Below are 42,790 nucleotides of genomic sequence, written 5' to 3'. Positions count from 1 at the left end.
ATTCGCCGGTGATCAGAACGTTGGCATCGGTCGGGGCGACCATGCCAATGCGCCGCACGATGACTTTGATGGCATCGCTTTGGCCCAGAATCTCGTGAAAATGGAACTCGGCGCTGAGTTCTTCCTGCAGGTAGGCGTTTTCCATTTCCAGCCGGCGCTTGAGGTTTTCCACTTCCTCCAGCGCCTGCTGCAATTCCTGCTGTGCCTGCAGGCGCGGGGAAATGTCCCGGAACACCACCACCGCACCCACCGGGTGGCCGTTATCCAGAATCGGTGTGCTGGTGTATTCCACCGGGAAGCCGGTGCCGTCTTTGCGCCAGAACCAGTCGTCGCCCACCCGTTTGATACTGGCGTCCCGAAAGGCGCCGTAAATGGGGCAGTCTTTCAGGGGGAACAGGCTGCCGTCTTCGTGGGAATGGTGCACCACCCGATGGATCACCCGGCCCATCAGCTCATCCATGCGCCAGCCCAGCATTCGTTCCGCTGCGGGGTTGGCGAACGTAGTGCGGCCTTCTGCGTCTACGCCATAAATGCCTTCACCAACGGCGTGCAGAATCAGCTGATTCTCCCGCTCCATATCTTTGAACAGTTCCTCTACCCGCTGCCACTCCAGCAACCCACCCCGATGGTAATGATTGGCCTCATGGCGTTCCCGGAGTGTTCTCAGTTGCCTGCGGTCGCGCAGTAACAGCAATAGAGTTTGGGCTTCGGCCTCACCAACACAAGATGACGAAATCTCCAGCTCGACGGTGTGGCCATCCCGGTGCTTCAGGCTGAAATCCCGGCTCCAGCCGTGGCTGCGGAACAGGGTCTCTTCGGTGAAGTTAATGAGCTGCGGGCGCTGGTCGGGAAACAGCCAGGTACAAGGGTTATTGGTAATGGAATGCCGGTCTGTGCCGGCCATTCGTCCCATGGCGCTGTTGGCGGCAAGAATCAGGTCTTGGCCAGCATCGACCAGCAGGGCAGCCTCGGGCAGGTGGTCAATCCAGCGGTAATCATCAGGGGAATAAGGGTGCGTCATGTTGGGTATCCGGTTGGGTCATGGCCTACCCCAAACAAAGCCTGTGCCAACTACGAAAACTCGAAAAAATTACTACGAAAAATCGTTGAATACGAAATTCCGTAGTGATTGACAGTTTTGTGTTCTTATAAAAATTGTTTTAAAACAATAAGATAAAAATATAGAAAAAGTTGGCACGATCCCCGCTAAAGCTTACTCAGAAAGTGCGAAAGTCCGAGGTTTCGAACCTTAACAGGCCTCAGCAAAAACTTTTCCGCACCAAAATAGTGCAAAAAACATCTGAGAGTAGGGAGAGTGCCCCATGACGACAAAAAGCCTTGGCAACCCGTTTGATGGTGATCAGTCACTGATCCATGCGAAAACCTGTGGCTGCCCGGAGTGCCAGCCCGGGCAGGACATGCCGTCGGTATCGCTGAACCTTCGGCAGCCTGCAGCATCGGCCTCCGCAGCAGCGTTGGATTCTGAAGCGATGATGGATCGCGCGATTGAAAGTGCCGTGGTGCGTTCGGTGTTTGGTCATAACGATCACAGCCGCCGCAGCTTTATGAAGATGATGGGAGCGGGCACAGCGGCTGCGTTGCTGGGTTCGGTCTTCCCGATGGAAAAAGCCAAGGCAGCGGTAAAGGAATCTCTTGGCAAGCTTGAGAAAACCAAGCTGAACGTCGGCTTTGTACCCATTACCTGCGCCACGCCCATCATCATGGCGGCGCCGATGGGTTTCTATGAGCGTTATGGCCTGGACGTGACGGTCACCAAAACGGCTGGCTGGGCAGTTGCCCGGGACAAGTCGCTGGCGGGTGAATACGACGCCTCGCACATGCTGACACCGATGCCATTGGCCATGACGATGGGCGCAGGTTCCACTCCGGAACCTTTCATCATGCCGGCGGTTGAGAACATCAATGGCCAGGCCATCGTGCTGCACGTCGACCACATGGACAAGCGCGATCCAAAGCAGTGGAAAGGCTTCAAATTTGGAGTGCCGTTCGAGTATTCCATGCACAACTTCCTGTTGCGCTACTACTTGGCCGAAAACGGCATCGATCCAGACAAAGACGTGCAGATCCGGGTAGTTCCGCCACCGGAGATGGTCGCCAACCTGCGCGCCGGCAACCTGGATGGCTACCTGTCACCAGACCCCTTCAACCAGCGTGCAGTCTGGGAAAAGGTTGGCTTTATTCACATGCTCACCAAAGACATCTGGGATGGTCACCCCTGCTGCGCATTCGCCTGCAGCCAGAAGTTCGCTTCCCAGAACCCGAACACCTACGGTGCCTTGCTGCGAGCCATTATCGACGCCACCCAGTACTCCAACGATCCGGATAATCGTAGAGAAATCGCCGAGGTGATAGCGCCGCGGAACTACCTGAACCAGCCGGTACCGGTGATCCAGCAAGTGCTGACCGGTCGATACGCGGATGGCCTGGGCGAGGTGAAGGATGTGCCCGATCGTATTGATTTCGATCCGTTCCCCTGGCACTCCATGGGCGTGTGGATTCTCACCCAGATGAAACGCTGGGGCTACATCGAGGGTGATGTGGACTACAAAGGGATTGCAGAACAGGTCTATCTGGCGGGTGAAACCGGCAAGCTGATGCGCGAGATGGGTTACGACGCGCCAGAGACCACCTATAAGAATCACACCATCATGGGCAAGACCTTTGACCCTGAAAAGGCCGAAGAGTACGCCCGCAGCTTTGCGATCGGGAGGTTGTGATCATGGCGTCTCTTAATGTCAGAGCAGCACTGTTGTCTATTTCCTTCCTGATCCTGGCGTTAGGATTATGGGAAATGTCCACTCAGCCGCCGGCGGCGACACAAGCCACCTCGGAATACGAATTACTGATGGGCATCTCGGGGCAGGAATCCCGTGTGCCGCCACCCTCTGCTGTGATCAAGGTGGCCTGGGCGGAGCTGTCCAACCCGTTCTACGACGCCGGCGCCAACGATAAAGGCATCGGCATCCAGTTAGCCTACTCGGTGTATCGGGTGCTGACCGGTTACCTGGCGGCCATGGCGATTGCACTGCCGTTAGGTTTTCTGATCGGTATGTCACCGCTGATGTACAAGGCGCTCAATCCGTACATTCAGGTACTGCGACCGATCTCGCCCCTGGCCTGGATGCCGCTGGCCCTGTTCATTATTCAGGACTCTGACGCCTCGGCCATCTTCGTGATCTTTATCTGTTCCATCTGGCCCATGTTGTTGAACACCGCCTTTGGCGTGGCCAACGTGCGCTCGGATTGGGTCAACGTGGCCCGAACTCATGAGCTCAATCCGTTCAAGACTGCGATTACGGTGATTCTGCCGGCGGCTGCGCCGACCATCCTGACCGGTATGCGCATCTCCATCGGCATTGCCTGGCTGGTGATTGTGGCCGCAGAAATGCTCGTGGGCGGCACTGGTATCGGCTACTACGTGTGGAACGAGTGGAACAACCTGGACCTGTCGAGTGTGATCTTCTCCATCCTGATGATCGGGGTGGTGGGCATGCTGCTCGACCTGGCCCTGGGCAAAGCCCAGAAGCTGGTTGAATACAAAGAATGAGTGGGCCGGGCGCCCGGAACAGGGCGCCCGCCAGAACCCTCCGACTGGAGAACTGTTATGAGTAAGCCATTCCTGGAAGTAGATGGTCTGTCCAAGGTGTACCCCGATGGCCAGGGCGGTGATCTGACCGTGTTTGAAGACATCCGCTTTGCCCTGCAGAAAGGTGAGTTTGTTTGCATCATCGGCCACTCTGGCTGCGGCAAGTCCACCATTCTGAACGTGCTGGCTGGCCTGGACGAAGCCAGCTCTGGCAACGTGGTGATGAACGGTAAAGAAGTAAAAGGCCCGGGCCTTGAGCGGGGCGTGGTGTTCCAGAACTACAGCTTGCTGCCCTGGAAGACCGCGCTGAACAACATCATCTTTGCCGTGAAGGCGCGCTGGCCGAAATGGTCTAAAGACAAGGTGCGCGAGCACAGCGAGCGCTACCTGAAGATGGTCGGCCTGGACCACGCGTTAAACCGCAAGCCGTCCCAGCTCTCGGGCGGCATGCGCCAGCGGGTCAGTATTGCCCGCGCCTTTGCCACCCAGCCGGAACTGCTGTTATTGGACGAGCCGTTCGGAGCGCTGGATGCGCTCACTCGAGGGGTGATTCAGGACGAGCTGGTGAAAATCTGGGAAGAAACCCGCCAGACCGTGTTCATGATCACCCACGATGTGGATGAGGCCATTCTGCTGTCTGATCGCATCTTCCTGATGTCGAATGGCCCCAACGCCCGCATTGCCGAGAGTGTGCAGGTAAACCTGCCGCACCCACGCTCCCGGGCCACCATTTTCCAGAACCCTGCTCATCACAAGATTCGTGATTACCTGGTCGACTTTTTGGTTAACCGCAGCGGTTCCGCTCAGCCGGAACAGGATGGCACCCCGAAAGTGATTGACCCCAGCGCAGGTGATGCAGCGCCCAAACCGGCGCCTGCCAAACCTGATACCGAAACTGAAACAGCCGCGCGAGCGGTGAATGCCTGACCTTGATTGTCCACAAGAGGAAATGACCATGATGAACAAAGAACTGATGACCGCAAAAATCCTGGAAGCCAAAGTGTCCAAGGGTATGACCTGGGAAGCGATTGCCGAGGCCGTTGGCTTGTCGCCGGTGTTCACTACCTCGGCGTGCCTGGGCATGAACAGCCTGACCGAAGACAAGGCCTTCGCCCTGTGCGAGACCCTGGGCCTGGACAAACCGATCGCGGAAACGCTGCAGGTTTGCCCGAAGAAGTCTTGGGAAGGCGGCATTCCGCAAGATCCGCTGATCTATCGTCTGTACGAGATGGTAGGGGTGTACGGCGACACCATGAAAGCGCTGATCCACGAGAAGTTCGGTGACGGCATCATGAGTGCAATCGACTTCACCATGGACATCGAGAAAGAGGAGAACCCTAAGGGTGACCGGGTGGTGGTTACTTTGAATGGGAAGTTTTTGCCCTATAAGGCTTGGTGATTATTTGAGTATGGAGTTTGCCCGCTCGTAGCCTTTTGGGGCGCGGGCGGGCTTGCGCGTATCCTCCAAGCCGAACTAAGGCAAGTCAGTAACAGCCCCAGTAGATGCAGAACTCACAGTGCGAGCGTATTTGGCCAACACACCTCGGGTAAATCTGGGCTCGGGTGGGGTCCAGGCTTCTTGCCGTTGGGCCATTTCTTCGTCAGAAATCTCCAGCAGGATCGAGTTGTTGACGGCATCGATGGTGATGGTGTCGCCATCCTCCACCAGTGCGATCGGGCCTCCAACGGCGGCTTCCGGGGTGATGTGACCGACCACAAAACCATGACTGCCACCGGAGAAACGGCCATCGGTGATCAGCGCCACATCGCTGCCCAGACCCTTGCCCATGATCGCGGAGGTGGGGCTGAGCATTTCGCGCATGCCCGGGCCGCCTTTGGGGCCTTCGTAGCGAATCACCAGCACATCGCCGGCCACCACGGTGCCGTCGAGAATGCGCTCCTGGGCTTCTTCCTCGGAATGGAACACCCGCGCCCGGCCGGAGAAGTGGGTGCCTTCCTTGCCGGTAATCTTGGCCACCGAGCCTTCCGGCGCCAGGTTGCCAAACAGAATGCGTAAATGGCTGTCTGCTTTGATCGGGTTTTCAAAGGCTCGGATGATCTGCTGATCGTCCGGATAGGGCGCCACGGTTGCCAGGTTTTCGGCCAGGGTCTTGCCGGTTACCGTCATGCAGTCGCCGTGCAACAGGCCCCGGTCCAGCAGCATTCGCATCAGGGGCTGAATACCGCCGATGGCGACCAGCTCAGACATCATGTAGTGGCCGGATGGGCGCAAGTCGGCCAGCACCGGAACCGTCTTGCCAATGCGCACGAAATCCTCCAGCGACAGCTCGATACCGGCGGTACTGGCCATGCCCAGCAAGTGCAGCACCGCATTGGTGGAGCCGCCCAGGGTGATCACTACGGTAATCGCGTTCTCGAATGCCTCGCGGGTCATGATGTCGGAAGGCTTTATGTCCGCTTCCAGTAGCTTCAACACCGCCGCACCGGCGGCCGCGCAATCGGCCAGTTTGGTGTCCGACACCGCATTCTGTGCCGAACTACCCGGCAAACTCATGCCCATCGCCTCGATGGCGGATGCCATGGTATTGGCGGTGTACATGCCGCCACAGGAACCCGGCCCCGGAATTGCCGTCTCCTCGATCTGCTTCACCTCAATCAGATCCATCTTGCCCTGGGCATGGGCACCAACGGCCTCAAACACCGAGATGATATCCGTGTGGTTCTCACCCGGCAGAATGGTACCGCCGTAAACAAACACCGACGGCCGGTTCAACCGCGCCAGCCCCATCAGACAACCCGGCATGTTCTTGTCACAGCCGCCAATCGCCACCAGCCCGTCAAACCCTTCACAACCGGCCACGGTCTCAATGGAATCCGCAATCACCTCCCGTGACACCAGCGAATACTTCATGCCCTCGGTGCCGTTGGCAATGCCATCGGAAATGGTAATGGTGTTAAAGATCAGAGCCTTGCCCCCGGCCGCATCGGCGCCTTTGGCGGCTTCTCGGGCCAGGCCGTCAATGTGCATATTGCACGGCGTCAGATTGCTCCAGGTGGAAGCAATGCCAATCTGAGGCTTCCGGAAATCCTCATCGGTAAACCCCACCGCCCGCAACATCGCCCGACCGGCCGACTTGTTGATCCCATCCACCACCGGTGCCGAATACCGACGTCGTTTATCCGTGGTCATTAGCAAAACCTCTCAATCAAATGTTGTAAACGGACTCTGTCTCTCCCCAGCGAAACCCACAAAGCCGATAAGTGCAACAATTTTAAGAAACCGCCCGAACACCCGCAGACTGAACAACAGCAACCTCCGCCACCGTATGTAGCTTTTCCAGTTGCGATTGCAGCATGGAAACTGAGCGAGAGCCTTCCAGAGTGAGTGCAATATCCAGATGCGCCCCGGCAGACTCCATCGTCATCCGCGAAATCCGGAACCCCCGAACCCGCACCACCCGGCACAGCCGCTCCAACGCCGCCGCCTCCTGATTCATCCGGCAATTCAAGGTATAACTGGGCATAGAACTATCCGCCTGTGGGCTCATGCTACCTGCTCCTTCGAGTTTGTGCTGGTGCGTCGGGTTTCATCAATCATCTCTTTATTACTGCCCCCGGGCTTCACAATCGGCCACACGTTTTCCTCGCGGCTGATGGCCACGTGCAGCAGCATCGGGCCTTTGTAGGCCAGAATGGTCTCTATGCCCCGGCGAATCTGATCCGTGCGCTCGATGAACAGCGCCGGAATATCAAAGGCCCGCGCCATCGCCACAAAATCCGGGTTGTCGTCCAGATTGATGTGGCTTTCCCGGTTGTTGTAGAACAGCTCCTGCTGCTGGCGCACCATACCCAGGCACTGATTGTCCAGAATGATCAACTTCAGCGGCAGGTTATAACGGCGAATGGTCGCCAGTTCCTGGGCGTTCATCATGAACGAGCCGTCGCCGGTTACATTGATCACCGTGCTGTTGCGGTCGGCAAACTGCGCGCCAATCGCCGCCGGCAAGCCGAAGCCCATGGTGCCCAGGCCGCCACTGGTAAGGTGATGGCGCGGGTGAGCAAACTCATAATGCTGGGCCACCCACATCTGATGCTGGCCAACGTCACAGGCAATGACGGTGTCATCCGGTGCGATTCGGGACAGCTGGCGGATAAAGGCCGGGCCTGCAATGGGCGCCAGGGACTCTTCGTTATCCGCTGCCTGAAAGCCGCCGGTGGTGTGCCAGGTTTTGCACTGTTTCTGCCAGTCATGGATCGCCAGAGGCTCCTCAGCAATGGCTTGGGTCATGGCGGCGAGAATGGCGTTCAGATCGCCACGCATGGCCAGGTCGGCCGGTCGCAGTTTATTGATCTCAGCGCTGTCGGCATCGATGTGGATCAGCCGGGCATTGGGGGCAAAGGTGTCCAGCTTGCCGGTGGCCCGGTCGTCCAGACGGGCGCCAACCACCAACAGCAAGTCACACTCATCGACCGCCTTGTTGGCCGCCCGGGAGCCGTGCATGCCGAGCATGCCCAAGTTGTAGGGGTTGTTCTTGCCAGGGTTGCCAATGCCCTTGAGCGTGACCACCCCAGGCATCGCGGCTGCTTTTGCGAAGGCGCGGAAGCGATCTTCGGCGCCGGCCAGCGACACCCCACCGCCGCTGTAAAGCAGTGGTTTCTTTGCCGCGCGCAGCAGCGATATGGCTCGGGCAATATCCGGACAGTCGGCTTCAGGTTCTGGCGCCGTCTTCAGCGCCGGCGTGGTCACCTCGGCCAGCAGCATGTTCTTCGGAATATCAATCCATACCGGCCCAGGCCGGCCGCTTTTGGCCAGGGTTATGGCTTGCTCCATGATCGCGGGCAGGGCGTTTGCATCGTCCACCAGATAGTTGTGCTTCACGATGCCCAGGGTCATACCCAGAATGTCGGTTTCCTGGAAGGCATCGGTGCCGATCAGGCCCGAGGGTACCTGCCCGGTGATGACCAGCATCGGGGTTGAATCCATGTAGGCATTGGCCACGCCGGTGATCAGGTTGGTGGCGCCGGGGCCGGAGGTGGCGATGCACACTCCGATCTGGCCGCTGGCGCGGGCATAGCCGTCGGCGGCCAGGGCGCAGGCCTGCTCGTGCCGGCACAGCACGTGTTCCACGCCGACATCATCCACCAGTGCGTCGTACAACGGCATGATGCAGCCGCCCGGATAGCCGAAAACCGTGCTGATGTTGTGGCGATGGAACGCTTCAAGAATGTGCTGTGCGCCGTTCATGGTCGTTTTCCCCTTTTTCTTTGCCGCAAAAAGAAACCCCCGGGACCTTGCGGTGCCGGGGGTTTCTGGTGTCTTTGTCAGGTTGTCGCTATCTCACCCGCATGTCCACGCAAAAGCCCCCGGACGGTACCACGACCACCAGGACTAGCTTTACAAGGACGACCACTGCGTTGAGATTCATAAAATCGACAGTCTGCTCTGAATTGATTCAAACAATGTGTGTAGAATCTAACCCACGTTTTAAACCGGTTGCAACTGTTTATTGCCGGTTATTGTCAGAAACCAGGCCTCGGCTTGCACAGCGAGTGGTTGCCGGTGCCTTTAACAAGAATGATTCTGCGTGAGTAATACATGACGAAAGCAAAACTCGGTTCGCTTGGGTTGTCGCTCCTGATTCTGGTGATATTGGTTATCTGGATGGCCACCGGTGATGTGAAGGTGGCGAGCAAGCAGGCTCCTGATGAACCACAGGATCAGGAAGCGGAGCTTACTCAGGTTGAAGTCGAGACGCTGAAAGCGACTGCCTATCAACCCACCCTGAAGCTTCAGGGGCAACTTGAGCCCTGGCGTGAGGTGATGGTGAGTGCCCGGGTAGCGGGCACCGTTGAACGCATGCAGGCGCAGCTTGGTCAGTCCGTGGAGGCGGGCCAGGCGTTGTTGACGCTTTCTGTTGATGGTCGGGATTCTGTCGTCGCGCGCTGGCGTGCCAGCATCCAGAAGCTGGAAGCAGATCTTGCTGCAGCTCGCCGGTTGCGGGCCAGTAACCTGGCGGCCGAGACTGATATTCTGGGGCTACAAAGTGACCTGGCGGCTGCCCGGGCTGAACTGGCGGCGGCGGAACTGGCGGTCGAGCACCTGACCCCCAGGGCCCCGTTTGATGCTGTGGTTAATCGAAGAGAGGTTGACCAGGGTACGCTGGTGCAGGTTGGCACTCCGCTGCTCGAACTTGTCCAGATCGATCGACTGAAAGCGACCGGCAGAATACCCCAGCAGGCCGTGCAGGATGCTCAGCCAGGGCAGGCCGTTGAAGTTGTGTTGTTGGATGGGTCTCGGCTGGCGGGTGTGGTCAGCTTTGTGGCCAGCGCCGCGAACCCGGAAACCCGGAGTTTTGCTGTAGAGATCGTGGTAGAGAATCCCGAACACAAGCGCGCTGCTGGCGGTACTGCCAACCTGAATATTTTGTTGCCCGAGCAGGATGCCATCTTTATCTCACCGGCGTACCTCAGTCTGGATGACGATGGCCGCCCAGGCGTGAAGTACGTGGATGACAACAGCACCGTGGTGTTCAAAACGGTCAGGTTGCTGAGTGTGGGCACCAACGGTGCCTGGGTATCTGGCTTGCCGGACGAGATTCGGCTGATCACCCGCGGTGGCGGATTTGTGGCTGAGGGCGAGGCGGTCAAGTTTGTTGACCGTTCAGACCAGCGGGGTTAATGACAATGAGAGCGTTGATCTCGGCGGCCATGGACCGCAGTCGCACCACCTTACTGTTGTTCTTGTTTTTGTTGTTGGGCGGCACGGCGGCTTATCAGGCGATTCCTAAGGAGTCCAATCCGGACGTCACCATTCCAATGATCTACGTGTCTATGGCGCTTGAAGGCATCAGCCCGGAAGATGCGGAGCGGCTGTTGGTGCGCCCGATGGAACAGGAGCTCAGGTCACTGGAAGGCATCAAGCAGATGCGAGGTACGGCCTCGGAAGGCCGCGCCTCGGTGATGCTGGAGTTTGATGCCGGGTTTAATCCCGATAAAGCCCTTCAGGATGTCCGCGAAAAAGTCGACACGGCCCGCAGTAAATTGCCTCAGGAAGCGGACGAGCCGCGAGTGAACGAAATCAACGTGTCGTTGTTTCCTGTTTTGTCTATTGGCTTGTCTGGCCCCTTGTCTGAGCGCGAATTGATCACCGTTGCCCGTCGCCTTCAAGATGCGGTCGAAGCGATTCCCGAAGTGTTGGAAGTGGACATCGGGGGCGACCGTGAGGACCTTCTGGAGGTTGTGGTGGATGCCCAGGTGTTGGAGAGTTACGGCATCGATTTTGACCAGTTGGCTTCATTGGTCCGGCGAAACAACCAGCTGGTTGCGGCGGGTTCGCTGGACACTGGTCATGGCCGGATGGCATTAAAAGTACCCGGTGTGATCGAGACGATTGAGGATGTTATGTCGATGCCGGTGAAGGTGGAGGGCGACACGGTTGTCACCTTCGGTGATGTTGCCATGTTGCAGCGCACCTTCAAAGACCCCACCGGTTTTGCCCGGATCAATGGCGAACCTGCACTGGTGCTGGAAGTGTCAAAGCGTTCGGGTGCCAACATCATCGAAACCATCGATAAGATCCAGGCGCTGATCGACGAGGCTCGTCCCCGCCTTCCGGACGCTCTGGAAATCCGCTACATCATGGATCAGTCCGAGGAAGTGCAGGATATTCTTTCAGACCTCCTGAACAACGTGATGACGGCCATCGTTCTGGTGATTATCGTGGTTATTGCGGCCATGGGCCCGCGCTCTGCCTTTCTGGTGGGTCTCACCATTCCCGGAGCGTTTCTGACCGCGATTCTGGTGATCTGGAGCATGGGGCTGACCCTGAATATTGTGGTGCTGTTCAGCCTGATTCTGGTGGCGGGTATGTTGGTGGATGGCGCGATTGTGGTGTCTGAGCTGGCAGACCGTAATCTCAGTGATGGTCAGCCAGTCAAAACGGCTTGGGTAGAGGCGGCGTCTCGAATGGCCTGGCCGGTCATTGCCTCCACGGCGACCACGTTGGCGGTGTTTGTGCCGTTGCTGTTCTGGCCAGGGGTCGTTGGTGAGTTTATGAAGTTCCTGCCCATGACGGTGCTGATCTCCCTGATTGCATCGCTGGCGATGGCGCTGGTTTTTTTGCCTGTGTTGGGGGGTGTCAGTGGCGGACGCCGTTCTCATCAGGATGCGACAGAAAGCCGGTTCGTGTTGCTTTACCGGCGCACACTGAGCACCCTGCTGCGCAGTCCGGGGTTCACTTTGCTCGGTGCGTTGGTGCTGATCATACTGATCTATGCAACTTACGGCCGGTTCAATCATGGTGTTGAGTTTTTCCCGAGTGTCGAGCCGGATTCTGCCCAGGTGCAGGTGCGCGCCCGTGGTGATTTGTCGGTGTGGGAACGGGATGTGGTTGTGCGGCAGGTGGAGCAACGACTGCAAAGCATGCCTGAAGTGAAAGCGCTGTATGCCCGCTCGATGCTGGCGACCAGCAGCCAGTTGGCACCGGATGTTATTGGTGTGTTGCAATTCCAGTTTAACGACTGGTTTACCCGCCGCACGGCCACAGAGATTCTGAATGATTTTCGGGAACGCACCGCGGATATTGCGGGAATAGAACTTGAGTTTCGAAAGCAGGAGGGAGGACCGGCCGGCGGCAAGCCCATTGAATTGCTGGTCAGCAGCATGAATGTTGGTGATCTGGACGGTTACGTTGACGAGCTCCAGAACCGCATGCGCGAGTTGGGTGGCTTTGTCGATATTGAAGATGATCGCAGTTTGCCGGGCATCGAATGGCGCTTGCAGGTTGATCGTGAGGCGGCCGCCCGCTTTGGCACCGATGTGCTTAGCATTGGCAGCGCTGTGCGCCTGGTCACCAATGGCCTGGTGTTGGCAACCTATCGGCCGGAAGATGTGCGGGATGAGGTAGACATCGCGGTGCGTGTGCCCAACAACTGGCGCGAACTGGATCACCTGCAGCGCCAGACGATCAACACGCCCAGAGGGCAGGTGCCGCTCTCTGAATTTGTCACCCTGGAGCCTGGCCAAAAGACTGGAACCATTATGCGTGTGGACGGCCAGCGTACGGTTACCATCAAATCGGATGTGGCACCGGGCAGACGCATGGACGAGGTGCTGCGCAGCCTGCAGGCGGACACGCCTGAGCCACCAGAGGGCGTGAGTGTTCGCTTCGCCGGTGAGAACGAGGATCAGCAGCAGGCGGCGAACTTCCTGATGACGGCCTTTGCAGTGGCAATCGGCATGATGCTTCTGATTCTGGTCACACAGTTTAACTCGCTGTACCAGACCTTCCTGATTCTCTCTGCCATTGTGTTGTCAACGGCGGGTGTCTTGCTGGGTTTGCTGCTCAATGGCCAGTCGTTCGGCATTGTAATGGTTGGCATGGGGGTTATCGCCCTGGCGGGCATTGTGGTGAACAACAACATCATTCTGATAGACACCTATAATCAATTGAAGAAAGAAGGCAAGGCCGCCTATGAGGCAGCCCTGGAAACCGGCTGCCTGCGTTTCCGACCTGTGCTGTTAACCGCCATCACCACGATATTGGGGTTGATGCCGATGGTGCTTGGCGTCAATGTCGATTTACTGTCGCCTTCGCTGGGATTGGGCGCGCCGTCAACTCAATGGTGGACTCAACTGTCCAGTGCGATTGCCGGTGGCCTGGCCTTTGCCACGTTGTTGACCCTGCTTCTGACACCGGCACTGCTGGTGTTGGGCGACAAAGCCGGGCAGCGTTTCCGGGCATTGATCGGTCGTGACTCCTGATGGGCTGCCACACCAACCCCCTGACCGAACTTTATCGCGATCCATGGTTGCTGGCGGTACACAAGCCTGCCGGCTTGCTGGTGCACCGAAGCCCGATCGACAGGCACGAAACCGAGTTTGCCTTACAGTACGCCCGGGCATTGAACAACGGCGATCATGTGTATCCGGTGCACCGCCTGGACCGGCCTACGTCCGGCGTGCTTCTGTTTGCCCGCGATCCGGAAACCGCCAGAATAGTCGGTCAGGCGATGATGGCGGGGGAAGTGTCCAAAACCTATCTGGCGATGGTGCGTGGCTGGGCACCGGAGTCCGGCGAAATCGATCATCCTTTGAGAGATGAGCCTGAAGACCGGCGACTGAAGGGGCAGGAAATGCCCACACGCGAGGCAGTCACTCACTATCGTCGGCTGGCGACCACCGAACTGCCGGTGGAAATCGAACGCTATCCCACCAGCCGCTACAGTCTGGTGGAACTGAGCCCAAAAACCGGCCGTAAACATCAGCTCCGCCGACATATGAAGCACATCAACCATCCCATTATTGGCGACGCCAACCATGGTCGGGGCCGGCATAATCGGTATTTTGCTGAACGTTTTGGTGAGGGCCGGTTAATGTTGGCGGCAACGCGGTTGTCATTGGCTCATCCGGTAACCGGAAAAGCCCTTGTGATCGGAGCCGAGCCGCAAGCGAGTTTTTTGGCGGTACTGGGGATTTTTTCGCCCGGTCTGATTGCATCACTGACCATCCTCTGATCGATTCATGAACGTTGTGTATCTTTATTTGTCATTTTGCATTGATTGGTAGCAATCAAGGGCGATCATCGGCGGCTTGGTACATACTTCAAATCAAGCATCAATAACTATAAGAAATACTCATCTATCGAGGCCCGGCGTGCCCAGACTCTATTCTGTATTCCTGATCTTCCTCGGCTTGCTGTTACCGGCTTTTGCGTTGGCAGAGCCCGCTATCTGGGATGCGCACTCCAAACGTGTGGCGCTGGCCGAATATGTGGATTATTGGCAGGAAGACAGCCGAGTCGCCTTGCAGCAAGTGCAGGCAATGCCAGAGCAGGCGTGGACAGCGGTTGGCAACGAAAGTGCGAACTTTGGTTATGGCAATGATGTTTACTGGTTCCGGTTTCAGGTCAGTAACGTTTCTGGCGTTGAGCGTGCCAGTTTTGTTGAAGTTGGCTATCCGGTGCTGGACCACATTGAGGTCTACCTGCCGGACTCTGCTGAACCCATCGTTATGGGTGATAAACAACCATTCCATGATCGCCCCATCCACCACCGTCATTTTGTTGTGCCGATGCTTTTGCCGGTAGGCGAGACCGTTTCGGTTTACTTGCGAGTAGAAACCACCAGCTCTATGCAGGTGCCGCTTACGCTCTGGGACCGTGATGCGTTTTACGAAGCGGACCATCGCCGAACTATGCTGGAAGGCATTTATTATGGTGTTGTGTTTGTGATGATTCTCTACAATCTGTTTGTTTTCCTGGCGGTGCGCGAGCGAAGTTTTCTGTATTACGTGGGCTATATCACCGCTATGCCGTTGTTTCTTGCCAGCCTGCATGGCGTTGGCTTTCAGTACTTGTGGCCCGAGGGCACCTGGTGGAATGATCAGTCGATCATTGTTTTCCTGAATCTGACGATCGTGTTCGGTGGTGCCTTCAGTATCCGGTTTATCAGTGTCACGCCAGAGACTCACCCATGGCTCAACCGCTGGACCGTCGCCTTGGTTATAGTATCGGGCCTGGCGGCTGCCGCAGGGTTGTTCATTCCTTACAAACACATGATTTTGCCGACCATTCTGATTGCCGCTGTGGGCTGCACCACCATGTTAGTGCTGAGTGTTGTGCGGTGGGTCAAGCACGATCCCGCTGCCCGTTATTACACCGTCGCCTGGGTGTTTATGCTCTCCGGGGGCATTGTTCTGGCCTTGAACAAGTTTACTTTTCTGCCGCGGAATTTGTTGACTGAAAACGCAACTCAACCTTCAACGACACCTACGGTCATCTGGTGGGCGATGACTGCCTTAAGATGGTCGCATGCTGCATTCAGCGCCACGTCACCAGACCGCAGGATCTGGCTGCTCGCTATGGCGGTGAGGAGTTTGTGGTGTTGCTGCCGGATACACCGCTTGAAGGCGCCGAAAAGGTTGCCGAGCGAATTCGTGCGGAGATCGAGAAAACGGCTTTCCGGGTGTCCGGAGAGATCTTGCACCTGACCATCAGTATCGGCGTTTGCAGTGTCTCGCCGGCCCGTGCTGATGCCACCAAAGAAATCTTCGCCTGTGCCGACGAAGCACTCTACGAAGCCAAAGGTCAGGGCAGGAACCGCGTGGTGACTAACCGGGCACAAGGTCAGGCCGTCGGCGCGTCGTTCTCCACGTAGTTGATTTTCGATAACTGGGAGATCAACGGCCAGGGATGGTCGGCCTCCAGTACATTGGTCAGCCCGACGACTTGTTGCTTACCGAGTTGGGTGCAGCAGCTTACGCCCCTGAACGAAGCCTGTCGGTCATGGTTTGCTCCAGAGGGTTTAATGGATCAAACCATAGCGCGCCTGAAAACGTGATGACATGTCATTTCAGGTATCCCGTCACAGGTTTTCAACGCAAGGACAGTAACGGGGCTGATCAGGATGCCTTCTTGCGGGCTTCTTTGATCACATCATAGGCATGGCTTATTTCCCGGGTGCGCTCCTCCGCCATTTCTCGCATGCTTTCCGGCATGCCGCGCCCAGCCATTTTGTCCGGATGATTTTCACTCATCAGTTTTCGATAGCTGCGTTTTATATCGGCATCCGACGCACCCGGAGAAACACCCAACACCTTGTAGGCATCGTCAATTTGCTGGCCGGAAGAGTAACTCTGGCTGCCACCCGCATGCCCGGCATGGGCGCCACGCAGCATGGCTTCAAGTTGATCAACCTGGCTTTCCGGAAGGCCAAGGCCCCGTGCAATGCGCACCAGCATCTCGTGCTCGGCCGGGTGTACCTTGCCATCTGCGGCCACCGCAGACACCTGAACCTGCAGGAACATTTGCAGGAACGCGGGCTGGCGGCCGGAATTTTGCAGAAACTGGCTCAACTCCGCATCCAGGTCAAAATCCGGTTGCTTGCCCCGGTTGAACGACTCTCTGGCGATGGTTTTCTGCTCTTCGTTTAGCCGGAACCGCACAAACATGGCTTCGGCCAGTTCAATTTCGTCGCGGGTGATCACGCCATCGGCTTTGCACAAGGCACCCATCACCGCAAATACCGATTCAACAAAGTTGGTCTGAAGGTTCTGAATCTTACCGATCAGCCGGCTTTTTGCTCTCTGAAACAGAAACGCACCAAGCGCAGCGCCCACGAGAAATCCCGGAAAACGGCCGATGGCGTAACCAATCAGGCCACCGAAAATCATTGCAAACAGCATTCAGACGTCCTTAGTGAGTAGATCAGTCCGTAGAATATACGTGTTTTTTGTCATCGCTTCATGAATTGGCTTTCATCAACCTTATCAATTTGCTCCGGGCGCAGGTGCTCTTTGGCGTACTGCTGCCATACGCCAGAGCTGACAAACAGATTGAACACCTCAGGGTCTATGTGCCCGTTGTCGACCATGTCCGCCATGATGGTAAGTGCTTGTGTCAGGGTTTTTCCCTGTTTGTAGGGGCGGTCTACAGCGGTCAATGCCTCAAACACATCCGCCACCGCCATGATTTTTTCCGGAATGCTCATTTTGCTGCCATCCAGTCCGCAGGGGTAACCGTTGCCGTCCATGCGTTCGTGGTGGGTGCCGGCCAGCCTGGGTACGTTGGCCAGGCGGTCGGGCAAGGGCAGGGCTTCGAGCATGCAGATGGTCTGTACGATATGCTCGTTGATTTTGAAGCGCTCTTCGGCCGTCAGGGTGCCATAGCGAATGGTCAAGTTATGCACTTCGCCAGCGTTGTACCTGTGCTGCGGTAGCTCCATGTCAAAACCCCAGCGGTTACGAGGGTCGTCTTTGTGTACCGGTGGCACGTGATCGCCCCAGGCTTGCACGTGCCAGGGTTTGTCTGCCAGCAACGTCTCCACACAGGGCAGAGGTGTTTGCGGATGGTCGGCGATAGCCACCTGTTCGTCACCGGATAATCCCAGGCGGTCGCTGAAGTTCCGGAGCCAGGTTCGACCGCCGATATTGTGAATACGTTGGATATCGTCATCAGACATCGACTCGCTGCCCTGATTCGCCTGCGCCAAAAAGGCAAAATCGCTCTGCAGTTTTGCCTGATCCTGATCACGTTGACGGGCGGCGCGTTCCGGGTCTTCACCGGCCTGGCATGCGCGGAGGTAGCGTATTTCCGCATCGCGGTGGAGCACCTCAAAGCGAGTGCGGATGTCGTGTATGCGGTTGTGGATGGTCTCCAGTTTGACTGCCTTGTCGACCACGTATTCCGGGCTGGTGATCTTGCCGCAGTCGTGCAGCCAGGCGGCCAGATGGAACTCATAACGTTCGTCATCGGTCATCCGGAAACGGGCAAAGGGCGCCTGTGTGCTTTGCTCTGCCTGTTCCGCCAGCATCTGCGCAAGTTTGGGCACCCGCTCGCAATGGCCCCCGGTATACGGGGATTTTGCGTCAATGGCATTAGCAACCAGACGGATGATGCCATCCAGCAACGCTTGCTGACTTTCAATCAACTCCCGGGTTTCGATGGCAACCGCGGCCGAGCCGGCAATCTCGTCCACAAAGACAATCAGATCCTCGCTGAGGTTGGTCTGATTGCCATGCTCGATCTCGATAATCAATACACCAATCAGTTTTCTGCGACGGTTTCTGAGGATCGCAAATACCGGGTGGCCAGTAATGTATTTGCGAAGTTCCCGGATAACTTCGTTGTCGTCTGCGTCTGGCGCGATCGGTTGCACCGTGGCAGGTAGCTCCAGATCACGGTTAACCGACAACTCAAGTTTGTGATCGTGATGGCTGTAAAGGTACACCGCGCCCCGTTTCTGACCTACGATGCCGACAAGCTGCTCAAGTATGTCTTTCAACAGCTGGTTCAGATCCTGCCCCCGGTTGAGCACGGTCGAGATGCTCTGAAAACTCCGTATGGTGCGGGCCATGTCGTCCAGAGCAATGCCCAGCGCTGAGGCTTCGCGGATGCGGGAGTTTGACCGAACCTGAGCGTCAAACCGAAACTTTGAGAGCCTGCCGACCTGGTCGGTCAGAAGCTCGATTGGTTTGCCCACTTGTCGGCCCAATAGCCAACCCATCATCAGTAACATCAGGGCGATGGTGCCCGCGATGAGGGTTTGCCGGGTAAGGGCGGTCCAGACATCGGCCAGTAACTCGTCAGCCGGAATAGCAATTACGATGGATAACGCCTCTCCGGGAAGCGCTGCAAGAGGTTCGCTGATGCCGTACCAGTCGCGATCGCCACTGGCGAATTGCTTGATGCCAGTTGTGTTTGCAGGCTGAAGAGCGTTGAGCAGCACCGCATCGGGCTCGTTCTGTTGCGAGGAGCTGGCAAGCAACTCGCCCGAGGCGTTCAATATGGCAATGCGACTGCCGGGGGTTTGCTTAAGTTCGGTCAGTTGAGTGCCAAGATCCGTTACGGTTACGTCTGCGCCCAGCACCGTTGTAACTTGGCTGCTGGCTCTCTGGGACAGGGTGAGTCCGGTTTCACCGGTGGTGAAGAAAACGTAGGGTGCCGATAGCCGAAGATCATCGACACCCTGAGCCGCCAAATACCAGGGCCGCTGTCGCGGATCGTAATCGTAGCTGGCCAGCTCTCTGTGCTCGACCAGATTCAGATTGCGATCGTAAAAACGCCAGACGCCGGTGTGGCTTGCATCATTCCGTTCCAGACTCTGTAAAAGGTAATGACTGTTAGCGGGTGCATCCGGAAACTGAGCCGAGCCAGAGCTTTGTACTTTCCGGAACAGGAAAAAATCGCCACTGCCGTAACCGGCGTACACAGCACTGACAACGTTACTGCTGGCCAGAATATCGGCGATCACAGGCAGCCGCTCCAGGCGTTGCTGCAGAGTATCCGCGCTTGTGAGTGGATCGTGCCGGAGCACTGCAAGAGCAGTGGACGGCGGTTGGGTAATGGCGTTAATCCGGTCATCCACGCTGACTGCCAGTTGCCGGGCCGTGGCGCTGGCGGCGGTCACCTTGGCTTGTTCCATGCCGTGGAAGCTCTGGCCCACCAGTACAACGGTTAGAATCAACATACCCAGGGTGATGGCAGATGCGATAAGGAAGGCCAAAGAAACCTGAGCGAGTTGGCGATGTGGTTGCATGTGCGCGCTCTGCTGAAAATGAAATCTTTTTTCAGTTTAGACGCTGAGTCTTTGTTGACGTGATTTTCTATGAAATTATTGGCTTATGATGAATGATCTGTTTGATTCCGTGGATGGCGAGGGCTGGAGTGAACCGGTGGGCGACGGGGTGGTGGTTCTGCGCCGCTTTGCCAGTAGCGCTTCACCGGCATTGATGGCAGCCGTGGCTGATATTGCAGCGCAAGCGCCGTTTCGCCATATGGTGACACCGGGCGGGCATTCAATGTCTGCGGCGATGACCTGTGCCGGTAGCCTTGGCTGGGTCACCGACGCCAGAGGTTACCGTTATCAGAGCTGCGACCCTCAAACCGGTCGGGCATGGCCAGCGATGCCGCCCAAATTTTTCGCGTTGGCACAGCAAGCGGCCGAACGAGCGGGGTTTCCCGGTTTTGAGCCGGATGCCTGTCTGGTTAATCGCTATCGGCCCGGAGCAAAGATGGGCTTGCATCAAGACAAAGACGAGCGGGACTTTTCCCAGCCGATTGTGTCTGTGTCGCTGGGGTTACCCATCGTATTCCAGTTCGGTGGGCTCAGGCGCAGCGATCGTCCGCAGCGGGTTATCCTGGAACATGGCGATGTCGTGGTCTGGGGCGGTGTCGCCCGGTTGAATTATCACGGGGTGTTAACGCTTAAAGCAGGTCACCATCCCCTGACCGATGAGTTTCGATACAATCTAACGTTCCGCAAGGCCGGTTAATGCTTTTGTCGCCAAACGTGGCTTTAACCATGCTGAAAACCGATAAATGACCGTTGATAGTGCTACGGTAACCAGGAACTGTGAAGCCATGTTTGGACAGCTGTCTGTTATGATGTTTGTCCGTCTGGGCGCGTTGTTGATGCTGGGGCTGCTTGCTGGCTGCGCCCGTGGGTTGCCGCCGGTCGACCACGGACCGGTTTTGACGCTATCCTCTGAGCCAGACTCCTTTGTTATGGATCAACGCCGGATGCAACTTGATCCCGAATCTGCCTATTCTGCCTTTCAGTTACTCGATACCGGGCGTGATGCGTTCACGGTTCGCGCTGCCTTGATCGAGGCCGCCAGCCATCGAATAGACGCCCAGTATTACATCTGGAACGACGATGCCAGCGGTCGTTATCTGGCGGGACGATTGGTGGCAGCCGCTGATCGTGGTGTTCAGGTCCGGCTGCTGCTGGACGACATCAATGTGGCAGGCAAAGAATCGCTGTTTGCGGTGATGGAAGCTCATCCCAATATCGCGATCCGGATTTTCAACCCGTCGCCGTCGCGCAGTGGCGTGGGGCGATGGTTGTCGTTCATTACGGATTTTGACCGCATTAACCGCCGCATGCACAACAAAACGTTTGTGGTGGATGGGCAGGTAGGTATTGCTGGTGGCCGCAATATCGGTGATGAATACTTTGATGAAGATCCGCAGCTGAACTTCCGTGACCGGGACGTGATGGTGCTGGGCCCTCTGGCAGCCGGCATGACGGATAATTTTGAGGCCTACTGGCATAATCGTTGGGCTTACCCACTTGGCCAGCTTTACAAGCTACCGGAGTCCGCAAAAGCGTTGGATAACCTGTCCCGGCTGAGCCGGCAGACGACGGAACCACAGGCGTTTAAAGCAGCACTGCCCCAGAGCCGTGGCAGTGCTGAGCAGCTGCTGGAGACCTGGTTTGCCACTATGGTCCAGGCTGATGGCGAACTGGTATTTGATCCGCCACCTGAAGATCCCGAGGCTCCGGCAAACGCACCCAGAGCCACTGCCAGGGCGCTGTATGGTCTGATTGAATCTGCCCGGTCTGACGTTCTGATCGAGTCGGCTTATCTGATTCTGGCAGAGACGCAACTGGAAGGGCTGGATAACCTGAACAATGAGACTCTGAGCGTCACCGCCTTCACCAATTCCCTGGCCACCAACGATCTGGTGCCCAATCATTCTGGTTATGCGCGCTGGCGGCGCGACATGCTGGAGCAGGGTATCACGCTGCACGAGCTGCGCCCGGACGCTCCCGCCTGCAAGCGCTGGATCACTAACCATGAGGCCTGCGATCAGGGCATGGTCAGCCTGCATTCCAAGGCTGTGGTGTTTGATCGGGAAACCTTGTTCATCGGCTCCTTCAACGTCAATCTTCGGTCGATCTATCTGAACGGCGAAACCGCGCTGATTATTCGCAGCCCGCAGCTGGCCCGAACGGTGGCAGAAGATATAGACGATGCCCTGAAGCCTGAGAACAGCTGGCGGGTGGTATTGGGTTCAGACGGCAGGATCGCCTGGAAATCCGGCGATCAGGAGTGGCACCGGGAGCCCGAGGTCGGCTTCTGGCGTCGGGCGGCGTCGCGGATGCTGTCCTGGTTGCCGATCGAGAAGTACCTCTGAGTTTGTCAGGCGACGTTGCCTGCCGCCACCCCGGAGGCCCAGGCCCACTGAAAATTATGCCCGCCCAGGTGCCCGGTCACATCGACGACCTCACCGATGAAGTACAGATTGGGCTGGTCCAGTGCGGCCATGGTTTTGGATGAGAGCTGGCGAGTGTCGACGCCGCCGAGTGTGACCTCCGCGGTTCTATAGCCCTCCGTGCCTGCAGGCCGAATGGTCCAGTTATTCAGCGTTCGGGCCAAGTATTCAATGTCGGCATTGCGGCATTGCTGCAAAGGCCCGCTCCACCCCTGCAGATCATTGAACGCCTGGGCAAAACGTTTGGGTAGATGCTGGTTAAGGTAGTGGGCCACGGTAGATTGTGGTTTGTCACTGCGCAGTGTTAACAGATCGTCTTCAACATTTTGCGCTGGCAACAGATTGATGTGCACCGGGTCGCCGGGTTGCCAATAGCTGGAAATCTGCAACATGGCCGGGCCGCTCAGTCCCCGATGGGTGACCAGCATGGGCTCCCGGAAATGCTGCTGATCGCAGTGTGCGTCTACCGGGCAGCTGACGCCGGAGAGCGGCGCCAGCTGTTGTTTCAGTTCAGGATGCAACGTGAATGGCACCAGCCCCGCCCGCGTTGGCAATACCGTCAACCCGAACTGCTTGGCCACTTCATAGCCAAATCCGGTGGCGCCCATGGTGGGTATCGACAGCCCGCCGCAGGCGATCACCAGGGATTCGCAGCTCAATGAGCCGACCCGGGTTGCCAGGGTAAATCCGGAAGCTGAGCGCTGAATGCCGGACACCGCTGTGTTCATACGGATCTCTGCGCCGGCCCATTCGCACTCGGTCAGCAGCACATTAAGAATGTCTTTGGCGCTGTCTTTGCAGAACAGTTGCCCCGGTGCCTTTTCTTCGTACTCCACGCCGTGGCGATCCACCAGGTCCAGAAAATCCTGCGGGGTGTAGCGCTTGAGCGCCGAAATGCAGTAATGGGGATTATCCGACAGAAAATTCGCAGGTGTGCCGTTCAGGTTGGTGAAGTTACAGCGGCCACCGCCCGACATCAGAATCTTCTTGCCGGGCTTGTTGGCATGATCAAGCACCAGCACTTTGCGGCCCCGGTAACCGGCCGTTGCCGCACACATCAATCCGGCTGCGCCTGCACCGATGATGATGACGTCATAGTGTGATGAAGATACTGCCATTGCCTGCCTGCCGCTGATAAAACCGGCGGGCAGTATATCAGTCTGAGGGCTTTTCAGCTCTCAGTTGCACCGGATCCAGCAGCCCGGCGGCAATGGCGATGCCGGTCACATCCGGCAGTCGCTCCGCACCCAGCCGCTTCATCACCCGGGCCCGGTACAGATCGATGGTCTTGACGCTGACGTCCAGTTGCTCGGCAATCTCGCGGCTGGTGTAGCCCTGAGCCAGAGGCAGGAACACATCCCGTTCGCGGCGGGTGAGGGTGCTGATCAGGGCTTCTGTGTCACCATCGGGGGTGAGTTTTTCCGCCGTTTTTGGGGCGCCTTGAAGCGCTTGCTGCACACTGTCCAGGAGCAGCTGTTCGTTGAACGGCTTTTCGATGAAATCGAAAGCGCCGGATTTGAATGCGCGCACAACGATGGGCACGTCGGCATGGCCGGAGATGAAAATAATCGGAACATGCAGATTCCGCTTTTGCAGTTCTTCTTGCACATTCAGGCCGCCCAGTCCCGGCATGCGGATATCCAGAATGACGCAGCCGGGCGAACTGCCTGCCACCGCATCCAGAAATTGCCGGCCATCGCTGTAGGCTTTTACGTCCAGCCCAACGGATTCAAGTAGCCATTGTGTGGATTCCAGCATGCCGGCATCGTCGTCGACCACATACACGGTGTTGGCGGGGGACTGGGGGTTACCGGACATCGGGGGTTACTCCTGAATGGCATTTGTGGCTGCTGCGCGGGTTGCTGGCTGGAAACCGGCAGATCAGTGACAGCCCGCCGGTATCTGCCGGAATGGCATCGAGAAACCCGCCGAAGCCCTCAATAATGGAACGGCTCATGGAAAGCCCCAGACCTAAGCCTTTGGGCTTGCTGGTGTAGAAGGGTTGGAACATCTGGCGAATGCCTTCGTCACTCAGCCCGGTGCCTTCATCGGTCACCTGAATCAGGGTTTCCTGCTGCTCATTCACGCAGGCGCTGACCACGATTCGAGACGTCTTGGTGTTGTCCTGGCCAGTGCTGGCCTCGACGTTGGCTTCAATGCCGTTGCGGATCAGGTTGATCAACACCTGCTCCAGAAGAACCGGGTCGGCCGTGATGCAGGGCGAGTCTTCGCCCAAATTCTCATAGAGCCGCACACCGTTCTTGTCGGCTTCCCACTGGCATAAACGCACCACGTCACTGATAACAGCGTTCAGTGAAACCGGCCCCATGCGCTTCTCACCCTTGCGAAGAAAGGCCCGCAGTCGTTTGATCACTTCCGAAGCCCGGTTGGCGTGGTGCACGATTTTCTGTAAGCCGTCGTCAACCTTGGTGAGCTTGTCCGGCTGCTGGCTGGCCTCTCTCAGAAAACGCTGGCTGGCAGAGGCAAAGTTGACGATGGAGGCCAGTGGCTGGTTCATCTCATGGGCAATGCTGGACGCCAGTTCACCCAGGGTTGCCAGGCGGGCAGTGTGCGCCAGCTCGTCGGCCAGCAGGCGGGTCTGTTCTTCTGACTCGACCCGCGCAGTGATGTCGCGGGACACGCTGATCACTTCTACTACGGCGCCAGTGTAGGTTTCACGAATCGCCCGGCTGGCAATCTCGAACCATCGCCGGCTGCCGTTCTTGTGCAGGATTTCCAGTGTCATGGTGGCGTAACCGTCCTCCTGTAGCCTGTGTCGCGTCAAAGCCAGCTGTTCCGACACATGATGTCCCCGAAAAACCGTTTCGAGCGATTGGCCACGCAGCTCTTCCGGCCAGTAGCCCAGCAGTCGCCAGGAGGCCGGAGTGGCGTCAATGAAGCGCCCATCGGGGGCATGGCGAGAAATCAGATCGGTGGTGTTTTCGGTAATCAGGCGGTACAGCCGACTGGAGCGGAGGGCTTCTTCCTGGGTGAGTATGTCCTCGGTCGCATCGCGCCCCCTGATCAAGACTTGTTGGTTCTCCGGGTCGGGAATGAAGCACCACAGGCAGATGGTGTCAGCAAACCGGGACTCCACATTCTCAATGGCTCGCCCTTGCTCGAGTGACGACGTCACCAGCGCGCTGGCATTCACGGGCAGTAACTGGCCGGGGCTGCCCAGCTGCGCTTTGTTTACCAGAGCATCCGCGGAAGCATTCGTGGTGAGTACCTCGGCCCTGGCGTTCACCACCAGGGTGGGGTGCGGATCTTTGGTCAGTAGTGGGCTGAAGGTGTTCAGCTTTTTAGATTTGCTCATAGGCTTATAGTAATTATCCCATAATACCATGGTAGAGTTTCTAGTATTGTTGCTCTGATCTACCATCTTCGGCACTTTGAAGTATAGCTGCTTTGGCTATTCTTCTGAACAAGCCATAAAAACAACATCTGAGTTAGAGGACCACGCCAATGACTTCGATCTTCGATCAGGGCCTTGCGCCCCGAGATGCCAATTACGCAGTCCAGTCTCCCGTCGATTTTATCGAGCGCACAGCCAGTGTGTATCCGGATTATCCCGCGATCATTCATGGGGCTATCCGTCGTAACTGGGCCGACACCTACGACCGCTGCCGCCGCCTGGCTTCTGCGCTGAACGGCCGGGGTATAGGTAAGGGTGATACCGTTGCCGTGATGTTGCCGAACATTCCCGCCATGGTCGAATGCCATTTTGGCGTGCCGATGGTGGGCGCGGTACTGAACACCCTCAACGTGCGCCTGGATGCTGAAGCTATTGCGTTCATGCTTGAGCACGGCGAGGCCAAGGTGGTGATTGCCGATCGAGAGTTTGGCCAGGTGGTGAAAGATGCGGTTCGTCACCTTGAGCACAAGCCACTGGTGATTGACGTCGACGACCCGGAATACGGCGAAGGCGTGCAGGTCAGCGATCTTGATTACGAGGCCTTCCTGCAGGAAGGCGATCCGGCGTTTCAGTGGAGTTTTCCTGCTGACGAGTGGGATGCCATTTCTCTGAATTACACCTCTGGCACCACTGGCAACCCGAAGGGTGTGGTGTATCACCATCGCGGCGCTTATATCAACGCGCTGGGTAACCAGACCGTATGGTCGATGGGCATGCACCCGGTGTATCTGTGGACCTTGCCGATGTTCCACTGCAACGGCTGGTGTTTTCCCTGGACCGTTACCGCCATGGCCGGCACTCACGTGTGCCTGCGCCGGGTAGATCCAGAGAAGATTCTGCAGTTGATCCGTGATCACCAGGTAACTCATATGTGTGGTGCGCCAATCGTGCTGAACGCGCTGCTGAACGCATCGCCAGAGGCCAAAGCTGGTATTGATCACGAAGTGAAATCCATGACCGCCGGCGCGGCGCCCCCTGCCCAGGTGATCGGATCTATCGAGGAAATGGGCATCAAGGTGACTCACGTGTATGGCCTGACGGAAGTCTATGGCCCCGTGACGGTGTGTGCCTGGAAGGCTGAATGGGATGAGCTGCCTTTGCGTGAGCGTGCCCAGATTAAAGCTCGTCAGGGTGTTCGTTACCACACGTTGGGCGGCACCATGGTGGGTGACCCCAGCACCATGCAGCCGGTTCCGAAGGATGGCAAAACCATTGGTGAGATCTTCCTGCGCGGCAACACCGTGATGAAGGGTTACCTGAAGAATCCCTCAGCGACAGAAGAAGCCTTCCGCGGCGGCTGGTTCCACACCGGTGACCTGGCGGTATGGCACGAAGACGGCTACCTGGAAATCAAGGACCGCCTGAAAGACATCATCATCTCTGGTGGTGAGAATATTTCCACCATCGAAGTCGAAGATACCCTGTACCGCCACCCGGCGGTCATGGAAGCGGCCGTTGTGGCCCGGCCGGATGAAAAGTGGGGCGAAACGCCCTGTGCTTTCATCACCCTGAAGCCCGAGGCAGGTGATGTGTCTGAAGAGGACATTATCGAATTCTGTCGCGAGCATCTGGCCCGGTTCAAAGTGCCCAAAACCGTGGTCTTCTCGGAGCTGCCGAAAACATCCACCGGCAAGATCCAGAAGTTCGTGTTGCGGGATCAGGCCAAAGAACTGAAGTGATCTGCTGAACGGTGGCACCGATGGGTGCCGCTGAACCTCGTCACAAAAACAACATTGACTGGCCCCTGAGCAAGGGTGCCCGGAGGTAGCATTATGCAAATGTTCCACAGAAAAAACGGTGAAGAGCAACCGTTCTGGCCCGCTGGCCCGTTTAAAATTCGTCTTCCGTTTGTCCACTACCGCTGGGAATTCGCGGAGATGGTCCAGGCGCTGATCATGTTCGTGGTCAGTCTGGCGATGATTCCGCTGCTTGAAACCTATCTTGGCGTGCCTTACGACGTCGCACTGGCGTACGTGGTTATCTGTGGTATTGGTTTTATGCTTCCGGCTCTGTTGGGTGTGCCGTTGGTGCCGGGCTGGATTACGCCAGGTATCCCTGTAGTACTGCTTTTCCTGTCAGATTATGAGCCAGGCCCCGAGGCTATTCAGGCGCTGTTTGCCCTGCAATTCCTGGTGTTTCTCATCTTCCTGATCCTTGGCGTGACTCGTCTGGGCAGCAAGCTGGTCGAGTGGATTCCGCGCTCCATGAAAGGCGGCATCATTATCGGTGCCGGTATTGCCGCTTTGATGGGCGAGATCGAGGCCGGTGGCCGGCTGGCAAACACGCCAATTTCATTGATTGTGGGTGGCTTGGTCTGCTTGTATTTAATGTTCTCGGTGTCGTTCAAAGGCTTTGTGGACAAAAACAATCTGGCTCGCAAAATCGCTAACTACGGCATGGTGCCCGGCATGGTTGTGGCTATTTTGGTGGGTTTTGCCACGGGAGAATACGATGTGCCGAATGTTGAGTGGGGCATCACCAAACCCGCGTTTGACCAACTTTGGAACTACCTGCCGTTCACGGTTGGGTTCCCGGACCTGAACATCTTCTTGTACGCCATTCCGACTGCGGTTATTGCCTACGTTATTGCCTTCGGCGACATCGTGGTTGGGCAATCGTTGATGAGCCGTGTTGATCACCTGCGCAAAGACGAAGACATTGATAACAGCATCGACCGTGCTCACCTGGTAACCGCTATCCGTAACGGCGGCCATGCCTTCTTTGCACCATACCCTGGCCTGGCCGGTCCTATCTGGACAGCGGTCACGGCAACCATGGCTGAGCGCTACAAGTATGGTCGTAACGCCATGGATTCCATCTACAGCGGTGGTGGTACTTTCTGGATTACGGGCTTTATTGCTCTGTTTATGCTGCCGCTGGTGAGCTTCTTCCAGCCTGTGCTTCCGATTGCTCTGTCACTGACTCTGCTGTTGACGGGCTATATCTGTTTGATGGTTGGCTTTGAGCAACTACAGAATAATACCGAGCGCGGCATTGCCGGCACGATGGGCGTGGTGTTGGCGGTCTATGGCGCAGGCTGGGGCCTGGCCACTGGCGCGGTCTTGTTCTTCTTGATCGAGCGCACTCACCTTCTTCGATTTACTCCAGACCCGGAAGCCCCGGGTGCGGAAAAAGCAAAAGAACACTGAACCTGATGTCGCTGCGGTCGGCGGCGGCATCAACCCACTGTGTGTCCTTGGGAGGCTTTATGCCTCCCTTTTTTCGTTGTCAGGTTGTGTACTGCAATGATTTGCGAAGGTCCGCCGCTGCTCGTGGCAGCAGAATCTGAAAGAGCTCGAGGTGTAACGCGCTTCTCGTGTTATTAAGTGGCCAGCCTTGCCGACTGGCCCTGTGATACCCTTCCTGCGGTAATTCGGGCAAACCCGCATGTGCCCGGTTCGTGTTAGCCTCAACGCCTGATTTCAGGACTCTATGCCAAAGGATGCCAGGTTTATGACTAAAACCACCCCAAGCCTTGTTGATTCTCTGTTTGAGGCGCACGTTAAACATGAGATGGCGGCCTTGAAAGGGGCCAAGTTGCAAAAGTTTCTGGATCAGGAGGTAGACGAACTTCTTGATCGCGCAGGCACGGTCACGCTGGGGCGGTTGATCAGTGTCGATCAGGTTATGGGCGTGATTCGACGTATTGTTATGGACATGGAGCTGGATGCCGGCATTCCTGAATTGGCCGCAGAAATGGCGACAGAGGTAATGAAGGCGCAGGTTCAGTCGGATACTACACTGGGCGAGATTCTGTCTCGGGAGCAGGCCAGCGACTTTATCGAGGAGGCCTTGGAGCTGCGCAATCAGCGTGAGCGGATCATCACTGAGATCATGGCGCATCCGGTTTACCAGGAATTAGTGTCTAACGTGGTGTATCACGGCCTGGTGAATTACCTGTACGAAGACAACATGATCGCCCGCTCCGTGCCTGGCGTTGGTTCGATGATGAAGTTTGGCAAAAAGATGGCCAACAAAGCAGTGCCGGGGCTGGATGAAACGTTTGAACGACGAATCAAAGCCTGGCTGTCAGACAGTTTGCCGGGCCTGATTGCCCGTAGTGAGCAGTTCCTGCACAAGGCTTTCTCGGACGAGGAGCTCCGCGACAGTGTCATGGCGGCTTGGGTTTCGCTCGAAACGAAGACCATTGATGAGCTGCAAGAAGGTCTGGGCGAGGTGGAACTGCAGGCGTTTGTTGTGCTTGGCTATGAGTTCTGGTTGAATTTCCGCAAGACCGGTTACTTTGACGGCTGCGCCCAGGCGGTGGTTGACCATCTGTTCGTCAAGTATGGCGATCGACCGGTTATGGAGTTGCTGCAGGATGTCGGCGTAACCCGGGAGGTGATCGTCACCGAGGTTGAGGCTCTGGTACTTCCCGTCATCGATGTGTTGCGTGAGGAGGGCTATCTTGAGGCTCTGGTCCGTCGCAGACTTGGTGCCTTCTACCGATCCGCTTCCGCGAAGAAGCTGTTGGCCGAATCCTGATACCGAACCTTGCCTTGATCTGACAAAAAAAGCCGGAAGATGTGGATCTTCCGGCTTTTTTTGCAGAGAGTAGTGATTTCCGTGTCAGCGCTCCAGGTACTGTAGCTTGTTAGGCTTGCCATCCCATTCTTCTGCGTCTGGCAGTGGGTCTTTCTTTTCAGTGATGTTTGGCCACTTGCCGGCCAGATCTGCGTTGATCTCTACAAACTGAACCTGATCCGCTGGCAGCTCGTCCTCGGAGAAGATCGCCTCTGCCGGGCACTCGGGCTCGCACAGGGCGCAGTCGATGCACTCGTCCGGATCGATGACCAAAAAGTTGGGGCCTTCGTAGAAGCAGTCTACCGGGCAGACTTCCACGCAGTCGGTGTATTTGCACTTGATGCAATTATCAGTAACGATAAACGCCATAGTCAGATCCCTGGTTCGTAAATAGTCAGTCTCATCAGGAGCCTTCGATCACCGGCCCCATCTATAATTAGGTGCGCAATATTGTAGGGAGCGCCTCGTGTGCCCGCAAGCATTCCACTGCTATAACCTTATTACACAGGTCAATTCTGGCCCTGTTTCCGCTATTTTCGCAAAAGTGCCTTGAGTTCGTACAGCTGATTCAGCGCATCCCGGGGAGTCAGTTCATCCACATCGAGTTTGCGCAGCGCCGCCTCAACCTCGCTCGGGTCCATGCTGGCAAACATATCGCCCTGAAAAACTGCCTCGCCAACCGGTTGTTGTGTGGTTGCGGGCCGTGCCTGAATGGCCGTTTCTGGCGCGTGTAATGCCGGGGTTGATCCGCTTGTACTGCCTTCGAGGTGCGCCAGCTGTGCCTTGGCATGGCGAATCACTTCCTGGGGCACGCCGGCCAGTTTGGCCACCTGCAAGCCATAACTCTGGCTGGCGGGGCCATCGTGCACATTGTGTAGAAACACAATACTGTCGTCGTGTTCGGTGGCAGTCAGATGCACGTTTACGGCGTGTTCCAGGTCGTTTGCCAGTTGCGTCAGCTCGAAGTAGTGAGTGGCAAACAAAGTATAGCAACGAATTTCTTTTGCCAGATGCTCTGCCGTGGCCCAGGCCAGTGACAGGCCATCGAAAGTGCTGGTACCGCGGCCCACTTCATCCATCAACACCAGGCTGTTTTCAGTGGCGTTGTGCAGAATGTTGGCGGTTTCGGTCATTTCAACCATAAAGGTCGAACGGCCACCGGCGATGTCGTCGGATGAGCCCATGCGGGTAAATATCCTGTCCACGGGGCCCAGCACCGCACGATGGGCTGGCACAAAGCTGCCGGTGTATGCCAGCAGAGCGATCAATGCCGCCTGGCGCATGTAGGTAGACTTACCGCCCATGTTCGGGCCGGTAATGACCAACATGCGGCGTTTGTTGTCGATCAACAGGTTGTTGGGTACGAACGGTTCATCCAGTAGTTGTTCAACCACCGGGTGCCGGCCTTCTTCGACATCAAAACCGGGTTGCTCGGTAAACTCCGGCGCCGTGAAGCGCAGACTGACGGCGCGTTCCGCAAAGTTACTGAGCACGTCCAGCTCGGCCAGCGCCTGCGCCGAATCCTGCAGCGGCGCCAGTTGTTCCGCCACGGTTTCCAGAACCTCATCGTACAGGCCTTTCTCCCTTGCAAGGGCTCGGCTCTTGGCACTCAGGGCCTTGTCTTCAAACGTTTTCAACTCGGGCGTAATAAATCGCTCGGCGTTTTTCAGGGTTTGGCGGCGGATGTAATCAACCGGTGCTTGGTCAGACTGGGCACGGCTGATCTCGATGTAGTAGCCGTGCACCCGGTTGTAGCCCACTTTTAATGTGCTGATGCCAGTGCGTGCGCGCTCTCGGGTTTCTACATCCAGCAAATACTGGCCGGCGTTCTCGCTGATGTTGCGCAGCTCGTCCAATTCTTCATCAAAGCCTTCCCGAATCACCCCGCCATCCCGAATCACCACGGGTGGATTTTCGATGATGGCTCGCTCCAGCAGCGTTGCCAGTTCCGGGTACTCGCTGATGATCGTGGCCAGTTTGACCAAGTAGTGAGAGTTGACCGGTTTCAGGGTTTCCTGAAGATCTGGCAACGCCTGAAAGGCATCCCTCAGGCGAGCGAGATCTCTTGGCCGGGCAGAGCGCAGTGCCACACGAGCCAGAATCCGCTCAATATCGCCCACCCGTTTGAGCAAGTCGTGAGTGGGCTCGTAGTGAAAGCCGTCTAGCAGGGCAGACACGGATTGCTGGCGCTGGCGTACCGCCTCAACATCCCGCAACGGTCGGTTCAGCCACCGGCGCAGTTCGCGGGCACCCATGGCGGTGGCGGTGCGGTCCATCACCCAGGCCAGAGTGTGTTGTTGACCGCCCATAAGGTTGGTGTCGATTTCCAGATTACGGCGGCTGGCGGCGTCCAGAATTACCGCGTCTTCCCGGCGCTCGCGAGTCAGCTTGCGAATGTGGGGCAGGGCGGTACGCTGGGTTTCCCGGGCGTACTGCAACAGGCAACCGGCGGCGCAGATGGCCAGGCTAAGGTCTTCACAGCCAAATCCAGTCAGATCTTTAACCTGCAACTGCTGGGTGATGACGCGCCGCGCAGAGTCCATCTCAAACAACCAGGGGCCCTGGCGGCGAATGCCCGTGTAACCTTGCAGCGTGTCGCTGTAGGGAAAGTCTTCACTGATCAGAATTTCCGCGGGGCGCAGGCGCTGAAGTTCGCCCTGCAGAGCTTCAAGGTTTTCTAGCTCCGACACCGCAAAACGACCACTGGAAATGTCCAGAGACGCAAAACCGAAGTGCTCTTTATGGTGGTAGATGGCCACCAGCAGGTTGTCGCGGCGGTCCTCCAGAAACGCCTCGTCGCTGAGCGTGCCCGGAGTCACCACACGCACCACCTTCCGGTCAACCGGCCCTTTGCTCGTGGCCGGATCGCCAATCTGCTCGGCAATGGCAATGGATTGACCTGCGCGAACCATGCGGGCAATGTAGCCTTCAGCCGCGTGGAAAGGCACGCCCGCCATTGGGATAGGGTTGCCGCCGGACTGGCCGCGGGCGGTCAGCGTAATATCCAGCAATTCCGCTGCTTTTTTGGCGTCGTCATAAAACAGCTCGTAGAAATCTCCCATGCGATAGAACACCATCTCGTTGGGGTGCTCGCGCTTGATCCTCAGGTACTGCTGCATCATGGGCGTGTGCTTGGAGAGATCGGTCTGGGCTGCTGACATGGAGGCGTCCGGTTGATCGTGCTTTTGGGTGAAAGCGGGGATTGTAAGAAAATAATGCCCGTGAGGAAACGAACGGATTGGTCATACAGCGTTGGAGAACACCATGCAGGCCTCAGATCATCAATTACAGCAAGCCGGAAACGCTCTGGGCGACCTGCTTGCAGAGCAGGGAAAAACCATTGCCACGGCTGAAAGCTGCACCGGCGGCTGGGTGGCAAAAATACTGACCGACCGGGCAGGCTCATCCGCGTATACCGTGGCCGGCCTGGTCACCTACAGCAACGAAGTCAAACAAGCTATTCTGGGCGTACAGGCAAAAACCTTAATGGAGCACGGTGCCGTCAGCGAACCAGTGGTTCGTCAGATGGTGGCAGGCGCGCTCAGCGCTGCGGGTGTGGATGTGGCTGTTGCTATCAGCGGCGTGGCCGGCCCCGGCGGCGGCAGTGCGGATAAGCCCGTGGGGACCGTCTGGTTTGCCTGGGGCACAGGCCCCGATAACACCCAGGCCAGCGTGCAACACTTCGATGGCGATCGTGATCAGGTGCGCCGTCAGTCGGTTTTGTATGTGTTGCAAGGAGTTACGGAGTTTCTGAAAAAGCTGTGATGATTTTCGCGAAAGCGGGGGTTGGTCTATGCCGGCGCTTATGTTTTAATACTGTTCATATATACAGGAAAGCACTGGATACCTCTGGTGTGATCGCTTCGAATTTTGCTGTTGGTACCTACAATCATTGAGGTGCGGCAGCTCCGGCAAACGAGGGTCAGGTAACAATGGAAGACAACCGCAAGAAAGCACTCAGCGCAGCACTCGGCCAGATTGAACGTCAGTTCGGCAAAGGTGCTGTAATGAAAATGGGCGATCAGCCCCGCGAAGCCATTCCTGCCGTGTCCACCGGCTCCCTCGGACTGGACGTAGCACTGGGTATAGGTGGTCTGCCGTATGGCCGGATTGTCGAAATCTACGGTCCGGAAAGCTCCGGTAAAACCACATTGACCCTGCAAGTCATTGCCGAAGCCCAGAAGCAGGGTAAAACCTGTGCCTTCATTGATGCTGAACACGCGCTTGACCCTATCTATGCCGAAAAACTGGGCGTTAACGTCGATGAGCTGCTGGTCTCCCAGCCCGACACCGGTGAACAGGCCCTGGAAATCGCCGACATGCTGGTGCGCTCCAACGCCGTTGACGTCATCATCGTAGACTCGGTTGCCGCCCTGACCCCGAAAGCGGAAATCGAAGGTGAAATGGGCGACAGCCACGTTGGCCTCCAGGCTCGTCTGATGTCTCAGGCCCTGCGTAAGCTTACCGGCAACGTCAAGCACGCCAACTGCCTGCTGGTGTTCATCAACCAGATCCGCATGAAGATCGGCGTGATGTTCGGCAGCCCGGAAACCACCACCGGCGGTAACGCCCTGAAATTCTATTGCTCCGTGCGTCTGGACATCCGTCGTATCGGTGCGGTCAAAGACGGTGACGAAGTTGTTGGTAACGAAACCCGGGTGAAAGTGGTCAAGAACAAAGTCGCTCCGCCGTTCAAACAAGCTGAGTTCCAGATCATGTACGGCAAAGGCATTTACCACATGGCGGAAGTTCTGGACATGGGCGTAAAAGAAGGCTTCGTCGACAAATCTGGCGCATGGTATGCCTACAACGGCGACAAAATCGGCCAGGGCAAAGCCAACGCCTGCAAGTTCCTTGAAGAAAACATGGACCTTGCCAACGAAATCGAAACCAAGGTTCGCGACAAGCTGATGCCGAAGCCGGTAAGTAAAGACGCAAAAGAAGCGGCAGAAGTGCCGGCGGAAGCAAATGGTGAGCTGCTTTAAGGAGGGCTGGATCGCCCTGGCAGTTTGCCGGACGGCCGATAACCAAGCTCGGTTGGTCTGGGTTGGGGTGCTGTCTCCCGGGAATGTCGAAGGCCAGGGATGGCCTGAGTCAAGCGCTCATGGATGAGCTCGTAGCGGTTCCCGGGAGACAGCACCCCTGACCTGACCTCGCACAATATTCCAGTGCAACAGAGAGGCCGGAATCACCATGGTAGAGAATAAAAGGTTGCTGATAGTCGCCCATGCACCTTCTCCGAATACACTGACATTACGGGAGGCGATCCAGCGCGGCGCTTGCCACTCGGACATTGAAGCGGTCGACGTAATCGTCAAAGCACCACTCGATGCCGGCCCCGAGGATGTACTCGCTTGCGACGCCATTATCCTCGGCACCACCGAAAACCTCGGCTACATGTCAGGGGCCCTCAAAGATTTCTTCGATCGAAGCTACTACCCTTGCCTGGAAAAAACCCAGGGCCTGCCTTTCACTTTTTACATCCGTGCTGGCCACGACGGCACCGGCACCCGGCGTGCTATCGAAAGTATCACCACAGGATTGCGATGGAAGCTTATCCAGGACCCTCTGGTTTGCCAGGGAGACTATACAAAAGAGTTTGCAGAGCAGTGCCGTGAACTTGGCATGTACGTGGCGGCCAGTCTGGACGCAGGCCTGATCTGATAAAACCGGAAGGGATACGCGACAGGCTGATGCTCAAACACTACAATGCCAGCCATAGTTACCACACAAAGCCGAACACAACGGGAATCGAACTTGAAGTCACTGCCACTGCACCAGCTTTACAAATCCTGCGTTCTGAAAGATCTGCCGTTTAAAACCACCCGGCAACTGGAGCCGTTGGCCGAAATCGTTGGCCAGAATCGTGCCCAGGAGGCGGTTCGATTCGCCCTGGCGATGCCACATGGAGGTTATAACGTCTACGCGGTCGGACGTAATGGATTGGGAAAGCGCACTATGATGCTGAGGTACCTGGAGCACCACGTCGACACCGAGCAGGCAAGCCACGACTGGTGCTACGTTGCCAACTTCGAAGAGCCCCGTAACCCGACATTATTAAAGCTGCCTGCCGGGCTGGGCACTCAGCTCAAACAGGACATGGAAAAGCTGATGGCAAGGCTGGTCAAAATGATTCCCCAGACCTTTGACAGCGACAGTTTTCTGGAGCGTTCCGAAAAGCTCAAGGATGAATACGCCAAGAAACAGGAAGATGAGCTGGAAAAAGTGGCTGCACAGGCCAAGCGTAAAAAAGTCAGCCTGAACATTACCACCCCGGGTGGTTACCGTCTGGTCGCTATGAACGGCGACGAACCTCATACTGCAGAATCGTTCCAGGCCTTGACACAGGAGCAGCGGGACAAGTTTGAGGATTCCGTTAATAAACTGGAGAAAAAGCTCCGCCAGGCGCTGCGCAAACTGGCTGATTGGGAGCAGGAATACGCGGAAAAACAGCACGCTCTCAACCAGGAAACCCTCGAGGGTATATCCGGTCATCAGATTGACGAACTGACTGCAAAGTATCAGACGTTGTCAGATGTGGTGGCGTATCTTGAAGCGGTCCGTAAGGATCTGGTCGACAATCTGGATATCTTTCTGGAAGACGACGAGGAGCGGGCCGCGATTGCCTATGCCTCGCTGGACAAGAAAACGCCGCGGCGTTACCTGGTTAACGTGCTGGTGCACCAGAAAACCAACGAAGTGCCTGTGGTGGTGGAGGATAACCCCACTTATCACAACCTGTTTGGCTATGTTGAGAACGTCACTTTCAAAGGCACCGTGTTCACCGATTTTTCCCTGATTCGTCCAGGTAGCCTGCATAAGGCAAACGGCGGTTACCTGCTGATGGACGCCATCAAGGTGCTTGAACAACCGTTCGTTTGGGATGGGCTAAAGCGCGCTTTGCGTTCGCGTGCACTGCAGATCAACTCGCTGGAGCGGGAATTAACCCTGTCGGGCACCATTTCCATAGAGCCGGAAGCGGTGCCATTGGATGTCAAAATTGTACTGTTTGGCGACCGTGAAACCTGGATGCTGTTGCAGGAATACGATTCCGAGTTTGCGGAACTATTCCGGGTAACGGCGGATTTTGAGAACGAGATGTACCGCACGGAAGAAAGTCAGCTGCTCTATGCCAAGTTTATCGCCAGTCTGGTGGTTGAGAAAAAGCTGTTGCACTGCTCCAACAAGGCGGTGGCTCGTATTGTTGAACACAGTGCCCGAATGGCTGAACATCAGGATCGGTTGTCTTTGCATGCGGCGGATATCGCCAATCTGCTCAGGGAGTCTGATTTCTGGGCCAGGCAAGCCGGCGCAAAACTGATTACCGATGTGCATGTGGAGCGTGCGCTTGAGAGTGCCCGATATCGCAGCAGTCGTATTCGGGACCATTTCTATGATTCTGTCCGGGACGGTTCTACACTGGTCTCAACCACCGGCACCTGCGTGGGCCAGGTAAATGCCCTGTCTGTGCTGTCGACGGGTGGTTTCGAGTTTGGCTTGTCTAACCGTGTTACGGCAACCTGCTACTATGGTGATGGCGGGGTAATGGACATTGAGCGTGACGTTAAGCTTGGGGGTAACATCCACTCCAAGGGCGTGATGATACTCAGCTCCTGGCTGGCCTCACATTTTGCCGTCACAGACCCGATGCATCTGTCGGCCAGTCTGACATTCGAGCAAAACTATGGTGAGGTCGATGGCGACAGTGCGTCGTTGGCCGAGCTTTGTGCGCTGGTGTCTGCGTTGTCTGGCATGCCGGTACGGCAGGACCTTGCCATCACCGGCTCTGTGAATCAGTTTGGTGAAGTGCAGCCGATCGGTGGTGTGAATGAAAAGGTCGAGGGCTTTTTCACCACGTGCGAGCTTAAAGGCGGGCTCAGCGGCACCCAGGGTGTCATTATTCCAGCCACCAACGTGCAGAACCTGATGCTTGACAGTGAGGTGGTAAAAGCGGCGAGGGCCGGCAGTTTTGCTGTATATCCGGTTGCCCGTGTGGAAGAAGCCATCACACTGTTGCTGGGCAAGCCTGCAGGCAAAGCCGATGACAAAGGCAGGTACCCCAGGCAGAGTGTTTTCGGCATTATTCAGCAGCGACTGGAAACCATGCGGGAACACGAACGCCAGGAACACGCCCGGGATGATCATAAAGACCCATCCATCCACTGACTGGCCTCATAATAAAACGGACAGGAGAGTACAGATCGATGACTGATATCCAGCAAGTTGTATATGTGGTAGAAGACGACGAAGCCGTCCGTGACTCACTCGAATTGCTGCTCAAATCCGACAGCAAGCCGGTGAAGCCCTACGAGAGCGCCAACGCTTTTCTTGCGGACTATTCCGATAAGATGGCGGGTTGCATTGTGCTGGATATCCGTATGCCGGGTATGGATGGCATGGAGTTGCAGAAGAAGCTGAACGACAAGCACTCGATTCTACCCATCATCTTTGTTACGGGTCATGGTGATGTACCGATGGCGGTTGATGCCATGAAAGAAGGCGCGGTGGACTTTATCCAGAAACCCTATCGCGAAGAGGCGCTGCTTGAAAAAATCGAAGCCGCCCTTGAGCAGGACCGCGAGCAACGCAAGTCTCTGGATGAGAAGCAGGAGATCGTTCGGCGGGTTAAAAGCCTGACACCCCGTGAGCGGGAAATTATGGACCGTATGATTGCCGGGCAGGCCAACAAGGTCATTGCGATTGAGCTTGAGATCAGCCAGCGTACGGTCGAAATCCATCGGTCCAGAGTTATGCACAAGATGGGAACCCACTCATTGGCACATCTGGTGCGTATGGTTCTGTCCGTAAAGGAACTTATCGACTAGGTCTGTCTACATCGTCATGATACGACGACGTTTTTAACCGGCCATGTTTCTATGACTGAAGTTGTCACTGAGAATTCCGAGGTGACGGTTCTGTTGGTGGATGATAATCCGCAGAACCTGAAGGTCCTCTACGAGACCCTGAAAGACAAAGGTTACCGTCTGTTGATCGCCAATGAAGGCGAGAAAGCGCTGGACCTTGCCCACCGCCATCATCCCGAAGTGATTCTGCTCGATATCATGATGCCGGAAATGGACGGCTATGAGGTGTGTGAACGCCTGAAGGCCGATCCGGAGACATCGGATTGCGCCGTTGTGTTTCTCTCTGCACTTGACGATCTGCAAGCCAAAGTCCGAGGTTTCAGCCTTGGTGGGGCGGATTACATCTCCAAACCGTTCCAGTCCCAGGAAGTGATTGCCCGAGTTAAGACCCACGGTCGCGTGATACGCCTTGAGCGTGAGCTGCAAGCCCGCAACCGAGAGCTCCAGGGCGATCAGGCACGGATACTGAACTCCATCAGCGAGGGCATATACGGGCTGGATGAGCACGGTATTATTGAGTTTGCCAACCCCGCCTCGGCGATGATTATGGGGTGTCCTGTAGAGGACCTGATTGGCAAGAGCTTCTTCGAGCTTCACTTCTCAACCGCAGCGCAGTGTCAGGACAGTCTTCCGGTGATGGCAACGTGTCGGCAGGGCGTGGCCGAAGGCCAGCGTGATATTCGCATGTTGCGGGCCGACGGCAGCGGTTTTCCTGCAGAGTATCGCTCTACGCCGAAACTGGATGACAGCGAATTGCATGGCGCCGTTGTTGTGTTCCGCGATATTACGATTGAGTTGAAAAATGAGCAGGCGCTGGAAGACGCCAGAGCTCTGGTGCAGGAACAACGGGATCAGCTGGCTCACACCTCTCGTCTGACCACCATGGGTGAGATGGCAGCAGGATTCGCTCACGAGATCAATCAGCCGTTGACCGCGATTACCAATTACGCCCGGGTTTCCAAGCGAATGATGGCAAAAGAGCAGCCAGACCTCGTTCTTTTGCAGGAGACACTGGATAAAATTGAAGCGCAATCGCATCGGGCCAGCGAAATTATCCGTCGTATCCGCAGATTCATGAAAAAGCCGGCGACGGGTAAAGAGATTCTGTCCGTGCCGGCTTTGCTGGAAGATACACGGCAGTTCGCAGAAGTGGATATGCGGAACAACGACGGGGGCATTGATGTGCATTTTGAGGATGATCTGCCCGATGTGCTGGCAGACCCGATTCAGGTGCAACAGGTTGCGCTTAACTTGATTCGAAATGCTCTTGAGGCAACCCGCAGCGCAGAGTCGTCAGCCCCGGTGCAGGTCAGTGCTCGGCGATGTGGTGAGCAATGCGTTCGGATTCAAGTGTTGGACCACGGGGTCGGAGTGCATGAAGACGCGGTCGAAAAGCTGTTTCATCCGTTTTACACCACCAAGGATGACGGTATGGGCATTGGTCTTGCCACCTGTCGTTCACTGATCCAGGCTCAGGGTGGCGACATTGGTTATGAGCGGCCAGAGCAGGGCGGAGGAGCTTGTTTTTACTTCACCCTGCCCATCGCGGGGGTTGATGGGCAGCCCTGTGCGGTCGATTAAGATACGAGCGTTATAGCCATTCGATGTGGCCACTCAGGTGTGGCGCATCTCCCTTTGCATTGAGCACTTGATAATCCCAGCCTTGGTCGCTTGTTTGCCAGTTCAGTTGTGCGGTATTCGGCAAAAACAACGGCTTCTTGAACTGACAGCTCACACGTAAGGGCCCCGCCTTCCATGCCTCCTGCTGTTCCAGCAACGCCAGGGCTCTGGCCTTACTCCACATGCCATGAGCAATCGCCCGGGGAAAACCAAACGCTTTTGCGCTTAATGCATGCATATGAATGGGATTGCTGTCTCCCGAAACCTGCGCATAGCGTCGCCCAAGGTTCTCAGCTGCCGTGATGATTTCAGTAAACGGATAGAGCTCGAGTTTGGGTGGTGTTGCCTTGGGCTTGCCATCTGTGACGGTGGTCATCCGGAACAGGTTGGTGCTGTTTTCTTCCCAAATCAATCGTCCGGCGGAGCGGGCCTCCGTGATCAGGTCGAATTCAATACCCCGGCTCGTTGTTTGCTGGTTTCCCAGTGATACCCGAATATCCAGGTTCTCACCAACACTGATCTGGCGGTGTTGGGTGATGGTATTGCGCAGATGTACCAGGCCCAGAAGCGGCAAGGGGAACTGCTTGTCGGTCAGTAATTTCAGGTGCAGTGGGAAGGCCAGAATGTGGGGCCAGGTTAACGGCAACCTGGAGCCGGCTGTAAAGCCACAGAGCTCGGCATAACGGGGTAAGACGGGCGTATCGGTAGCAACGCCAACAAGCTCGATCTGCAGTTCCGGTATTTTTGTGGTTGCGCCTGGCTTTTGCATTTTCGGTATCAAAGCCCTACCGAACAGCGGCAGCAGCGCCGGTGGCCTGCTGTGATAAACCCGTGTTCCTGTCATGATGGCACTCTCCTGAATGGGCCCGTTCGGCCAATTTTTTTCCCGTGTATAAGTGTGGTCATTAAAGATTTACTCTACATTCTGGTACAACTGTGTGTCTGTGGCCTGATATGCTCTAATATACGACGAAAGGCTTGGAGGCCTTGCAGTCTGGCAAACCCGACCAGACCGGGCATTGACCTGGCGCGCCAATGGCTGCGTCCGGTGGGTCAAAGTAGTAACCAATAAAAAATAAGCGGGAAACTATGCAGGAACTACGTGATGCGGGCGTTATGTTGCGCCTGATTTATGAGGCCATGAAGAAGAAGGGTATTGATACCGATGCTATCTTCAGTCGCCTCGGCGTTGACGAAAGATACGTATACACCGACCAGCTCCGGACGCCTCACAGTGCTCAGCTCTATTTCTGGCAGGCGGTAGAGGATGTTTCTGGTGATCCGGACGTGGGATTGCACCTTGGCCCGCTATTGCCTGCTTACAAAGGGCAGGTGTTGGAATATCTTTTTCTGAGCAGTCCTTCCTTTGGGGAGGGGTTGCGCCGGGCGCAGAATTATCAGCGTCTGTTGAGTGACGCCGCCAACACCGATTTTTTCATCGAGGGCGATGAGGCCTGTATGGTGCTGGATGCGGCTTCGGATGAAATTCGCCGGCTCAGACACTTCAACGAGTGCTTTGTGCAGGGCTTGATCACGTTTTTCAAGTCCATTACGGATGGCAGCTTCTGCCCCTCTCGAATTGAGTTTGAGCATCAGCGGGATCAGGGCCAGGAGCACGCCAAGGAAGTGCTCGGGTGCGAGGTTGTGTTTGGCGCTGAAGAAAATCGTTTGTATTTTCCGGCAAGTATGCTGGCACATGCCTCGCCCCACGCCGAGCCTGAATTGCTGGCGCTGCACGAACGCTTTGCCAGTGAGCAGGTAGCGAGACTGGAGAAGAAAGACATCGTCGGGCAGGTTGAGCGTATCATCGCAGAATTGCTCGATAGTGGGGAAGTGACTCTGGATGCCGTCGCTGATCGGTTGGGCATTAAGCCAAGAACACTGCGCACACGGCTGACAGAGGCTGAGACCAGCTTTAACCAGGTGTTAGCGGATTTCCGTTATCGACTGGCTCGTCAGTTACTGGCGACGACCGATGAGTCCATTGATGAGATCGTTTATCTGACGGGGTTTTCCGAGCCCAGCACGTTTTATCGAGCATTCAAGCGCTGGTCCAATATGACGCCGATCGAATATCGGAAAACAGCGCAGGGCAAAGATGCGATGGTCGATGCCATGTGACGGCGGCGGCCCCTCGAACAGGAAAAATAAAAAAGTTCGGGGAAATCGTTGACATAGTCGGGCCGCTCTCTATAATGCGGCCTCGTTGTCACCGAGTAGTCGCAAGGCCGCTCAGCAGACAACCCGCGCGGAGCGGTAGTTCAGTTGGTTAGAATACCGGCCTGTCACGCCGGGGGTCGCGG

The 42,790-nt window shown here is 56.6% G+C and carries 32 protein-coding genes and 1 pseudogene; 21 read left to right on the top strand and 12 right to left on the bottom strand.

From position 1 onward, the window contains the following. A partial coding sequence (locus IBX51_RS06355) for a PAS domain-containing protein (protein ID WP_291829882.1) occupies window positions 1–1,021 on the bottom strand: 1,021 nt, incomplete at its 3' end. Between the two features lie 301 nt (window positions 1,022–1,322). Here IBX51_RS06355 and IBX51_RS06350 point away from each other — a divergent pair. Genes IBX51_RS06350 through cynS form a run of 4 tightly spaced genes read left to right on the top strand, consistent with a single transcriptional unit; the run spans window position 1,323 to window position 5,006 of the window. Then, entirely contained in the window at window positions 1,323–2,738 is a 1,416-nt protein-coding gene (locus IBX51_RS06350) for an ABC transporter substrate-binding protein (protein WP_291829880.1), read from the top strand. 2 nt (window positions 2,739–2,740) lie between these two features. Then, complete coding sequence (gene ntrB, locus IBX51_RS06345) at window positions 2,741–3,568, top strand: nitrate ABC transporter permease (RefSeq protein WP_291829879.1); 828 nt, start codon at window positions 2,741–2,743, stop codon at window positions 3,566–3,568. Between the two features lie 57 nt (window positions 3,569–3,625). Next, window positions 3,626–4,534: an ABC transporter ATP-binding protein gene (locus IBX51_RS06340; RefSeq protein WP_291829878.1), complete on the top strand. Its 909-nt coding sequence runs from the start codon at window positions 3,626–3,628 to the stop codon at window positions 4,532–4,534. A gap of 28 nt (window positions 4,535–4,562) precedes the next feature. Further along, a complete protein-coding gene (gene cynS / locus IBX51_RS06335; RefSeq protein WP_291829877.1) occupies window positions 4,563–5,006 on the top strand; it encodes a cyanase in 444 nt (147 codons plus the stop codon). 75 nt (window positions 5,007–5,081) lie between these two features. Here the strand turns inward: cynS and ilvD are convergent, their stop codons facing one another. The 3 genes from ilvD to ilvG form a co-directional block, all read right to left on the bottom strand. Then, entirely contained in the window at window positions 5,082–6,758 is a 1,677-nt protein-coding gene (ilvD, locus tag IBX51_RS06330; RefSeq protein WP_291829875.1) for a dihydroxy-acid dehydratase, read from the bottom strand. A gap of 82 nt (window positions 6,759–6,840) precedes the next feature. Continuing rightward, on the bottom strand, window positions 6,841–7,116 hold the full coding sequence (locus IBX51_RS06325) for an ACT domain-containing protein (protein ID WP_367166342.1): 276 nt from the start codon (window positions 7,114–7,116) through the stop codon (window positions 6,841–6,843). Next, window positions 7,113–8,813 (bottom strand): acetolactate synthase 2 catalytic subunit, encoded by a 1,701-nt coding sequence (gene ilvG, locus IBX51_RS06320; RefSeq protein ID WP_291829871.1) that lies wholly within the window; start codon window positions 8,811–8,813, stop codon window positions 7,113–7,115. The genes IBX51_RS06325 and ilvG overlap by 4 nt, the downstream gene beginning before the upstream one ends. Window positions 8,814–9,164: 351 nt before the next feature. Between ilvG and IBX51_RS06315 the strand changes: the two genes are divergently transcribed. The 5 genes and pseudogenes from IBX51_RS06315 to IBX51_RS06295 all read left to right on the top strand — a co-directional run bounded on the left by IBX51_RS06315 (window position 9,165) and on the right by IBX51_RS06295 (window position 15,723). Further along, window positions 9,165–10,247 (top strand): efflux RND transporter periplasmic adaptor subunit, encoded by a 1,083-nt coding sequence (locus tag IBX51_RS06315; protein WP_291829868.1) that lies wholly within the window; start codon window positions 9,165–9,167, stop codon window positions 10,245–10,247. Window positions 10,248–10,252: 5 nt separating this feature from the next. Next, window positions 10,253–13,330: an efflux RND transporter permease subunit gene (locus tag IBX51_RS06310; RefSeq protein WP_291829866.1), complete on the top strand. Its 3,078-nt coding sequence runs from the start codon at window positions 10,253–10,255 to the stop codon at window positions 13,328–13,330. Continuing rightward, complete coding sequence (locus tag IBX51_RS06305) at window positions 13,330–14,082, top strand: pseudouridine synthase (protein WP_291829864.1); 753 nt, start codon at window positions 13,330–13,332, stop codon at window positions 14,080–14,082. The genes IBX51_RS06310 and IBX51_RS06305 overlap by 1 nt, the downstream gene beginning before the upstream one ends. Window positions 14,083–14,389: 307 nt before the next feature. Continuing rightward, window positions 14,390–15,271 (top strand): annotated as a pseudogene (locus IBX51_RS06300) (7TM diverse intracellular signaling domain-containing protein); the annotation flags it as partial. A gap of 98 nt (window positions 15,272–15,369) precedes the next feature. Further along, window positions 15,370–15,723, top strand: a complete 354-nt coding sequence (locus IBX51_RS06295) for a GGDEF domain-containing protein (protein ID WP_291829862.1) — start codon at window positions 15,370–15,372, stop codon at window positions 15,721–15,723. 244 nt (window positions 15,724–15,967) lie between these two features. Here IBX51_RS06295 and djlA read toward each other — a convergent pair whose 3' ends face one another. Further along, complete coding sequence (djlA, locus tag IBX51_RS06290; RefSeq protein ID WP_291829860.1) at window positions 15,968–16,750, bottom strand: co-chaperone DjlA; 783 nt, start codon at window positions 16,748–16,750, stop codon at window positions 15,968–15,970. 50 nt (window positions 16,751–16,800) lie between these two features. Then, window positions 16,801–19,602 (bottom strand): HD domain-containing phosphohydrolase, encoded by a 2,802-nt coding sequence (locus IBX51_RS06285; protein WP_291829858.1) that lies wholly within the window; start codon window positions 19,600–19,602, stop codon window positions 16,801–16,803. A gap of 85 nt (window positions 19,603–19,687) precedes the next feature. Here IBX51_RS06285 and alkB point away from each other — a divergent pair, with 85 nt between their 5' ends. Both alkB and IBX51_RS06275 read left to right on the top strand, forming a co-directional pair. Then, window positions 19,688–20,338: a DNA oxidative demethylase AlkB gene (gene alkB, locus IBX51_RS06280; RefSeq protein ID WP_291829856.1), complete on the top strand. Its 651-nt coding sequence runs from the start codon at window positions 19,688–19,690 to the stop codon at window positions 20,336–20,338. A 109-nt stretch (window positions 20,339–20,447) separates the two neighbouring features. After that, complete coding sequence (locus IBX51_RS06275; protein WP_291829854.1) at window positions 20,448–21,986, top strand: phospholipase D family protein; 1,539 nt, start codon at window positions 20,448–20,450, stop codon at window positions 21,984–21,986. A 5-nt stretch (window positions 21,987–21,991) separates the two neighbouring features. On the opposite strand, the gene IBX51_RS06270 is transcribed toward IBX51_RS06275, so the two are convergent. The 3 genes from IBX51_RS06270 to IBX51_RS06260 are packed head-to-tail and all read right to left on the bottom strand — an operon-like array spanning window position 21,992 to window position 25,380. Next, complete coding sequence (locus tag IBX51_RS06270) at window positions 21,992–23,182, bottom strand: NAD(P)/FAD-dependent oxidoreductase (protein WP_291829852.1); 1,191 nt, start codon at window positions 23,180–23,182, stop codon at window positions 21,992–21,994. Between the two features lie 37 nt (window positions 23,183–23,219). After that, complete coding sequence (locus tag IBX51_RS06265; protein WP_291829851.1) at window positions 23,220–23,882, bottom strand: response regulator; 663 nt, start codon at window positions 23,880–23,882, stop codon at window positions 23,220–23,222. Beyond that, on the bottom strand, window positions 23,872–25,380 hold the full coding sequence (locus tag IBX51_RS06260) for a sensor histidine kinase (protein ID WP_291829849.1): 1,509 nt from the start codon (window positions 25,378–25,380) through the stop codon (window positions 23,872–23,874). Before IBX51_RS06260 ends, IBX51_RS06265 begins: the two co-directional genes overlap by 11 nt. 149 nt (window positions 25,381–25,529) lie before the next feature. On the opposite strand from IBX51_RS06260, the gene IBX51_RS06255 reads away from it, so the two are divergent. The 3 genes from IBX51_RS06255 (at window position 25,530) to IBX51_RS06245 (ending at window position 29,964) form a co-directional block, all read left to right on the top strand. After that, on the top strand, window positions 25,530–27,158 hold the full coding sequence (locus IBX51_RS06255; RefSeq protein WP_291829846.1) for an acyl-CoA synthetase: 1,629 nt from the start codon (window positions 25,530–25,532) through the stop codon (window positions 27,156–27,158). Window positions 27,159–27,251: 93 nt separating this feature from the next. Beyond that, window positions 27,252–28,628, top strand: coding sequence for a solute carrier family 23 protein (locus IBX51_RS06250; protein ID WP_291829844.1), 1,377 nt, complete (start codon window positions 27,252–27,254; stop codon window positions 28,626–28,628). Window positions 28,629–28,932: 304 nt separating this feature from the next. Next, the gene (locus tag IBX51_RS06245) at window positions 28,933–29,964 is read left to right on the top strand and encodes a hypothetical protein (protein WP_291829841.1); all 1,032 of its coding nucleotides are present in this window, start codon (window positions 28,933–28,935) and stop codon (window positions 29,962–29,964) included. An 84-nt stretch (window positions 29,965–30,048) separates the two neighbouring features. Here IBX51_RS06245 and fdxA read toward each other — a convergent pair whose 3' ends face one another. Both fdxA and mutS read right to left on the bottom strand, forming a co-directional pair. Beyond that, window positions 30,049–30,372, bottom strand: a complete 324-nt coding sequence (fdxA, locus tag IBX51_RS06240; RefSeq protein WP_008937661.1) for a ferredoxin FdxA — start codon at window positions 30,370–30,372, stop codon at window positions 30,049–30,051. Window positions 30,373–30,533: 161 nt separating this feature from the next. Continuing rightward, window positions 30,534–33,164 carry a DNA mismatch repair protein MutS gene (mutS, locus tag IBX51_RS06235; RefSeq protein WP_291829835.1) on the bottom strand — a complete coding sequence of 877 codons (2,631 nt, stop codon included), beginning with the start codon at window positions 33,162–33,164 and terminating at the stop codon, window positions 30,534–30,536. A gap of 103 nt (window positions 33,165–33,267) precedes the next feature. Here mutS and pncC point away from each other — a divergent pair, with 103 nt between their 5' ends. The 6 genes from pncC (at window position 33,268) to IBX51_RS06205 (ending at window position 40,448) form a co-directional block, all read left to right on the top strand. Next, on the top strand, window positions 33,268–33,768 hold the full coding sequence (gene pncC, locus IBX51_RS06230; RefSeq protein ID WP_291829833.1) for a nicotinamide-nucleotide amidase: 501 nt from the start codon (window positions 33,268–33,270) through the stop codon (window positions 33,766–33,768). Window positions 33,769–33,935: 167 nt separating this feature from the next. After that, window positions 33,936–34,988: a recombinase RecA gene (gene recA / locus IBX51_RS06225; protein WP_291829831.1), complete on the top strand. Its 1,053-nt coding sequence runs from the start codon at window positions 33,936–33,938 to the stop codon at window positions 34,986–34,988. A 208-nt stretch (window positions 34,989–35,196) separates the two neighbouring features. Further along, window positions 35,197–35,667 (top strand): flavodoxin family protein, encoded by a 471-nt coding sequence (locus tag IBX51_RS06220; protein ID WP_291829829.1) that lies wholly within the window; start codon window positions 35,197–35,199, stop codon window positions 35,665–35,667. 93 nt (window positions 35,668–35,760) lie between these two features. Then, window positions 35,761–38,169, top strand: coding sequence for a Lon protease family protein (locus tag IBX51_RS06215; protein WP_291829828.1), 2,409 nt, complete (start codon window positions 35,761–35,763; stop codon window positions 38,167–38,169). Between the two features lie 38 nt (window positions 38,170–38,207). Next, on the top strand, window positions 38,208–38,828 hold the full coding sequence (fixJ, locus tag IBX51_RS06210; RefSeq protein ID WP_291829826.1) for a response regulator FixJ: 621 nt from the start codon (window positions 38,208–38,210) through the stop codon (window positions 38,826–38,828). A 51-nt stretch (window positions 38,829–38,879) separates the two neighbouring features. Next, window positions 38,880–40,448 (top strand): response regulator, encoded by a 1,569-nt coding sequence (locus IBX51_RS06205; RefSeq protein ID WP_291829825.1) that lies wholly within the window; start codon window positions 38,880–38,882, stop codon window positions 40,446–40,448. A 10-nt stretch (window positions 40,449–40,458) separates the two neighbouring features. Here the strand turns inward: IBX51_RS06205 and IBX51_RS06200 are convergent, their stop codons facing one another. Then, the gene (locus tag IBX51_RS06200; RefSeq protein WP_291829823.1) at window positions 40,459–41,331 is read right to left on the bottom strand and encodes a MaoC/PaaZ C-terminal domain-containing protein; all 873 of its coding nucleotides are present in this window, start codon (window positions 41,329–41,331) and stop codon (window positions 40,459–40,461) included. Window positions 41,332–41,576: 245 nt separating this feature from the next. Here IBX51_RS06200 and IBX51_RS06195 point away from each other — a divergent pair, with 245 nt between their 5' ends. Continuing rightward, on the top strand, window positions 41,577–42,608 hold the full coding sequence (locus tag IBX51_RS06195) for an AraC family transcriptional regulator (protein WP_291829821.1): 1,032 nt from the start codon (window positions 41,577–41,579) through the stop codon (window positions 42,606–42,608). The last annotated feature ends 182 nt before the right edge of the window (window positions 42,609–42,790 follow it).

It is taken from the genome of Marinobacter sp. (assembly GCF_014859525.1).
GTDB lineage: Bacteria > Pseudomonadota > Gammaproteobacteria > Pseudomonadales > Oleiphilaceae > Marinobacter.
Note: the sequence above shows the minus strand (reverse complement) of the source record. Positions and strands in the feature narration are given on the sequence as shown.

Bases quoted from the DNA above. Each gene is read 5' to 3' on its own strand.
- IBX51_RS06245 (WP_291829841.1), top strand. From the start codon at position 28,933: ATGACTAAAACCACCCCAAGCCTTGTTGATTCTCTGTTTGAGGCGCAC.
- fixJ (WP_291829826.1), top strand. From the start codon at position 38,208: ATGACTGATATCCAGCAAGTTGTATATGTGGTAGAAGACGACGAAGCC.
- IBX51_RS06350 (WP_291829880.1), top strand. From the start codon at position 1,323: ATGACGACAAAAAGCCTTGGCAACCCGTTTGATGGTGATCAGTCACTG.
- ilvG (WP_291829871.1), bottom strand. From the start codon at position 8,813: ATGAACGGCGCACAGCACATTCTTGAAGCGTTCCATCGCCACAACATC.
- IBX51_RS06220 (WP_291829829.1), top strand. From the start codon at position 35,197: ATGGTAGAGAATAAAAGGTTGCTGATAGTCGCCCATGCACCTTCTCCG.
- IBX51_RS06340 (WP_291829878.1), top strand. From the start codon at position 3,626: ATGAGTAAGCCATTCCTGGAAGTAGATGGTCTGTCCAAGGTGTACCCC.
- alkB (WP_291829856.1), top strand. From the start codon at position 19,688: ATGATGAATGATCTGTTTGATTCCGTGGATGGCGAGGGCTGGAGTGAA.
- cynS (WP_291829877.1), top strand. From the start codon at position 4,563: ATGATGAACAAAGAACTGATGACCGCAAAAATCCTGGAAGCCAAAGTG.
- IBX51_RS06295 (WP_291829862.1), top strand. From the start codon at position 15,370: ATGGTCGCATGCTGCATTCAGCGCCACGTCACCAGACCGCAGGATCTG.
- IBX51_RS06260 (WP_291829849.1), bottom strand. From the start codon at position 25,380: ATGAGCAAATCTAAAAAGCTGAACACCTTCAGCCCACTACTGACCAAA.
- djlA (WP_291829860.1), bottom strand. From the start codon at position 16,750: ATGCTGTTTGCAATGATTTTCGGTGGCCTGATTGGTTACGCCATCGGC.
- IBX51_RS06250 (WP_291829844.1), top strand. From the start codon at position 27,252: ATGCAAATGTTCCACAGAAAAAACGGTGAAGAGCAACCGTTCTGGCCC.
- IBX51_RS06275 (WP_291829854.1), top strand. From the start codon at position 20,448: ATGATGTTTGTCCGTCTGGGCGCGTTGTTGATGCTGGGGCTGCTTGCT.
- IBX51_RS06310 (WP_291829866.1), top strand. From the start codon at position 10,253: ATGAGAGCGTTGATCTCGGCGGCCATGGACCGCAGTCGCACCACCTTA.
- IBX51_RS06270 (WP_291829852.1), bottom strand. From the start codon at position 23,182: ATGGCAGTATCTTCATCACACTATGACGTCATCATCATCGGTGCAGGC.
- IBX51_RS06305 (WP_291829864.1), top strand. From the start codon at position 13,330: ATGGGCTGCCACACCAACCCCCTGACCGAACTTTATCGCGATCCATGG.
- fdxA (WP_008937661.1), bottom strand. From the start codon at position 30,372: ATGGCGTTTATCGTTACTGATAATTGCATCAAGTGCAAATACACCGAC.
- IBX51_RS06325 (WP_367166342.1), bottom strand. From the start codon at position 7,116: ATGAGCCCACAGGCGGATAGTTCTATGCCCAGTTATACCTTGAATTGC.
- IBX51_RS06285 (WP_291829858.1), bottom strand. From the start codon at position 19,602: ATGCAACCACATCGCCAACTCGCTCAGGTTTCTTTGGCCTTCCTTATC.
- IBX51_RS06265 (WP_291829851.1), bottom strand. From the start codon at position 23,882: ATGTCCGGTAACCCCCAGTCCCCCGCCAACACCGTGTATGTGGTCGAC.
- mutS (WP_291829835.1), bottom strand. From the start codon at position 33,164: ATGTCAGCAGCCCAGACCGATCTCTCCAAGCACACGCCCATGATGCAG.
- IBX51_RS06205 (WP_291829825.1), top strand. From the start codon at position 38,880: ATGACTGAAGTTGTCACTGAGAATTCCGAGGTGACGGTTCTGTTGGTG.
- pncC (WP_291829833.1), top strand. From the start codon at position 33,268: ATGCAGGCCTCAGATCATCAATTACAGCAAGCCGGAAACGCTCTGGGC.
- IBX51_RS06255 (WP_291829846.1), top strand. From the start codon at position 25,530: ATGACTTCGATCTTCGATCAGGGCCTTGCGCCCCGAGATGCCAATTAC.
- IBX51_RS06195 (WP_291829821.1), top strand. From the start codon at position 41,577: ATGCAGGAACTACGTGATGCGGGCGTTATGTTGCGCCTGATTTATGAG.
- IBX51_RS06315 (WP_291829868.1), top strand. From the start codon at position 9,165: ATGACGAAAGCAAAACTCGGTTCGCTTGGGTTGTCGCTCCTGATTCTG.
- IBX51_RS06200 (WP_291829823.1), bottom strand. From the start codon at position 41,331: ATGACAGGAACACGGGTTTATCACAGCAGGCCACCGGCGCTGCTGCCG.
- ilvD (WP_291829875.1), bottom strand. From the start codon at position 6,758: ATGACCACGGATAAACGACGTCGGTATTCGGCACCGGTGGTGGATGGG.
- ntrB (WP_291829879.1), top strand. From the start codon at position 2,741: ATGGCGTCTCTTAATGTCAGAGCAGCACTGTTGTCTATTTCCTTCCTG.
- recA (WP_291829831.1), top strand. From the start codon at position 33,936: ATGGAAGACAACCGCAAGAAAGCACTCAGCGCAGCACTCGGCCAGATT.